This window comes from Streptomyces sp. NPDC059256, from assembly GCF_042753785.1.
Taxonomy (GTDB): Bacteria; Actinomycetota; Actinomycetes; order Streptomycetales; family Streptomycetaceae; genus Streptomyces.
Genome location: NZ_JBHYZO010000013.1, coordinates 1 through 56314, shown reverse-complemented (window position 1 = coordinate 56314; position 56314 = coordinate 1). Strand labels below are relative to the sequence as shown.

General features: G+C 67.7%; 54 protein-coding genes and 4 pseudogenes (1 of these 58 cut by a window edge). 38 read left to right on the top strand and 20 right to left on the bottom strand.

Features of this window, described 5'->3' with window-relative positions; all coding sequences use genetic code 11:
* Positions 1 to 428, bottom strand: the 5' portion of a protein-coding gene (locus ACFXJL_RS24700; RefSeq protein WP_384695710.1) for a hypothetical protein. Its footprint begins 235 nt before the window's first position; the window shows 428 of its 663 coding nt (coding positions 1-428); the start codon lies at positions 426 to 428; the stop codon falls past the left edge of the window.
* A gap of 466 nt (positions 429 to 894) precedes the next feature.
* On the opposite strand from ACFXJL_RS24700, the gene ACFXJL_RS24695 reads away from it, so the two are divergent.
* Complete coding sequence (locus ACFXJL_RS24695) at positions 895 to 2412, top strand: alpha/beta fold hydrolase (protein WP_384695708.1); 1518 nt, start codon at positions 895 to 897, stop codon at positions 2410 to 2412.
* 205 nt (positions 2413 to 2617) lie between these two features.
* Here ACFXJL_RS24695 and ACFXJL_RS24690 read toward each other — a convergent pair whose 3' ends face one another.
* Positions 2618 to 3931 carry an SGNH/GDSL hydrolase family protein gene (locus ACFXJL_RS24690; RefSeq protein WP_384695705.1) on the bottom strand — a complete coding sequence of 438 codons (1314 nt, stop codon included), beginning with the start codon at positions 3929 to 3931 and terminating at the stop codon, positions 2618 to 2620.
* 356 nt (positions 3932 to 4287) lie between these two features.
* Between ACFXJL_RS24690 and ACFXJL_RS24685 the strand changes: the two genes are divergently transcribed.
* Together ACFXJL_RS24685 and ACFXJL_RS24680 are read left to right on the top strand one after the other, a co-directional pair.
* Positions 4288 to 5586, top strand: a complete 1299-nt coding sequence (locus tag ACFXJL_RS24685) for an MFS transporter (protein WP_384695875.1) — start codon at positions 4288 to 4290, stop codon at positions 5584 to 5586.
* Between the two features lie 274 nt (positions 5587 to 5860).
* Positions 5861 to 7102 (top strand): Ig-like domain-containing protein, encoded by a 1242-nt coding sequence (locus ACFXJL_RS24680; RefSeq protein WP_384695702.1) that lies wholly within the window; start codon positions 5861 to 5863, stop codon positions 7100 to 7102.
* 69 nt (positions 7103 to 7171) lie between these two features.
* Here the strand turns inward: ACFXJL_RS24680 and ACFXJL_RS24675 are convergent, their stop codons facing one another.
* On the bottom strand, positions 7172 to 7378 hold the full coding sequence (locus ACFXJL_RS24675; protein WP_329026945.1) for a hypothetical protein: 207 nt from the start codon (positions 7376 to 7378) through the stop codon (positions 7172 to 7174).
* A 462-nt stretch (positions 7379 to 7840) separates the two neighbouring features.
* Between ACFXJL_RS24675 and ACFXJL_RS24670 the strand changes: the two genes are divergently transcribed.
* Both ACFXJL_RS24670 and ACFXJL_RS24665 read left to right on the top strand, forming a co-directional pair.
* The gene (locus ACFXJL_RS24670; protein ID WP_384695699.1) at positions 7841 to 8644 is read left to right on the top strand and encodes an aminotransferase class IV family protein; all 804 of its coding nucleotides are present in this window, start codon (positions 7841 to 7843) and stop codon (positions 8642 to 8644) included.
* 193 nt (positions 8645 to 8837) lie between these two features.
* A complete protein-coding gene (locus ACFXJL_RS24665) occupies positions 8838 to 9815 on the top strand; it encodes a hypothetical protein (protein WP_358882086.1) in 978 nt (325 codons plus the stop codon).
* Between the two features lie 159 nt (positions 9816 to 9974).
* Here ACFXJL_RS24665 and ACFXJL_RS24660 read toward each other — a convergent pair whose 3' ends face one another.
* The 3 genes from ACFXJL_RS24660 to ACFXJL_RS24650 form a co-directional block, all read right to left on the bottom strand.
* Positions 9975 to 11060 (bottom strand): Rieske 2Fe-2S domain-containing protein, encoded by a 1086-nt coding sequence (locus ACFXJL_RS24660; protein ID WP_384695695.1) that lies wholly within the window; start codon positions 11058 to 11060, stop codon positions 9975 to 9977.
* A gap of 213 nt (positions 11061 to 11273) precedes the next feature.
* Complete coding sequence (locus tag ACFXJL_RS24655; RefSeq protein ID WP_384695692.1) at positions 11274 to 11630, bottom strand: DUF6204 family protein; 357 nt, start codon at positions 11628 to 11630, stop codon at positions 11274 to 11276.
* Between the two features lie 159 nt (positions 11631 to 11789).
* Complete coding sequence (locus ACFXJL_RS24650; protein WP_329026950.1) at positions 11790 to 12239, bottom strand: Lrp/AsnC family transcriptional regulator; 450 nt, start codon at positions 12237 to 12239, stop codon at positions 11790 to 11792.
* Between the two features lie 93 nt (positions 12240 to 12332).
* Between ACFXJL_RS24650 and ACFXJL_RS24645 the strand changes: the two genes are divergently transcribed.
* Both ACFXJL_RS24645 and ACFXJL_RS24640 read left to right on the top strand, forming a co-directional pair.
* Entirely contained in the window at positions 12333 to 12806 is a 474-nt protein-coding gene (locus tag ACFXJL_RS24645) for a rhodanese-like domain-containing protein (protein WP_384695689.1), read from the top strand.
* 72 nt (positions 12807 to 12878) lie between these two features.
* Positions 12879 to 13436, top strand: a complete 558-nt coding sequence (locus ACFXJL_RS24640; RefSeq protein ID WP_384695686.1) for a GNAT family N-acetyltransferase — start codon at positions 12879 to 12881, stop codon at positions 13434 to 13436.
* Positions 13437 to 13466: 30 nt separating this feature from the next.
* Here the strand turns inward: ACFXJL_RS24640 and ACFXJL_RS24635 are convergent, their stop codons facing one another.
* Entirely contained in the window at positions 13467 to 13913 is a 447-nt protein-coding gene (locus tag ACFXJL_RS24635) for a hypothetical protein (protein ID WP_358882091.1), read from the bottom strand.
* 223 nt (positions 13914 to 14136) lie between these two features.
* Between ACFXJL_RS24635 and ACFXJL_RS24630 the strand changes: the two genes are divergently transcribed.
* Entirely contained in the window at positions 14137 to 14883 is a 747-nt protein-coding gene (locus tag ACFXJL_RS24630; protein WP_384643975.1) for a VOC family protein, read from the top strand.
* Positions 14884 to 15078: 195 nt separating this feature from the next.
* Positions 15079 to 15645 carry an EF-hand domain-containing protein gene (locus ACFXJL_RS24625; protein WP_358882093.1) on the top strand — a complete coding sequence of 189 codons (567 nt, stop codon included), beginning with the start codon at positions 15079 to 15081 and terminating at the stop codon, positions 15643 to 15645.
* Between the two features lie 281 nt (positions 15646 to 15926).
* On the opposite strand, the gene ACFXJL_RS24620 is transcribed toward ACFXJL_RS24625, so the two are convergent.
* The 5 genes from ACFXJL_RS24620 to ACFXJL_RS24600 form a co-directional block, all read right to left on the bottom strand.
* Positions 15927 to 17624, bottom strand: coding sequence for a hypothetical protein (locus ACFXJL_RS24620; protein WP_384695681.1), 1698 nt, complete (start codon positions 17622 to 17624; stop codon positions 15927 to 15929).
* A gap of 31 nt (positions 17625 to 17655) precedes the next feature.
* Positions 17656 to 18480, bottom strand: a complete 825-nt coding sequence (locus tag ACFXJL_RS24615; RefSeq protein WP_384695678.1) for a class I SAM-dependent methyltransferase — start codon at positions 18478 to 18480, stop codon at positions 17656 to 17658.
* A gap of 14 nt (positions 18481 to 18494) precedes the next feature.
* Positions 18495 to 20303, bottom strand: a complete 1809-nt coding sequence (locus ACFXJL_RS24610) for an NAD(P)/FAD-dependent oxidoreductase (protein WP_384695676.1) — start codon at positions 20301 to 20303, stop codon at positions 18495 to 18497.
* 783 nt (positions 20304 to 21086) lie between these two features.
* Positions 21087 to 21530 (bottom strand): alpha/beta hydrolase, encoded by a 444-nt coding sequence (locus ACFXJL_RS24605; protein WP_384695673.1) that lies wholly within the window; start codon positions 21528 to 21530, stop codon positions 21087 to 21089.
* Between the two features lie 49 nt (positions 21531 to 21579).
* Positions 21580 to 22194, bottom strand: coding sequence for a TetR/AcrR family transcriptional regulator (locus ACFXJL_RS24600; protein WP_384695670.1), 615 nt, complete (start codon positions 22192 to 22194; stop codon positions 21580 to 21582).
* 88 nt (positions 22195 to 22282) lie between these two features.
* On the opposite strand from ACFXJL_RS24600, the gene ACFXJL_RS24595 reads away from it, so the two are divergent.
* The 3 genes from ACFXJL_RS24595 to ACFXJL_RS24585 all read left to right on the top strand — a co-directional run bounded on the left by ACFXJL_RS24595 (position 22283) and on the right by ACFXJL_RS24585 (position 24586).
* Positions 22283 to 23281: an LLM class oxidoreductase gene (locus ACFXJL_RS24595; RefSeq protein WP_384695667.1), complete on the top strand. Its 999-nt coding sequence runs from the start codon at positions 22283 to 22285 to the stop codon at positions 23279 to 23281.
* Between the two features lie 59 nt (positions 23282 to 23340).
* Positions 23341 to 23856, top strand: a complete 516-nt coding sequence (locus ACFXJL_RS24590; RefSeq protein WP_384695664.1) for a flavin reductase family protein — start codon at positions 23341 to 23343, stop codon at positions 23854 to 23856.
* A 370-nt stretch (positions 23857 to 24226) separates the two neighbouring features.
* Entirely contained in the window at positions 24227 to 24586 is a 360-nt protein-coding gene (locus ACFXJL_RS24585; protein ID WP_358880672.1) for an SCO4225 family membrane protein, read from the top strand.
* Between the two features lie 107 nt (positions 24587 to 24693).
* Here the strand turns inward: ACFXJL_RS24585 and ACFXJL_RS24580 are convergent, their stop codons facing one another.
* Positions 24694 to 25044 carry a hypothetical protein gene (locus tag ACFXJL_RS24580; RefSeq protein WP_384695661.1) on the bottom strand — a complete coding sequence of 117 codons (351 nt, stop codon included), beginning with the start codon at positions 25042 to 25044 and terminating at the stop codon, positions 24694 to 24696.
* Positions 25045 to 25371: 327 nt separating this feature from the next.
* On the opposite strand from ACFXJL_RS24580, the gene ACFXJL_RS24575 reads away from it, so the two are divergent.
* Entirely contained in the window at positions 25372 to 25938 is a 567-nt protein-coding gene (locus tag ACFXJL_RS24575; protein WP_358880674.1) for a hypothetical protein, read from the top strand.
* Between the two features lie 243 nt (positions 25939 to 26181).
* Here the strand turns inward: ACFXJL_RS24575 and ACFXJL_RS24570 are convergent, their stop codons facing one another.
* The gene (locus tag ACFXJL_RS24570) at positions 26182 to 26421 is read right to left on the bottom strand and encodes a hypothetical protein (RefSeq protein ID WP_384695658.1); all 240 of its coding nucleotides are present in this window, start codon (positions 26419 to 26421) and stop codon (positions 26182 to 26184) included.
* Between the two features lie 201 nt (positions 26422 to 26622).
* On the opposite strand from ACFXJL_RS24570, the gene ACFXJL_RS24565 reads away from it, so the two are divergent.
* The 21 genes and pseudogenes from ACFXJL_RS24565 (at position 26623) to ACFXJL_RS24465 (ending at position 44750) form a co-directional block, all read left to right on the top strand.
* Positions 26623 to 27096: a carboxymuconolactone decarboxylase family protein gene (locus ACFXJL_RS24565; RefSeq protein WP_358880675.1), complete on the top strand. Its 474-nt coding sequence runs from the start codon at positions 26623 to 26625 to the stop codon at positions 27094 to 27096.
* Positions 27097 to 27308: 212 nt separating this feature from the next.
* Entirely contained in the window at positions 27309 to 27554 is a 246-nt protein-coding gene (locus ACFXJL_RS24560) for a methyltransferase domain-containing protein (protein WP_384695872.1), read from the top strand.
* On the top strand, positions 27551 to 27733 hold the full coding sequence (locus tag ACFXJL_RS24555) for a hypothetical protein (RefSeq protein WP_384695655.1): 183 nt from the start codon (positions 27551 to 27553) through the stop codon (positions 27731 to 27733). The genes ACFXJL_RS24560 and ACFXJL_RS24555 overlap by 4 nt, the downstream gene beginning before the upstream one ends.
* A gap of 665 nt (positions 27734 to 28398) precedes the next feature.
* On the top strand, positions 28399 to 28749 hold the full coding sequence (locus ACFXJL_RS24550; RefSeq protein ID WP_384644522.1) for an NADH-quinone oxidoreductase subunit A: 351 nt from the start codon (positions 28399 to 28401) through the stop codon (positions 28747 to 28749).
* Entirely contained in the window at positions 28740 to 30104 is a 1365-nt protein-coding gene (locus ACFXJL_RS24545) for a hypothetical protein (RefSeq protein WP_384695653.1), read from the top strand. The genes ACFXJL_RS24550 and ACFXJL_RS24545 overlap by 10 nt, the downstream gene beginning before the upstream one ends.
* Entirely contained in the window at positions 30097 to 31041 is a 945-nt protein-coding gene (locus ACFXJL_RS24540) for a complex I subunit 1 family protein (RefSeq protein ID WP_384695650.1), read from the top strand. Before ACFXJL_RS24545 ends, ACFXJL_RS24540 begins: the two co-directional genes overlap by 8 nt.
* 15 nt (positions 31042 to 31056) lie before the next feature.
* A complete protein-coding gene (locus ACFXJL_RS24535) occupies positions 31057 to 31620 on the top strand; it encodes an NADH-quinone oxidoreductase subunit J (RefSeq protein ID WP_384695647.1) in 564 nt (187 codons plus the stop codon).
* Complete coding sequence (gene nuoK / locus ACFXJL_RS24530) at positions 31617 to 31922, top strand: NADH-quinone oxidoreductase subunit NuoK (RefSeq protein WP_358880726.1); 306 nt, start codon at positions 31617 to 31619, stop codon at positions 31920 to 31922. The genes ACFXJL_RS24535 and nuoK overlap by 4 nt, the downstream gene beginning before the upstream one ends.
* On the top strand, positions 31919 to 33745 hold the full coding sequence (locus ACFXJL_RS24525; protein WP_384695644.1) for an NADH-quinone oxidoreductase subunit L: 1827 nt from the start codon (positions 31919 to 31921) through the stop codon (positions 33743 to 33745). Before nuoK ends, ACFXJL_RS24525 begins: the two co-directional genes overlap by 4 nt.
* Positions 33746 to 33750: 5 nt before the next feature.
* A complete protein-coding gene (locus ACFXJL_RS24520; RefSeq protein ID WP_384644492.1) occupies positions 33751 to 35256 on the top strand; it encodes a NuoM family protein in 1506 nt (501 codons plus the stop codon).
* Entirely contained in the window at positions 35253 to 36671 is a 1419-nt protein-coding gene (locus ACFXJL_RS24515) for an NADH-quinone oxidoreductase subunit N (RefSeq protein WP_384695641.1), read from the top strand. Before ACFXJL_RS24520 ends, ACFXJL_RS24515 begins: the two co-directional genes overlap by 4 nt.
* Positions 36672 to 36757: 86 nt before the next feature.
* Positions 36758 to 37150, top strand: a complete 393-nt coding sequence (locus ACFXJL_RS24510) for a hypothetical protein (RefSeq protein WP_358880722.1) — start codon at positions 36758 to 36760, stop codon at positions 37148 to 37150.
* 182 nt (positions 37151 to 37332) lie between these two features.
* Positions 37333 to 37857 carry a DUF6584 family protein gene (locus tag ACFXJL_RS24505; RefSeq protein ID WP_384695636.1) on the top strand — a complete coding sequence of 175 codons (525 nt, stop codon included), beginning with the start codon at positions 37333 to 37335 and terminating at the stop codon, positions 37855 to 37857.
* A 143-nt stretch (positions 37858 to 38000) separates the two neighbouring features.
* The gene (locus tag ACFXJL_RS24500) at positions 38001 to 38666 is read left to right on the top strand and encodes a helix-turn-helix domain-containing protein (protein ID WP_329027010.1); all 666 of its coding nucleotides are present in this window, start codon (positions 38001 to 38003) and stop codon (positions 38664 to 38666) included.
* 53 nt (positions 38667 to 38719) lie between these two features.
* Positions 38720 to 40606, top strand: coding sequence for a S9 family peptidase (locus ACFXJL_RS24495; protein WP_384695633.1), 1887 nt, complete (start codon positions 38720 to 38722; stop codon positions 40604 to 40606).
* A gap of 319 nt (positions 40607 to 40925) precedes the next feature.
* Positions 40926 to 41435: a SigE family RNA polymerase sigma factor gene (locus ACFXJL_RS24490; RefSeq protein ID WP_358880718.1), complete on the top strand. Its 510-nt coding sequence runs from the start codon at positions 40926 to 40928 to the stop codon at positions 41433 to 41435.
* Positions 41436 to 41634: 199 nt separating this feature from the next.
* On the top strand, positions 41635 to 42741 hold the full coding sequence (locus ACFXJL_RS24485) for a hypothetical protein (RefSeq protein ID WP_384695629.1): 1107 nt from the start codon (positions 41635 to 41637) through the stop codon (positions 42739 to 42741).
* Positions 42742 to 42886: 145 nt separating this feature from the next.
* A pseudogene (locus tag ACFXJL_RS24480) lies at positions 42887 to 43096 on the top strand (hypothetical protein); the annotation flags it as partial.
* Between the two features lie 44 nt (positions 43097 to 43140).
* Positions 43141 to 43440 carry a hypothetical protein gene (locus ACFXJL_RS24475; protein ID WP_384695888.1) on the top strand — a complete coding sequence of 100 codons (300 nt, stop codon included), beginning with the start codon at positions 43141 to 43143 and terminating at the stop codon, positions 43438 to 43440.
* A gap of 325 nt (positions 43441 to 43765) precedes the next feature.
* Positions 43766 to 43999: a hypothetical protein gene (locus ACFXJL_RS24470; protein WP_384695626.1), complete on the top strand. Its 234-nt coding sequence runs from the start codon at positions 43766 to 43768 to the stop codon at positions 43997 to 43999.
* Positions 44000 to 44129: 130 nt separating this feature from the next.
* Positions 44130 to 44750, top strand: a complete 621-nt coding sequence (locus tag ACFXJL_RS24465; RefSeq protein WP_384695623.1) for a hypothetical protein — start codon at positions 44130 to 44132, stop codon at positions 44748 to 44750.
* A 161-nt stretch (positions 44751 to 44911) separates the two neighbouring features.
* Here ACFXJL_RS24465 and ACFXJL_RS24460 read toward each other — a convergent pair whose 3' ends face one another.
* The 4 genes from ACFXJL_RS24460 to ACFXJL_RS24445 form a co-directional block, all read right to left on the bottom strand.
* A complete protein-coding gene (locus tag ACFXJL_RS24460; RefSeq protein ID WP_384695621.1) occupies positions 44912 to 45214 on the bottom strand; it encodes a hypothetical protein in 303 nt (100 codons plus the stop codon).
* Between the two features lie 1452 nt (positions 45215 to 46666).
* Positions 46667 to 47530 carry a hypothetical protein gene (locus tag ACFXJL_RS24455; RefSeq protein ID WP_384695618.1) on the bottom strand — a complete coding sequence of 288 codons (864 nt, stop codon included), beginning with the start codon at positions 47528 to 47530 and terminating at the stop codon, positions 46667 to 46669.
* 200 nt (positions 47531 to 47730) lie between these two features.
* Positions 47731 to 48372: a response regulator gene (locus ACFXJL_RS24450; RefSeq protein ID WP_384695869.1), complete on the bottom strand. Its 642-nt coding sequence runs from the start codon at positions 48370 to 48372 to the stop codon at positions 47731 to 47733.
* A gap of 53 nt (positions 48373 to 48425) precedes the next feature.
* A complete protein-coding gene (locus ACFXJL_RS24445; protein ID WP_384695616.1) occupies positions 48426 to 49766 on the bottom strand; it encodes a sensor domain-containing protein in 1341 nt (446 codons plus the stop codon).
* A gap of 146 nt (positions 49767 to 49912) precedes the next feature.
* Here ACFXJL_RS24445 and ACFXJL_RS24440 point away from each other — a divergent pair, with 146 nt between their 5' ends.
* Positions 49913 to 50164, top strand: a complete 252-nt coding sequence (locus ACFXJL_RS24440) for a hypothetical protein (RefSeq protein WP_384695613.1) — start codon at positions 49913 to 49915, stop codon at positions 50162 to 50164.
* Positions 50165 to 50854: 690 nt separating this feature from the next.
* On the opposite strand, the gene ACFXJL_RS24435 is transcribed toward ACFXJL_RS24440, so the two are convergent.
* On the bottom strand, positions 50855 to 51406 hold the full coding sequence (locus tag ACFXJL_RS24435) for a YciI family protein (RefSeq protein ID WP_384695609.1): 552 nt from the start codon (positions 51404 to 51406) through the stop codon (positions 50855 to 50857).
* Between the two features lie 305 nt (positions 51407 to 51711).
* Between ACFXJL_RS24435 and ACFXJL_RS24430 the strand changes: the two are divergent.
* Together ACFXJL_RS24430 and ACFXJL_RS24425 are read left to right on the top strand one after the other, a co-directional pair.
* Positions 51712 to 53161: pseudogene (locus ACFXJL_RS24430) on the top strand (NF041680 family putative transposase).
* 383 nt (positions 53162 to 53544) lie between these two features.
* Positions 53545 to 53880 carry a hypothetical protein gene (locus ACFXJL_RS24425; protein WP_384695606.1) on the top strand — a complete coding sequence of 112 codons (336 nt, stop codon included), beginning with the start codon at positions 53545 to 53547 and terminating at the stop codon, positions 53878 to 53880.
* A 20-nt stretch (positions 53881 to 53900) separates the two neighbouring features.
* Here the strand turns inward: ACFXJL_RS24425 and ACFXJL_RS24420 are convergent.
* Positions 53901 to 55090, bottom strand: a pseudogene (locus ACFXJL_RS24420) (IS110 family transposase).
* Positions 55091 to 56076: 986 nt separating this feature from the next.
* Between ACFXJL_RS24420 and ACFXJL_RS24415 the strand changes: the two are divergent.
* Positions 56077 to 56314: pseudogene (locus tag ACFXJL_RS24415) on the top strand (SMI1/KNR4 family protein); the annotation flags it as partial.

Here is a 56314-nt window from a genome sequence, read left to right as displayed (position 1 = left end):
GCCTTCTTTGGCGGAATGATCCAAGCCGTGGCGGCGTCCTTCCACAGGAAGGGGTAGGCGTTCCTCGCCGCCTCGGTGTCGCGATGGGCGAAGACGGTGAAACTGAAGTCACCTTCCCCCTCCTTCGTCAGGACGGTGGTTCCCACTCCCTTCGCCGCCACGCACTTCCCCAGCTGACCGCCCGCGCACGGGCGCTTGTCGGAGCCCGCGCTCAAGTCCAGGACCGTCGAACTGTTCCTCTTGGAACCGGGAAGGTCGGATGCCTGTGGCAGGACGGCCTTGATCTCGGCCTGAGTCAGTGTCTTCGCCCGGTCGTGCGTGCCCGAATCCGGCTGGCCGTCGTCCTTCCCGCTCCCACCACAGCCTGTCACCAGCAGCGCAGCCGCCAACGCGGCTCCCGCTGCGCCCCGTGCATCGAGCCTGACCATCATCCGCCCCCTGCGTCATGTTCGTTCGCACATACGGACGCCCCATCATCCTCGGCGGTTGCGCGGGGAGTGGCGAGGGGTTGGCGCGGAACCCGCCCGGATCTGTGGGTCGCGCACCAACCCGGCGCAGCGGGCGGGCGGCGGGCCGGCGTGGGCAGCGTCGTCCGAGGAGCGTTAACCATTACGGGAGGGAACCGATCGGTGTTCCGCGGTGACGGGTCCGCCGCTGCACGGCATCGGCTTCGGCATTGGCCGGGGCAGGTGTCCCGATCCGTCTCGGAACCATGGCATTCGGCATCTGTCCTGAATCCGTCCCGTTCGTCTTCAGGTCCTAACTACCTTTTATCGGACCGGAGTTCGAAAATTTCGTCCAAGGGTGAATGATGTGCCACAACGGCCCCGCCCCACCAGGGCCGACCTGTTTGACACGCCGAACGGAAGGATCGACGTCGTGCAGGTAAGACGCATGGCCCCCGCGCTTGCGGTGAGTTTGATGGCGACGCTGGCTCCAGCGCTCGCCACGGCCCCGGCTTCGGCCGCGCCCGCTCCCAGCGCGGTCCCCCCACCCGCCCACGCACCGCAGAAGCTCAGCTGGCAGGGATGCGGTCCCACCCTGCCGGCCTCGCTGGAGTGCGCCACGGTCAAGGTGCCGCTGGACTACCGGCGACCGACCGGCAAGAAGCTCGACATCGCGATATCCAGGATCGCCGCGACCAACCCGGCCAAGCGCCGTGGGGTGCTCCTCATCAACCCCGGCGGCCCCGGCACCTGGGGTCTGGACATGCCCGCCTACCTCCACGGGGCTTTCCCCGCCTCCGTGCAGGAGCGGTACGACCTCATTGGGTTCGACCCGCGTGGCGTCGGCAGCAGCAGCCCGCTCACCTGTGGGCTCAACCCCGCGGAGCTGGACGGGGAGCGCGCCTACACACCGCAGGCATTCGACCAGCACGTCGCTGTGACCCGCAGCATCGCCGACAAGTGCCGCAACAAGTACGGCGAGGAGTTCCTCCAGCAGTTCAACACCCGCAACACCGCCCGCGATCTGGATGTGATCCGGGGCGCGCTGGGAGAGCGCAAGATCAGCCTCCTGGGGTACTCCTACGGCACCTACCTCGGAGCCGTCTACGCCCAGATGTTCCCCCGTGGCGTCGACCGGTTCATCCTCGACAGTGCGGTCGACCCCGCCGATGTGTGGCGCGACAGCTTCCGGACCTGGGCACCCGCGGCCGAGCAGGCATTCAAGCGGTGGGCCTCGTGGACCGCCGCACGCTCAGCCACCTACGGGCTCGGCGACACCCCGGCAGAGGTCTCCCAGAGCTTCTGGCGCATCGTCGCCCAGGCCGACCGCGAACCCATCAGGGTCGGGAGCACCCTCCTCACGGGCACCCAGATCCGTGCCAACACGCGTACCGCCTTCTTCAAGGTGCGCGCCGGTGCCGAGGCCGTCGTGAACTTGAAGAAGGCCGCGGCCGGCGAACCTACTCCGGAGCTGCCGCCGCTGTGGGCATGGGACGACAACGGCACCGCCATGTTCTGGACCGTCGCCTGCGGTGACGTGGCATGGCAGAAGAACCCCGAGACCTATCGCAAGGACGCGGTCCGTGAGACGGTCCGCTACCCCCTCTACGGCGACTACAACTCCAACATCGCGCCGTGCGCGTTCTGGGGGAAGACGGCCGAGCCCACCACCGTCGTCGACAATGACGTACCGGCGCTGATCCTCCAGAACGAGTGGGACTCCCAGACTCCGCTGAGCAACGCGCACGGGTTGCGTCGAGCGCTGGACGGGGCCCGGATGGTCACCGTCGACGAGGGCGAGGGCCACGGCGTGTACGGAACGGGCGTCAGCACTTGCGCGGAGGACATCGCGAACACCTATCTGACGACGGGCAAACTGCCCGCGAAGGACGTCAGCTGCCAGGCGAACCCGGCACAACAGCTGCGCAAGGGCACGGCTGGGCCGAGGCCACTGCCGATCCGCTGACCTGCTTGGTCGCCCCCGGTTCTGCGGGCCCGGCCGGGACTTCGGTCCACCGGCCCGCCAGGCAGGGCGAGTGACGAAGGACCGGTCCCTGCCCTCTTCCCGAGGACAGGGACCGGGTCCGCCGCGGGTCGAGTTCCGCCCTGGACTCGCTCCCGCCGAGCCGGGCGAGGTAGTGGACCTCGCCCGGCCTGCGGGCCGGACGGCATCAGGACCGTCGAGCCCGCCCCTCGGGGACCTGGTCGCTGACGGCTTCGGCCATCGCGTCCATACCCGCGTCGTTGGGGTGCAGCCCGTCCCCGGAGTCGTACACCGGAGCCAGTTCATCACCGTGGCCGGGGCGGGGATCGGCCAGCACCCGGTCGAGGTCCACCACCTCGTCGTACGCCCCGCTGGTCCTGATCCACCGATTCACGGCGTCGCGGACCCCCTCCTTCTGCGGGGTGTAGTAGCCGGCGTACGTCTTGAAGGGCGTGAGAGTGGCGCCGATGACCGTGACCCCCCGCTGTCTGGCCGCCCGGATCAGCGCTCGATGACCCTCGATGACCTCGTCCGCAGTGACGACCGGGCGTACTCCACAACCCCAATCGGGGAGTCCACCGCCACCGATGTCATTGATGCCGATCAGGACCACCGCGGTACGGACCCCCGCTTGCCCCAGCACATCATGACGGAACCGAGTGATCCCCTTGTCGCCGTAGCAGAGCGAGTCGGTGAGGAGCATGTTCCCACTGATGCCGGCGTTGACGACACCGAGGCGCCGCCCGTCCGCCAGCAGTCGTTCGCCGAGCCGGTCGGGATAGCGGCGGTCGGTGTCGGGCGTGGAGCCCCAACCGTCCGTGATGGAATCCCCGAACGCGACGACACCTCCCTCGTTTCGCACTCCCCGCACATCGACCGAGGAGACGAGATAGCGCGACTGGCCCATGTCATCGGCGAACGTCGTGCCGGTCGTGTCGTGCGTGAGGTCGCCCGTTGCGCGATAGGACGTGGTGAGTCCGTCCTCGTGGAAGCTGACGGGCCCGGTGCCACCGGAGAAGTAGAGGGTGATGGTCAGGCTCTCTCCGGGCCGCACCGACAGTCGTACCGGGTCCGAGTACCGATCCGCCCCCACGGGCACGACGGTGTCGGTGTGATGCGCGAACCGCAGCGACCGAACGGTCCCCGGGACCACTGCCGCCCCTTCGGCGGTTCTCGCCACGGTCGCCCGGGTGAGGCGGAGCGCCTGCTGTCCGAACCGGTTGGACACCCGGACCCTGACCTCCGAGCCTGCGGTGCTCATCCGCACCACCTGGCGGACGCTCTGATCGGTGAAGCCGTCCCACGACCAGTTGGGCCACGACCAGGGCAGGGGCGCCGCCGGGCGGTAGAGGCTGGACCCCCAGGCTCCCGTCCAACTCTGCTTCCGCGCAGAGTGGTCCGATCCGGATGGGACCGAAGTGGCCGAGGCGGCGGGCGAAGCGACCGCTACGACGAGGGCGGCGGTGCCCAGGGCGGACAGACGGACGCGTCGATTCGACATGCGCAAGGGGACTCCTTCAGGGAATGGGTGCGGCGAACCTACCGGGCCCGTCTCCACGAGGGGAATGGCTCATGGAGACCTCGGACGCAAAGGAACAAACCCCTTATAGGGCAGGGCAGTTGGACCGACCGGAACATCCGGGATCCGACGCTTCGCGACGTCGAATCCTCCTGCCCGGATACGGTCGACCGGACCACCTCTCCCCGGAGGGAAGCCGGGCGTCGACCGTTCATGGCCGCTCTGCCGTAGCTCCACCACCGCACGAAACGTAACCGCGGGCGGCGAACCGACGTTGGCCCTGCATGCGTCCACGTCACACCCCGCTGCCCGTACCCGGTCAGCGGCGATCCCCCTCCATGCTGCGCCTCGCGTTCGCCTCGCTCGCCGGCACCGCCATCGAGTTCTACGACTTCTTCGCCTACGGCACCGCCGCCGCCCTCGTACTGGGGCCGTTGTTCTTTCCGTCCTTCTCGCCACTGGCCGGAACCCTTGCCGCCTTCGGAACCTTCGCCATCGGATTCATCGCACGCCCGGTCGGCTCCGTGGTCTTCGGCCACATCGGCGATCGATATGGACGTCGCCCGGTGCTGTTCGCCTCCCTGCTCACCACCGGATGCGCGACCGTGGCAGTGGGCTGCGTACCGTCGTACGCATCCATCGGCCTGGCCGCTCCGATCCTGCTGCTCGCACTCCGCTTCCTCCAGGGGCTTGGACTCGGAGGAGAGTGGGGCGGAGCGGTGCTCCTGGTCGCCGAACACGCACCCCCCGGGCGACGAGCGCTCTGGGGCAGCTTTCCGCAGATGGGCCCACCCCTGGGGTTCCTCCTGGCCAACGGCATGATGCTCACCCTGTCCGCCGTGCTAACCGACCGTCAGTTCCTCGACTGGGGTTGGCGGATTCCGTTCTGGGCCGCCGGGGTGCTGGCCGTCGGTGGTTTGCTGCTGCGGACCTCATTGACCGAGACACCCCAGTTCCACGAGTTGGCCCAAAGCGGCGGTCGGGCGAACGCACCCGTCGCGGAAGTCCTACGACACCACCGGCGACTCCTGCTGCTGACCGCGGGGGCGCTCTCGATCGGATACGCGGTCTTCTACGCGGTGAGTACCTGGGCCCTGTCCTACGGTACGGAACAACTGGGCGTCAGCCGTACCGTGATGCTGCTGCTCGTGATGGTCGCCGTTGCGGTGAAGGGAGCGCTGACGCCCGTCGTGGCACTCCTCGGCGACCGGTTCGGCCGTCGCCCGCTGTGCCTGGCGGGAAGCGCCGCCGCGGGCATGTGGATGTTCCCCTTCGTGGGATTGCTGAGCACCGGGCAGCCAGCCCTGATGTTCCTCGGTCTGATGGTGGCGCTGCTGGCCTTCGTCACCATGTTCGCGGTGGTCGCCGCGTATCTACCGGAGTTGTACGAGCCACGGGTGCGCTGCACGGGCGCCGCGGTCGGCTACAACCTGGCCGGAGTCCTCGGTGGCGCACTGACCCCCATCGTGGCGACCGCGCTGTCGGATGGATCGGGACCGCCCTGGGGCGTGGCGATCTGGTTGACCGGCGTCGCGGTGCTCAGTACGGCATGTTTCGCGGCGCTGCCGGAGACCAAACCGCGGCCCGTCGGCATGGGGGCACCGAAACCCATGGACGAAAAGTCCGTGCCGGCTTGAGCGGGTGACCAGGCCCGGTCTGGGCGGTGCAGAGCGGCCGGTTCGGCGTCGCGCCGGGACGGCGTGTCGCCCCTAGCACCAGGCCCGATCGCGCTCCCACCACGGGGGCTTCGCCGATTCCACTGGGCCGCACAGCCACGAAGAGGAGACCGGTCGCCATCACCCCGTGTTCCAGCTGTTTGTGACGAGAATGTAGCAAACCGGTGGTCGGGCAACCTTTTGGGCTCACACTCCCTCTCTCCGAGCGATTCCCCATCGCCTGGAGGCACGAACCATGGTCAGCAAGCAGCAGCGCTTCGCCCCGTCCCGCAGCACGTCGGAGCCGGGCCGCGCCCATACGGGCCGCGATCGCCGGTTGCCTGCCATCGCCTCTGCCGGACTCGCGGTACTGCTGGTCGGCGCCTGTTCGGGCAATGGGCCATCGGACGATTCCCGCGGCGGCAAGAGCGTGGGAGAGGCCCCCGCGCGGCCGGAGATCTCGGTCAACCTCCAGGGTCAGGGAGCTGCCCCGGGGAAGCCCGTCTCGGTCAAGCTGGCCAGCGGCGAACTGAAGGACGTGAAGGTCACCACGGGCAAGGGGGCCGTTCTGGACGGCGCGGTGTCGAACGACGGCCGCACCTGGACCTCCCGACGCGCCGCCGCACCCGGCACTGCGTACACGGTACGAGCCACCACCGCGGACGGCGGCTCGGCACAGGCGGCCTTCGCCACCGCCGCCGCCGAGAAGGTCAACAAGCTGGAGCTCAGCCCCGGCAAGGGAACCACGGTCGGCATAGCCCAGCCCGTCTCCATCGTCTTCGACAACCCGGTCAAGAACCGCGCCGCGGTGGAGCGTGCCCTGAAGGTGACCACCTCGAACAAGACCGTCGGTTCCTGGGGCTGGATGGAACACTACGACGGCAGGACCCGCATCGACTGGCGCCCCAAGGAGTACTGGCCGACGGGGACCAAGGTGCGGCTCCAAGCAGAGCTCAACGGCATCGACTCGGGCGCGGCGGGCGGTTGGTTCGTCCGGGACTACGACATGGCGTTCACCATCGGAACCTCCCAGGTGGTGAAGGTCGACCTCGGGGCGAAGAAGCTGACGCTGCAGCGCGATGGCAAGGTCGTCCGCTCGATCCCGGTGTCGGCGGGGACACCCGGAGGCAAGAAGCGCTCCTGGGGCGGCACGTCCGTACTGATGGCCAAGGAAGGCACCATCAACATGAACTCGGAGACCGTCGGCCTCGGGGACGCGTACAACAAGATGGTCGACTACTCGATGCGATTGACCTGGTCGGGGATGTACGCCCACGCGGCACCCTGGAACTCCGCCTACTTCGGCAATGCGAACCGCAGCTCCGGCTGCATAGGCATGAGCACCTCCAACGCCTCCTGGCTGTACTCGCAGGTCCGAGCCGGCGATCCCTTCGAGATATCGGGCCCCGGGCACAAGGGCGACCCCGCGCCGGGCAATGGCTTCGGCGAGTGGAACCTGTCCTGGCAGGAATGGCAGACGAAGAGTGCCCTGTCCTGACCGGCATCGACCGGCCGGCGTACTCACCTGTGACCGATCGGCGTACGGGAAGCCCGCCTGCGCGGGAGGTCAGGACCTGCTGTGGGTGTGCTCACGGCGGGCCTGCGCCCGCGCCTGGCGGTCGGCCGCGACCACTTTCAACCCCGCCTCGCGCAGACGCCCGTATCCGGCCGGTTCGACGACGTACCAACAACGGCCACACACATAGCCACCCTCCGGCCCGGCCAGGCCGGTGAGATGGCCGCAGGTGTCACATCGAACGCGTTGAGTGCTCATGCGCGACCACATCCACGATCAGCGCAGGACCGCCGGTCCTCAAGGCCCTGCACCACGGTGGTGCGGCGGCGTGCACAACTCATCAGCCGGATCTCCTGAACTGGCGTCGGTGCTCCCTCAGGGGGCGACCCTACAGCCGTACCCGGGCTCCTGACAGGAACTCCCGTCAGGAACGTCGACCGGAATGCGGAGGAATCGTCGCCGAGGCGCCCGCGGAGCCGGGGCAGCACTCCCAGGCGTGGCGCGCTCGCCAGACCGGCCAGTTCGCCCACCGCCGCGCAGACAGCAGCGGCCGTGGCTCATTCCCGGTTCGCATCCCATGACAAGCGAGGCAGACGGGTCGTACCGTGCCCGCCGACGATCCGACCGGCCCGGTGGCCACCACGAAGGACACCTCAACGGGTCCGCCCAGTGGATCGTCTGAGGGGGAATGAGCAGGGCCGACAGCCCGTTGGGCAACACATGACCTCATACGTTGCCCTGCACAACGGCCGCCCCGCGAGCGCCGAGGACCTGGTGCCGCTCGCCTTCGCTGGCTATGCCCACTTCACGGCCTTCCAGGTCCGAGGAGGCCAGGTCCGCGGCCTCGATCTCCATCTCGATCGACTGCGATCGGCATCGGTGGAACTGTTCGGCCGTGCCCTTCCCGACGACCGCGTACGAGCACACCTACGCACGGCGATCGAAACCGGTCCCGCAGACCTCTCGGTGGTCGCCACGGTGTACTCACCAGCGGGGGAGTTCACCGTGGCGGGGGACGACGTCGAGCCCGAGGTGTTGGTCCGAACCGCGCCACCGGCATCCGGGCCCGAGGGGCCGTTGGCATTGAGCACCGTCGCCCATGAGCGGGTCGTCCCCGCGGTGAAACACGTCGGCGAGTTGGCCAAGACCTACTACCTGAGGCAGGCCGTCGAACAGGGCTTCGACGACGTGGCCTTCACCGACCGCCGAGGACGGCTGAGCGAGGCGTCGATCTGGAATCTGGCCTTCTGGGACGGCTCGGCCGTGGTGTGGCCCGTGGCCGACATGCTCGGTGGCACGACGATGGGCATCGTGCGCAGGCAGTTGGAACACCTGGGCGTACCCCAACGCGACCAGGAGGTCACCGCCGAAGATCTGCCCTCCCTGGCCGGCGCCGTCGTGATGAACTCATGGACACCGGGTGTTGCGGTGCACCGGATAGGTGCCACCCCGTTGCCGGAGACGACACTCTTCAAGGAACTGCTGCACCGCGCCTACCGGGCGGAACCACTCGTATCCGTGTGAGACCGGGCGGTACTCCACCACCATCCAGGGGTAAACGGTGGAGTCGATCGCCGTGCCTCACCCCTGGATTCCGCACGGCCGGGCAACCGCACTGAGACCTGCGAGCGCTGAGCAACAGCCCCTGAACTGCGGGCTTGAGGCGATGGGGGGACTGGAGATCGAACGTGTTCGATCTTGCGCTAGCGTCCCCCGCATGATGAGTCGAACATGGGCCGCCGCGGCTGTCGCTCTGCTCAGCGTCGCAGGCGCAGCCCCCACTGCCGCTCACGCCTTAGCCCCCTCTGCCAACGACCACTGGCAGTCCGTTGGCACCGGGATGACCGGAGGCGTCAGTGGACTCGCAGTGATCGAGAACGGTACGAGCACCGAAGGGGCCCTCGACCTCGTGATGGTGCGGGACAACAAGAATCCCGGTGAGAATCGGATTGCCACCGTGCAGTACCGACCAGCCAGCCCTCCCGTGGTCAGGGAGCTTCCCTGGCGGGGAATGGACGAGCCGAGGGACCTCGAAGCAATCGACGCCGTGCCCGGACAGCCGGGCGACTTCGTGGCCCTCTCCAGCGACGGCACTGCCTACCACCTCACTCTCGACCCCCACGCGGCCATGGTGTGGGGTAGCTCGCCCGTTCCCGGCCGCGCACCGGGAGACAACTACGAGAGCTTTGCCCTGACACGCCAGCACGGCCGAACCGTCGCGGTGTGGTCGACCCGCGGTTCGAGTGACGCCCAACCCGCTCAGGTGCGCGCCGCGGTCTACGACCCCAACAGCGGAGTGTTCGGTGCGGCGTCCGGACCGGTCGCCTTCAGTGTGCCCGACCCCTTGCCGGTGGACGGGCAAGAGGTACGGCATGCCAGCGACATCAAGATCCACGACGATGGAACGGTGTTGCTGACTGCGGCCTCGGACCCGAACATCAACTCCGGACCGTTCGCCTCGGCTGTCTATCGCGCGGGCAGGGTGACGGTCGATTCCGCTGGCCGCATCGGCGTGAGTCTGAAGTCCAAAGGACAACTCGTGCCCCTCGCAACCTTCAACAAGGAAGTGGACAACCGCAAGATCGAAGCGGTGGCCTGTTCCAGCAACTCCAGCGTGGGCATCGTGGGCACGGACGACGAGGAGCAGGGCGGCTCGCTGCTGCCACTCGACATCTGTCCCCAGCCCAACGCCTGATCGAGCAGTCCTGGCTGCACATGGTCGTGTTGAACGTGCTTTCTGACGACCCCCGCGGTCTACGAAGCTGAGCCCCCGGGTGTTGTCCGTGCGTCCCCCGTCCCCCACGAAGGAGCGGGCGGGCAACACCGCGGGTCACTTCCACTGCCCAGGCAGCGGTCATGTAGCGCCGTTGCTGGAAGCGGAGTCATGGGAAGGGGCAGTCGGCCCCGTGGACGTTGTCGGGTAGAAGCGGCGGGCCCAGTGCCTGAAGGGACCGATCGGGCCGTCGCCGTGAGCGAGACGCGGCGGCTGCCGATACTCCTTGGTGTGCCAGATGGGGAAGTCTGCCGCAGTGAACTCGCAACTGGCGCGGAAGATGAGGCGGTTCAGCAACCGTGAGGCCGTCCGGCTCACCGTGCGCGCGAGCGGCCCAGGCAGTGCGGCCGGCTCGGCGAACGACAACCTGTTCAACTGCCGGAACTGCATGCGGCGCGGCCCGATCGCCGTCGGCATCACCATCGTGCACATGCGTAATCCGATCCGAGGCGTGTGCACGTCGGCATGGAGGCACCCCAAGCCGTAGCCGTCCACCTTCACGTCCACGGTGAAGTCCCCCAACAGGGGAGCCGACTCATGAGCCCGCAGGGACACGTGGAACGCAGCCTCGTCATAGACGACGTCCCCACCTACCTCGGCCTTCTTCCAGCCATGGAGCGTGGCGAAGTGCCCGACGTCCACCGAGTTCTCGATCACCTCCTGCACATGCCCGGCGAGTTCCCATGCGATGTGCCGGGCGGGTAGATGTCCGATGACATGCCACTCGGGGATGGACCAATCAGGAGCGCGTCCGTCGTGGTGACGCCAGACGAACACGGCGCCGTTGACCTCGCACACGGATAGTTGCTCCAGGCGCGAGCGCGGCGGCACAGTGCCGTACCCCGTCCGTACACAGGTTCCATCCGGGCCGAACGCGAAGAAGTGGAAGGGGCAGACCAGATCGTCCCCGTCGACCCTTGCCAGTCCCAGATGGGCACCGAGATGCGGACAGTAGGGGCGAACGGCCCGAACCGGCCCCCGGGGCAGTCGATAGAGGACCACGTCCTGCCCGGCTAGGGGTCTGGTGAGAACCACTCCCGGTCGCAGTTCACTGGAGAACGCCAGAGCGGACCACCCGCTCGGATACGGCAGCGTGGAGACGCCCGCCATATCGGCCGGAGTAGGCCCTTCCGTGATCTTCAGCCCGTATTCGCGTGAAAATCCCATCATCTCCCCCTAGCGGATTCGACTAGGAGAAGGCTGCCCACACAGATCGGACGGTGCCCTCACATACCGCACATCACCCGAACGAGTAGCCCGATGTGACGGATCACCTCGGTGGGTGTTCGGTCCGAAGGGTCCCGGGTTCGGCCGGGGAAGCGCGGTCGCAACACGGTGGAGGTCGCAAAAGGGGGCGAAAGAACGTGGGCCGTGATGGCCTCAGCCCCGTCGTGCGGCCTCACGCCGTTGCCGCTTGCCCAAGGGGGCCTGGGAGAGGTCCTCCCCCTGCGCTCTCAGATTCTTGTAGCCGTAGCCGCGCTCGTCCAGCCACGCCCAGGCAACGGTCTCCGCGCGTTCCACGGCCGCCACGATGTCCTCCTCACGCTCTCCCGTGTCCTGGAACCGGAAGGTGAAAGCGGTGCGGACAGCGATGTCGTAGCTGAGATGTCCTTCCGGGGTGAAGGCCGCACGCAAGACGCTGTGCTCGCTCGCTCGATCGAGGAGTGCGGTGCGCTGAGCTGCGTCGAGATCACAGAAGACGCCGCGCACGGTCACGCGGAACACACGAGTGGTCATTTCGGCACGCTACCGCGGAGGCGGAACGACGCTCCATCGAGTTTCCTGGGCCGCGCCAGCCAGACGCCCGGGAACGCCCTTCTCGATGGGGGGCGCCCTCACACTGGCCTCTGCTGAGGCACGGGCTGAAGCACACCCGGGGGATTTCGAAGACACGACCTACGACACGGCGATGGCGCGGCTGGGGAGAGGGCTGGAGTACACGACGCTGGTGGTCACGGACCCTAGACTCGCGATGCGCCCCGTGGTCGATTCCAGATGGCGCATGGAACGAGCGAGGACCTTGAGTACGAAGCAGTCCTCGCCGGTCACATGATGGGCTTCCAGGATCTCTGGGGTGGTCGCGAGCAGGTCATGGAACGGTTTGTAGTTGCCCGTCGGGTAGCGAAGGCGGACGAAGGCCAGGATGCCGAGTCCCAGTCGTTCCGGGTCCACCACGGCCGAGTAGCCGCTGATCACGCCGCTCTCCTCCAGTCGCCGTACCCGTTCGGTGACGGCACTCGCCGACATGGAGACCGACCGCGCCAGGTCCGCATAGCTGGCCCGCCCATCCTGTTGCAGGGCCTCCAGAATGCGCATATCGGTTTCATCAAGGGAATCATCGGCCATGGCCAACTTCTACCATGAATTTCCTGGCCCATTGATGGGAAGACCGATGATCATCGGTTCCGGTGCAGAAGACGGGCCCGTAGCGTCGTGCACATGACCGAAACCGCTCCAAGTCCAGTGCTCCGCACGCCTTTTGCGGCACCCTCCGAAGCCGCTGCCTACTTCGCCGCGCGCCTTGCGTTCCAGACGGACGTCGCCGATGTCCACGCCTCGATGCAATCGGCCGACGTCGGATTCGTGCTGGTCGACTCACGAGGGGCCGCCGGTTGGCAGCAGGGGCATGTTCCGGGCGCCGTCCACCTGCCCACCGCGGACATCCCCACCCGCGCCGCTGAAGTGCTGGACCCCGCGCTCCTCGTCGTCACCTACTGCTGGGGCCCTGGTTGCGACGGTGCCACTCGCTCAGCGCTCGCCCTTGCGCAACTCGGATATCGGGTCAAGGAGATGATCGGGGGCATTGAGTACTGGATCCGAGAGGGTTTCCCGGTCGCCGGCGCCACCGGTACCGAGCAGCGGGCGCCCGATCCCTTGACATCGCCGATCAACGCTGCATCCTGCTCGTGCTGAGGTACGGAGGTGGGTCCGGTCCCAGCCTGCGCGAGGGTGTGTACCCGTACGGTCAGGATGATCAAATAGGGGATGACCTCGTTCTGGACCAGTAATCGGATACGTCTACGGGGCATAGAGCCCGACGACTGGGCGGCGTTCATGCGTATCGCCGTGGACGAGGAGCGGTTGGGAGACCTGGTCCAACCACCTCGTCCCGCCGAGAGCTACCGTGTCTGGGCGCAGGAGCAGGCCGCTGCCGCCAACAAGGGAGACCGTTTCCAGCTGGCCGTCGAAGCCGTGGACACGGGCGAAGTGATCGGCGCCGTCGGCTCGCACCATGCCGACCCGCATGCGGGATGGTTCGAGTACGGCGTCTCGATCGGAGCCGGCCACCGCCGCAAGGGGTATGCCGCAGAAGCCGCGGTTCTGTTGATGCGATTCATGTTCGCCGAGCGGCGCTATCACAAGTGCCAAGCGAGGATCTTCGCAGACAACGAGGCGTCATTGGCGTTTCAGCGGCGGCTCGGCTTCGTCGAGGAGGGGCGACTTCGCGATCAGGTGTTCTTCGCGGGTCGGCACCACGATCTCGTCATGATGGGACTGCTCGTCGACGAGTTCGACCGGATGCACTCACTGCGGAACCCATGACCTCGACACCCCGTCGCTCGCCCTGACACCTCACAGGGCCCACCAGCAGTACAGACGATGACCGGTCGATCGGGCGCGACCGGCCAGAGCCGACAACAGAACCAGTGCCTCGACTGCGCTTTCGGCATCGGCTCCGGATGCTTGAAGCTCGTCGGTCTCGGACCAAGGCCCTGCGGCCTCGACAAGAGCGTCGGGGGTCGCGGATGCCAGCGCCTCCTGCACGGTGTCGGACACGCTCATGATGAATGCGCTCTCCGAATCCGGGGACGACAGCAGTTGTCCCACGCGTGGACGTTGGCTTGCTTCGTCGTAGGTGCAGTTGGTCAAGATTGCTTCGAGTTGGGCCATCACGACGACCGGATCGAGGCCCTTCAAGGCCACCACATCGAAATGTGAGGTGCTCGGTCCGCCGAATTGGTCGAGAACACCGATGGCCGCGTCATCGTCGGACGCCGAAAAGTACTCACACATCACCATGCCGAGATCCTCTCACCGAGGGCTGACAACGCGCCGTTGGGGAAGTCGCAGCCAGTAACCAGTAACCAGCGCACCCAGTCGTTCCCTGGCCAGGCAGGCAGGCAGCCCTCCCACCCTTCGCTCCCATCGTCTGGGAGACCGTCGATCGCGGCCAGCGTCCGCGCGAGGGATTAGGTCGCGTTCCGGCAGCGGTCGCTCCGCACCGGCGCATAGGATCGCCGGTATGGCACTGCGACCCGTCCAGGTGAACATCAAAGCTCTTGATCACTCGGCAGTCGGTCGGTTCTGGGCGGAGGCGCTCGGCTGGAGCGTCTACAGCGGGGGATCCGGAGAGACGACCTATGTCGGACCCGCCGGCGGCCTCGTCTGGCCGGACCCGGTCGCCGTCGGCGTCGACGTCGTCGCGGTCTCCGACCCCAAGACACCGACCAAGAACCGTGTGCACATCGATCTCGCCACCACCTCCGCGGCCCATCAGACGGAGTTGGTCGCGCATCTCCGAGCTCTCGGTGCCACGCCCGCTCATGTGGGCCAGGGCGATGTGCCGTGGACGGTCCTCGCCGACCCGGAGGGCAACGAGTTCTGCGTGCTGGAGCCTCGGGAGGTCTACCGGGACACCGGGCCGATCGCCGCGGTGGTGGTGGACTGTGCGGATCCGCGGGCCATGGCCCACTTCTGGGGCGAGGCCATGGACTGGTCCCTGCACGAGGCGTCCGACGACCATGCGGTGTTTCGCTCCCCCGAGGATGTCGGGCCCTATCTTGAGTTCCTCCGCACACCCGACGTGAAGACCGTGCCGGACCGCGTCCATCTCGATCTGCTGCCGCACCCCGGTGGTGACACCGCGGCGGAGGTGCATCGGTTGAGGGCCCTCGGCGCCATCGATCTCGACCTCGGCCAGGGGGACGTTCCATGGACGTGCCTGACCGACCCGGAGGGCCATGAGTTCTGTGTCCTCGCCGCGTCCTGACCCGCGACCTGTGTGACGGCTCGCCACGGACGGGACCGACCGTACGCAACTTCGGGTGGAACCGAACCCGACCAGGGCAGCCGCCCGGCCGTCTCGTAGAGCCCGTGTTGATGACCTTTGCCCGAGAGCCGGACGGTCGCCGTGCCCACCTGCTAGGAAGAGAAGGTCTGGTGCACACCGATCGAGAGGCCCGCCATGTCGGACGAGTTACTCCTCCAGAAGATCAGCCACGGCTTCGACCATCTCGACCGTGACGGTGACGACCGGCTCACGGAGCACGACCACATCCTGATGGGGAAGTCCGTCGCGGCTTCCCTCGGGCACGCCGAGGGTTCTCAGGCCGAGGAGCGCGTGGTCGCCGCGTACTTGGCGATCTGGCACAACTTGCATCTACCGCATCTGCCGCCTGGAGCGGATGCACTGAGCCGTGCGGAGTTCATCGCGTCCACTCGGACGTTGGCCGACGACCCGGCCGCTGCGACGGCGACCCTCGGTGCTCTGGCGGAGGCGTTCTTGGCGGTGGCCGACACGGATGGTGACGAGACGGTCGACGAGGAGGAGTTCTTCGCCTTCCAGCACGGACACTTCCCCAACCTGACCCGGCAGGCGGCGGCCGTGGCATTCCGATACCTCGACCGCGACGGGGACGGCAGGCTGTCCCGGGATGAGTTCGTCTCTGGAGTCATCGAATTCTGGACGAGCCGTGATCCGCAGGCGCCCGGCACTTGGTGGACCGGGACGATCGACTTCGCCCCGATCTGATCCCACCGGAATCGGACGGTACGGAGAGCGGCCCCCGCGTGCGTCGTTCGGCTCCGCCAGGCACGGTGCTCCGCCGGACATGCTGCTCCGACCGTGCTTCTGCTCGGACCGTGCTTCTGCTCGGACCGTGCTTCTGCTCGGACCGTGCTTCTGCTCGGACCGTACTCCTGCTTGGGCCGATCCAGTTCATGAACGATGTCTGCTGGGGGACCCCGGCCTACCAACGGAGCCGCCCGCGACGACGGCCTCCCACCGTTCCCAGTGGGAGGCCGTCGTCGTCTTCACTCCTGGGGCTGAAGGAGCTCCGTCGTGCTCTGTTGTGTCACGGCTGCGAGGAGCCGGTCGATGCGCAGGGCCGCGGTGGTGGGGTCGGTGCCGGTCACCGCGATCATGCCCCAGCGCTCCGGTACACAGGCGACCGCCCTGGCCAGACATCCTGGCGATGCCATCGCGGCGACGTCCGCCTCCAGTTGTGTGAGCGTTTGATCGGCCGATGGTCTGAACACTCGCGTCGCCGCATACCGTTCGTCGGTGCCGTGGCGGCGTGCGGTGTCCTGAAACGCTCGGAGGTACTCGGCTCCGTGTGAGGAGAGGTTGAAGTCGATCGCACCCACCAGCAGTTGGTCACCGAACCGGCCGCCCAATCGGCCGACGGCGAAGTCGATACCACCCGTGGCCAGTCCTTCATGGCTGCCGTCCAGCACGCTCTGCGGCCCGAGGAAGGCCGCCCTGATCGCTTCCAACGCCGCGCGGATGGTCCGGTACGCCCCTTCGGGCAGACCGAGGGACTTCCAGGCCCCTTCATCGACGTAGCTGTTGCCCATCCACGAGTACCCGTCCAGGACCTGGAGGGTGACGCCGTCGGCGACGCGGCCGTAGCGGAAGTGGCCCGAAGGGATGACCGGCAGTGCCGTGTCGCCCAATCGGACGGAGAGGAAGTCGACCCATGCCTCCAACAGATAGTCATCGCCGAGCGGATGGGCGGCCCGTGCCTCCGCCTCCAGTCGTTCGACATCGGTGAGGTCCAGATTGCCGATGATCCGGGCTCCGTCCCCCGCCTCGCTCGGTTTGAGTGCTGCCCTGCGCAGTTCGTAGCGGGTACGAAGGAGCTCAGCGGCCTCCAGGACACCGGCGACGAACCCCTCCTCGTCGACGCCGGTGCGCGGCACCGTGTACCCGGGGAGTACGGGTAGTTCGAGACCGAGCCGTACATGGGCCTCGCTCAGATGTTGTTCGGCTTCGAGGAGGGCGCCGGCAGGCAGTCCGTCCGCGTCGAGGGTCCGAGCGGCTTCGACGGTGGGATGGAGGTGGCGCTTGCGGTTCCACCGGGTGGCGACGGCCGGGCTGTTCGCGTCGGTGAGCAAGTGGGGGAGCCCGGTCCTGCGGCGCAGCCACAACAGGAAGATCTGCATCTCCACATCGAGTGCGTACAACCGGATCAGGGCGTCGGGGCGTGCGCTCAGCCAGCTGATGAGCTGGCCGAGCGGGGTGTCGTCGCCCCTCTCGTGGGCGTCGGCCAAGAGCAGGAGTGCGTGGGAGAGGTAGTAGTGGTCCCGATCGCCCACGTCCACGGCGGGAACCCCCAGGCGGCCGACGGCCTCCGCCCATGGCGCGGTCCTGCCGACGGAGAGGTCCGCCGCTGCTCCGAGGAAGACCGATCGGGCCTCCACATAGGTCGCCACATCGTGTGGGACGCGGTTCGTCCGGAGCGCTGCCAGATCGCCGGCCAGCGCCCGTAGCGTGGGGGTCGCGGAGTGCAGGAGCAGCGCGGGACGGTCCCCGGTGGAGTCGGCGTAGTACGGGGACAACTCGTTCCGCGCCAACTCCGCGACGGCCGTGTGTTCCACGCCCAGGAGCCTTTGGGCCAGTTCGGCGATCTGTGCCTCGTCGAGGACGCGATGGCCGGTGAAGAAGCCCTCCCAACGAACGTCGCTGCCGTCCCGTGATCTGTGTGTGGATGGTGGGACGGGAGTAAGCACGGGGGGCTCCTTCGCTGGCGGGTTGATACCGCTAGGACGTGAGACCGGCCTTGAAGACGACCGTCACATACGGTAGGTCAAACTCCTGTTGCCCGGCGAGGTCCGGGTGCGTGGCGGCGAGTTGCCTGATCTGTTGCGTCAGCTCCTCCTGACGCTCGGCCGAGGCGTTCAGATAGTAGGAACGCGAGGTGATGAGCCCGATGAGGGTGTCCACTGTCTGGGGCGAGGCGTGCTCGAAGTACCCGCGCTCGATGGGGCTGAACTCGGGGCCGAAGCTCGGATCCATCAGCCAGCCGGACAGCCGGGCCGGGTCGTTTGCCCGCAGTGCGGCGAGAGTGCCGTGCAGCAGGATCGCCGCGGAGGTCTCCGGGTCCGTTCCGGTGTCCTCGTCGGCGAGGATCCGCGAGAGCTCCGCCGACCAGGGGACCTCTTCGTCGCGGAGGTTCCACAACGCTGCGAGGGTTCCTCCCGGGCGGAGCACCCGGGCCATCTCGGCATGCGCCGAATCGGGGTCGAACCAGTGGTACGCATGGCTGACCAGGACCGCATCGACGCTGTCGTCCGCCAGGGGGATGGCTTCGGCGCTGCCACCCAGCACCGTCGCCGACGGCGCGGAGTCGCTGATCACCTTGCGCATCTCGTCGTCCGGTTCGACGGCGGTCACCTGGTGGCCGTCTGCGAGCAGGGCCCGGGTGAGGATGCCCGTCCCGGCGCCGAGGTCGAGCACCGTCTGTGGTTTCTCGCCCAGGACCCACCGGAAGCTCGATACCGGGTAGTGGGGGCGCGTCCTGTCGTACTGCTCGGCGCCCCGGCCGAAGGAGGAGCCGCGCTTGTGCCAGTTGTCCGTATCGGTCATGGGATGCCTCTTCCTCATCGCTGGCGATAGAACATGCGGAGCCGATCGGGGTGGTAGCGGATGTGGGTGGGGTGGGGCTCACCGCGCAGGGCGGCAGCGACGGCGTCGGCGGCCACGGGGGCTTGGGCGAACCCTCCGGTGTTGTGACCGCCGGTCACCACCACCAGACCACCGTGAGCATTCGGTGCGATCTCCAGGACCGGCAGGCTGGACGCGGTCCAGGGGCGTACGCAGTGCCTTCTGCTCTGCTTCAGCAGCCCGGTCCTGCGCGCCTCCTCGTACGCCTCGGGAAAGAACAACGCAGCTGTGTCCTCGACCGCCAGGTGAAGGGCTTCGAGTTGGATGGGGTCGATGTGCGCGGGATCCGCTCCCGTCCATCCGTAGCCCGAACCCACCACGAGCAGCGGTTCGCCGTCGGGTCCGGTGGTGACGGTCACATTGGAGTCCTCCGCGAGGTGGCCGGATCTGCTGATCTTCACCGAGTTGATCAGTTGCGGCGCCAGGTTCGGCAGCGTGAGCCAGACGCCGATCACTCCGTGGATGAGTCCATGGGTGGCGGTGCCGCGGAGGAGTTCGCCGCCGTGAGCTCCGGGCGAGAGCACGTAGTGGTCACGGCGCACGACCTCCCCTTGACAACGCAGACCGTCCGGGAGGCCGTTCGCATGGGTCCGCAGACCCTCGACGGGCGTCTCCCAATGGAACACGGCGCCCGCCTCCTCCAACAGGTCGGTCAGCCGTGTGAGGAAGTCATGGATCTGGACGGTGAAGCCGACCACTTCCATGCCGCCGGCCAGGGCGCCCGCGGTGTGGGCGCCGGTCAGCGCCGGATGCCGCTTGGCCACCTCTGCCGGGGAGAGCACCGTACGGACGGCTCCGAGCGCCCATTGCCGCGCGGTCTGGGCGGACAGCCGGACGGGGTCGCTGTAGAGCCGCAGGATGCCGTCGCGCAGGCCGACGTCCCGGGAGAGCGTCGGCTCCGCGGTGAACAGCTCCTCCCAGGACCTCCGGGCGAACTGGTTGAAGAGAAGTACGTCGTCGGTGTAAGCGTGGGCGAGCCAGGGAGGAATGCCCGTACTGTCGTGCACCCAGTCCAACTCCTCCGGCCGCAGCGCGGACGGTTCCGCCAGGCACCAGCCGTTGTCCACCAGCGGTCTGAGGTAGGGGACCGGCCCGGTCCGAGGATTCCCGTGGTACCCGTCGGTCTCGGTGAGGGTGAACATACGACCGTCCCCGCCACCACGGCTGGTTCCGTAGACCGTCCAGTGGGCGTCCGCCCTGGGGTCCGGTGCACGGTCGTACACGGTGACCTCGTGCCCGGCTCGTACCAGCCGCAGGGCAGTGATCAGGTTCACCACTCCCGCACCCACCAGGGCTACCGAGCCACGGAGGGGGCGAACCGCCGAGAGCCGGGCGGCGAGGGCGGGTGCCGTGACGGCGGTGAGCCAGAGGCGTTCCGCGAGTGCCAGGGCCCGGGCGTACACGGCGCGTTCCGTGCCGTGCGGGTCCTTGAGCCGGTGAACCGTCAGCCGTGGACATCCCGTGTCGTGCGTGGCCTGCTCGCTCTGCTCCCGTGCGTGCTCGTCATCGGCGTCGATGAGTACGACCAGGAGCGGCGCATCGGCGTCGGTCGCTTCGTACCAGGCCGCCGCTTCGGACGGATCGAGCATGGTGCGCGTCAGGAGCACGTCCGGGCGATGGCTGGCGAGCACAGCGGCTCGTGCACCGTGCCGCCCGGCTGCCAGTTCGGGGTGGTGGAGCAGTCCCGGTCCGTGGAGGAAGGGCAGGACGTCGGCGGGCGGCGAGTGGTCCAGAAGTGTCAACAACAGCCGCTCCCGATGGTGTGGGGGCGAAACGGGGGCGTCCTGGCGGCCCCTGTCCCGTAGCGCCGTGCGCGTGCGGGCTGGCATGCCGGAGGAGCTCGGCATCTTGGTCTGCTGTCGGTGTCTGTCCGGACCCGGGTGCGAGGAAACGGCGACATTCGGCCCAACGACTGACGGGTTCGGGTCATGGACCGATCAGGATGCATGGATCGATCGGGATGAACGCTGTCGCCACAGGTGTGTCGCGTGCTGCGTCCGACCCCAAGGAATGTCCCCGTAGTCCCGCCGGCGGGCGTTCGACGACAGCTACGGCACGTCACTACCAGAGGACGTCATGCGGATGGTGTAGGTGGGTGCACGAGCGACGACGCCCTGCCCGGGGTTCTCCGCTGGATGCGTTGTCGGCTGCGCGGATTCCTCATGGTGATCCTTCCCGTTCCGCTGGGACGATTGCACCTCCGGGCAACCATGCAAGACCAACCGGGATGAGGAAAGGGAGCGTTCCGGCCGTACCCACAGTGGCCGGATCGAGTGCCCGTGGACGACTCGCCATCAGGAGCGCGGCCGAAATCCCCCGACGACGTACCGGCATATGCCTGATGTCCATGGCGCCGGTGCTCCACCGATCACGAGTGCCCTTTGCTGCAGACTGACCGGAAAGTGAGGGCGCGCCGATGCGGTGCGCCCCCTTGTCCGACCACCCTTCTGGAGCCCGCGGCATGGCGATGGAGCACGGACACCGCATCCGAGGGGTACCGAAGTGTGTTCCGGGGGTACCGAGTTGTGTTACTGCTCTGCGGTCGGCTCCGATCCGGTCGCGGCACAACGGCTGCCGTGCGGGGGGACCTTGAGCTCCAGGAGGTCGTCGTCCACGGACCTGCGCGTGCAGGTGTTGCGGTTGTAGACGCTGTGGCCCGATCCCTCATAGGTGAGCAGGGCGGTTGTCCGGCGGTTCCGCCGGTGGGCATCGGCGGCCCATGCGTGGTTGTTCGCCGGGTCGTGCAGTGCATGGGACATCAGGATGGTGGGCGCGTCGGTGATGCGCAGTCGGTGCTGTGGGTTGTTCACCTCGCCCGGCCAGCCGATGCAGCCCGCTACCGCGGTGTGCACACGAGGAGAGCCGCGCATGTGCGGAGCCGCCCGAAGTTCGGCGTCGGTCAGTTCGGCGTCGGTCAGTTTGGCGTACTCGCGGTAGCCGTTCGCCCGGATGTGAAAGTCCTGGCAGAACACGGCGTGGAACGGTGTGGGGTCCGTCGGCTCCGTCGCCCTTCCTCGCGCGTCAGGAACGGGGGGACGCCCGGACGAGCTGGGCGAGATGCACGGCGGCGTCCTGGAGGGGGGTGTCGTCGGCGGTCACACGGCTCAGCAGTTCGGCGCCCTCCAATGTACTGATGACCGTTCCGGCGAGAGAGCGGGCCGCGGACGGGGCGATGCCACTGCTCTCCAGCTTGGCGGTCACGAGGCCCTGCCAGTGGGTGAGCGCCTGGATGGCTGCTTCCTGAAGGCCGGGGACGCGGCCGACGGTCTCCAGGGCGGTGACGGCCACGGGGCAGCCGTCCGCCCACTCGGACTGCTTGAGGCTGTCGGCGATGATCAGGGCACACGCTGCCGTGGCCTCGGCGGGGTCAGCAGACGAAGAGAGCCCTTCCGTGAGCAGTTCGGCGAACTCCTGCGCGCCATGGCGCATCGCCTCGATCGCCAGCTGTTGCTTGCCGCCGGGGAAGAAGTGGTAGACGGAGCTCGGTGAGGCCGCTGCGGCGGCGGCGATGCTCTTGACCGAGGTGCTCTCGTATCCCTGCTGCTGGAGCAGCCCCGCGGTGGCGAGGATGATCCTGCGGCGGGTGTCCGCCTCGGAGCGTTCGGCAGGTCGTGGTCTCGATTCCCTGGCGTTCATATCGCTCACCCTACCTGGTTGGAACGTTCGATCCAATGTGCTTATAGTCTGGACTGAACGTTCCAACCAGAAGGATGGATAGAGACCGATGACCACCACCACACCGGCACACTCATGGGCGGATCACCCCGGATACGGGCGCATGTTCGCCCCTGGAGAGCTGACCCTGGGCCTGTTCCTGCCCGTTCGTCCGTACGCGGGGGACATGACGGCAATGCGTGGTCACACCGCAGTCGTGCAACAGGCCGACCGCGCGGGTTTTGCGGCTGCCTGGGTGCGTGACGTACCCCTGGCCGATCCCGCCTTCGGCGACGTCGGGCAGGTGTACGACCCATGGACGGCCCTGACCTGGCTTGCGGCGCACACCTCCCGGATCGCCCTCGCGACCGGCAGCGTCATCTTCCCCCTTCGCCATCCGATCGATCTGGCCAAGCAGGCGGCATCGCTCGATCACCTCAGCGGTGGGCGACTCGTGCTCGGTGTGGCCTCCGGGGACCGCCCGACCGAGTTCCCGGCGTACGGCATCGATCACGGCACGCGCGGGGCGCGGTACCGGGAGACGGTCGATGCCTTCCGCGATCTGCTCGGCTCCGACGGGCCCAAGAAGCGAGCCCATGGAGCGGACCTACTGCCGAAGCCCGTGCACGGACGAATCCCCCTGTTGGTCACCGGCTCCTCCCAGCAGTCCCCCGACTGGATAGCGAAGAACGCGGACGGTTGGCTCGTCTACCCGATGGCGACCGCCACCGAGGAGGGCCCCCGCGCACTGGGACACAAGATCGCCACCTGGCGGAACCTGCTGCCCGAAGGTGAGTTCCGCCCCGTCGCCACCAATGAGTGGATCGATCTCGTGGAGGACCCCGGTCACCCCCCGACTCCGCTGCGCGGCGGCTTCGTCCTGCGCACGGGTACAGAAGGACTCCTCGAACTCCTCGGCCGCTGGAAGGAGGCCGGGGTCAACCACGGTGCCCTCGGCGTCCAGCACGGCAGACGGCCGGCCGCCGAGGTGGTGGCACAGCTAGGCGAAGAGGTCGTACCGCACTTTCCCGCGCTCGCCGGGCCCGCACCGCTGGCGCCCTCATGGTGACCCCGTCGCCGCCGCGGAGCCAGCCATCCGGAACTCCCGCTGAGCACTTCCAGAACGCCATGCGCCTCTGGGCGACCGGAGTCGCCGTCGTCACCACCGACGGCCCCGACGGGCCACATGGAATCACCGTGAACTCCCTGCTCTCCGTATCGCTCGCTCCGCCCACCCTGCTGATCTCCCTGAAGCGGGGCAGCCGCACCCAACGGATCCTCGTCGAGCACACCGACGGCTTCACGGTGAACGTCCTCGCCGGTGAACAGCGCTCCCTGGCGGATCGTTTCACCAGATGCCGCGCCATGGGGGAGTCCCAGTTCGCCGGCCTCGAACACCGCATGTCCGCCCATGGTGGGGGACCGGAGTTGGAGGACAGCCTCGCCGCGCTGACGTGCCGTACGACCGAACGCATCGACGTCGCCGACCACACACTGATCATCGCCTCGGTCACCGATGTCCGGCTGCCTGCCGAAACCCGTACGCACAGCCCGCTGATCTACACGGGCCGCCGCTACCACACCCTCCCTGCCTCCCGGAGCCAGCCCAATGATGGAAGGGCACCCGCACCTGCCCGGCCCTAAGGCGAGCCCCTCCGCGCTGACGATCACAGCCACGGCGCGATCGCCGACCGGCGATCGCGCCGAGCAGCCGTGGCGCCCGATGTACTCGTTGTCCAGGAAGGTGGTGTGCCGGAGGGTGGTGTGTCACCGTCGACGCATTTCGAGTACGACTGGCTGCCCGTCGTCCGTGATGAACCTTGGCCTGCGCCCCGCCGAGACCGGTTCGGTCGGTCATGGGCGAGCGTCAAATCCCTGGTCACCCGAGCGCACGGTAGCGACATGGCCTAAAACCACCTACTTCGAGATGAGCGTCCGTACTCATGTCCGAGCGCCCCAGGGGGTCCACGGTGGGGGGAGAGACCACCCACACACCAACCCGAAGGGCCCCGCGATGCCGAACGACTCCCGTCCGCGACGCCTCCCGCGTCTGCGGACACTCCTTGTGCTCGCTACGGACAACTGGCCCGCACGCGGATACCTTGCGCTGGTCGCGGCAGCCCTGGGATTCTTCCTGTATGCCGCGTACATCGCGCAGGATGCGGGCTTCGCCGGTATCTGGCCGCTCATGGCGACGATGCCGCTCGGGCTCCTCGTGTTCCTGGTTCCGTCACCCGAGTGGGACTCCCCGCTCGCCTGGCTGACCCCGTTGATCTTCTCCGCCGGTTTCGCTCTGTCCGGGCTCGTCAACGCCGCCATGATCGGTCTTCTCGCACGGCTGGTGCGGGTGGGGCAGCCGCGCCCGGTCGACTGAGGTGTACGCGGATCGACCTGACCGGTTCGGGGCAGGCTGACTCATCACCCGTGCCGTCCTCGCGGGTGAAAGCATTCGTCGCTGATCCCACGGGCGTCGATCCGGGCCTAGCCCTTCTCCGCGGCAGGGCGGGTGGCGTTCTGTTTGAGCACCATCCGGGCACTGACCAACTCGGGTCCGCGCAGTGTCTGCCAGTAGGGGTGCGTCGATACGGCGGCAGACAGCTCAAGGAGCAGACCGCGCAGCCGCTTCTCCTCCTCCTTCTGTTGCTCGGTGTAGCCGGGGCTGTCCGGTAGGCCGGGCCTTCGGTCGCTGTGGAGCTGCTTGTCGCCTTCCCAGCCCGGTGCGGGCTCGACCGACCACGGCAGTTCGCGGCACAGGGCCGCATAGGCGGCCCGGGTCCGGTGGAGCCGCAGCTGCGCATCACGAAGATCGTGGGGGAAGTCGTATTCGGCCATGGCTGAAATGATACGCCTGTTCGAATATCGAGGGCGGTCTGACCTCCCGCTGCCGTCCCGTTCCACGCTCGTCGCCAGCCGGTGATCGCCTGGCAGCCAGTCCCCGCCGCCGCCACCCGCCCCCGCCGAGCGCCGAGCGGGAACGGGCCGTACGGCGTATGGCCTCGCCCAGCGGCAAGCGAAAACCGCCCTCAGGGCGCGCAGGGCGACGATCGTGTGGTGGGGGCGACCGAACTCGCGAGAGGCGGCGGTTACAGGTTTCCCCGACGCCCCGTGCAGTCGGTGAACCGGGACATCAGTGTCGTTGCCCTCAGCTAGCCTCACCGCATGCCTCTCACTGTTGATCAATTGACCGGATACGTGGACCGAGATCTGAACGGCGACCTCGCGCGCTGGTTTCCCACCGCGCCGCGGGTCGACATCCCTGTGTCGACCCGCCCGGTCGAACCATTCCTCGGCAAGCTCCCTCCCGACGCCGCAACTGCGTTGGCCGGCTTCGACCGCAGGGTCCGCTCGGGGTCCTTGCCGCAGTGCCTCGACATATACGACTGGTCCTACGCCTTCGACTTCGAAGCCAACGGCTGCCAGATCCTCGACTCCGACTATGAGACGGAGCTGTCCGACGACGATGTGTGGTCCATCGGCGCCGACGGAGGAGGCAACTACTACGTCGTGCTCGCCAACGGCCGGGTCGCGGTGTGGTTCCACGAAGAGGAGGTCATCGAGGCCAACACGCAGTTCGACAACCTCGACGTCTTCCTGTGGTCGATCGTCCGGTACCACGCCGTACGTGCCGGCGTCCTCGACCTGGCAGCGGTCGAGGCGGACTTCCGTGCCCTCGGCCAGCCCGGAGTCCTGGCACCGGAGATCGGGCTTCTCGCTCTCATGTCCTGATATCCGGGGCCCCGGATATCAGGACATGAGGTGTGGCCGGCGTCCGGTGACCCGGCCGCGAGCCCACCATGTGTCGGCCCGCACCAGAGAAATGAGCGGGCCCGAGGTACGAGAGTTTCAGGATGCAGGGGGTGCGCGTGTCGGGGACGGGATCACCGGCCCCGATCTCGCGTTTCAGCGCTGGGTGGCAAGGCCCGAGCGGTCAGTCACCCGTTGAACTGCTCTGTGATGCAGGCTGACGGGTTAGCCGTCCTCGCTGGGGTTCCTGTTCAGGCCGCGACTCCGGTTCTTCCCAGAACCGCGCACCAATTCGCCTGCGGTGAGTGTCACGCTCGCCACGACACGGACCCAGCGGGGCCCGCCCCGCTCCGCCCACACCACACAGACGCACCCGGCGACGACGAGCGCCAAGATGCCCAGCAGAGCCAGAACGATCATGTTCTCCCACTTCCCCGCGTCCATCCATTCGGTCCTGTTGATCATCTCAGACCCGCAGTTCCCTCAACAGGACCATCGGTGCGGGGAGAAGGCCCTACGCGATGGTCCGTCCCGCCTCGGGTCGGAACTACCTGGATCGCTCTGTCAACGCCGGGGGGAGACGCACGTCACATTCGCCGCTGTCACATCCTGCCGAGCTGTTCCGTCAGAGAGGTGTAACCACCCACAACGGCATAGGAGTGCACCATGGAAGCCCGCTTGAACCTCCTCGGCAACCCGGTCGCAGCCAAGGCCCTCAGGCACGTCATCTCTGCGGGAAAGGTGGTGTCGGACTCGACACTGCCCGCCGCCACGCAGGAGTTGGTGAAGATCCGCGCCAGCCAGATCAACGGCTGTGGCTTCTGCACAGACATGCACACCAAGGAGGCCGTGCACGCCGGCGAGACCTCGACCCGCCTCCATCTGATCGCGGCCTGGCGGGAGGCTACGGTCTTCACCGATGCCGAACGTGCTGCACTGGAGTTGACGGAGCAGGGCACGCGCATTGCCGACGCAGCCGGAGGCGTCACGGATGAGGCATGGGAGAACGCAGCCAAGCACTACGACGAGGACCAACTCTCGGCCCTCGTGTCCCTCATCGCCCTGATCAATGCTTTCAACCGGGTGAACGTCATCATTCAACAGCCGGCAGGCGACTACCAGGTCGGCCAGTTCGGATAGCGAGAAGCGGGGCCCGCACCGAAGGTTCCTTCTGCCACTAGCACCCGGGCGCCCCTCAGAGGGGCGCCCGGGTGTGTGGTCCTTGAGCCACTCGGCCGGCTCGCTGATCCACGCCGGTCCTCCAAGAGCAACGGCCGGACGCTCGCTGCTCTGCGGAGACCGCCGTCGGGGAACTCCACTATGGAGACGGCCGCGTCGTTGGTACGTGGACCATTTCGGCGATCCTCTCGTGCGCCAACGCCACCGCAGCGGCGACCGAGACCGGCTTGACCGACCAGGTGTGTTTCCGGGGCGCCGATGTGGTCAGTCTTCCTTACCCGGACGCCAGTTTCGATGTGGTGCTGCTGATGGAGTCCGCGTGCCGAATGCCGGATCGATGTGCAGGAGCTGGTGTGGACGAGTTGGTGTCGGCCGGTGCCGAACGGGGCAGGGCTGAGGAGGACACCGGTGGGGGATGATGAGACTCGGGTCGGGTGCGCTGTTCGTCTTCTGCTTTCTTGATGTCTTCGTCGTGCTCTCGATGCTGGATGTCGTCAACGACGCCTGGCCGGCCGCCTTCGTCGGCAGCCTCATCGCCTTTGCGGTGGGACTGTGCGCGCCTACGGTCCATTCGTTCGTCATGCGCAGGACCCAGTAGTCAGGTCCTTCCCATGACGGTTCCGTCCAGCGATGAGTGATGCCCACGGGGAACGCTCGGCCTCGCTCATCGAGGGCGGTATGAAGTGACCCGGCAGGGGCGGGTTGCCTCCTCGTGGGCAGGGTCATGCTCACCGCGATGGCGAGGCCCGTCGTTTGCAGTACGTTCCGCGATCCCCCGACCCGGCCAGTCGGCCGGTCAGCGGAGCGCTGGCAGGCTGCCGCACCCGGGGCCTTCCACCAGTGGGGAGGCGAAGACCGCGCCGACGAGTGCGACGATCGGGGCGCGACTGGGCGACGGGGCGCCCTGCACGTCTGGTCTCCGGTATGCGGGAGCTGTTGGATCCGACCGGAACTGAGAGATGGCGGAGCTATGGGGACCGCCTGCCGGGGCGAGCGGATGGGGATCCACGGGTTCACGCGATGCGTCCCCCCGCCAGGAGGCTGTGACGACTCGGTCCCAACAGTCAGTTCATCTGCCTGGCGCAACCCGCCTGGCGGGACGAGCGGGTGGTTCACCACGACTTGGGCGCACAGTCGGCCGCGCCTCCCCGCTCCTGCGTTCCGGGTGAGCCAACATGAGCCCCCGATGCTCTCGTCGGCCCCTTCCTGCCGATATGCCGGAGCGCGACGGAGACGGTCGAAGAGAGCGGAGGCGTCGATGTGTTGAATGCATGGCCGCCGATTCTGTTGCTCCTCGGGGTGGCCCTGGCGGGGCTGGTGGCGGTCTACGCACTGTCGATGTGGCTCGCACCCACCCGCTCCACCCTGGACGCACACCCGTTCAGCGGAGGCTTCCCACCGGAACAGCACGCCGTCTCACGGTTCCATGTGCGCTGGTACCCCATCACCATGATCTTCCTCGCCTTCGACATGGAGATGCTCTTCATGTACCCGTGGGTGAAGGTCGTGTCGGAAGTCGGTGTCGCCGCGGTCATCGAGATGTTCCTGTTCCTCGCGATCCTGTTCGCCGGTGTCCTGTACGCGGGGCGCGAGGGGGCGTTCCGGTGGACCTGAGAAGCCGACTGCGGCGCACGGCGGTGAAGCGCCCTGCGGTTCTGCTGGCGGTACTGCCCGGAGCGACGGAACTGCGCCTCGAAGTCGAGTCGGAGCTGCGTCGACGGGGTTGGGACATCGCGGACGCTCCGGCGACCGCGAACGTGTTGCTCGTCTGCGGCAGCCCCTTCGCGGATGCGGACCGGCAACTGGACGCCGTGCAAAGGACCATGCCGCACTCCGCGGTTCGCGTCGTCGTATCGCGCCCGGGGCACGCGGCACAGGCACTGGACGCGGGTCTCGCCCGGCTCCAAACGGGCGTAGCTGCCCAGTTTGACGCCACGTCCGGGCACGGAGACGCAGGCGATGTAGCGGACCAGTCGCCTCCCGGCGGTGGATCCGCGCCCGCTGGTCACGAGCACGAGCACGAGCACGAGCACGAGCACAAGGACAAGGACAAGGACAAACACGAACACGGACACAAACATGCAGGGCACCATCCGCCGGGGCAGCCCGACATCGAGGAAGAAGGCCACACCGAACACAACGCGCACGGTGGCCATGATCACGCGCACATGATGTCAATGGTGGCCGGCCTACCGATGGCCGATCGGGCGGACGACCGGGACGGGCTCCGACTGGACCAACTGCGCCTGCCCATTGGGCCCTTGCTGACCGACTGGCCCACCGGCCTGATCCTGCACTGCGCACTGCAGGGCGACATCGTGCAGGAGGTCCGCGTGGATCGCCTCCCTTCACCACCGGACAGCACGTCCTTCTGGAACGAACCGTGGCTGCGGGCTTCTCGTGGTGAGCCGGTCACCCTCGGCACCGGGGCGCGCCGGAGTTGTGCGGCACATTTGGACAGCCTCGGCCGGTTGCTCGCACTCGCAGGCTGGGCAGATCCGGCAGCGCGGCTGAGGCGACTACGGGACGAGGTCCTGGCTGGTGCGCCCGCCGCGCACTGCAGAGAGCGGCTACAAGCCCTGGTGGGCCGGATCCAACGCTCGCGCACCCTGCGTTGGAGCCTCGCCGGTCTGGGGCGACTGCCTGCCGAGCGGGCACGGCAATGGGGGGTGACCGGTCCCGCGCTGGTGGCCGACGGCGATGTCCACGACCGGCTTCTGGTGTGGTTGGGGGAGGCCGACCGGGCGGCCCGGGACTTCGACGACGTACGACTGATGCAGGCCGGACAGTTGATGGGCCCTCGGGGCACGGTCGGGGGGACCGGGCATCCTTCGCAGGCCCTTCTCGACGTCCTTCCCGAGTTGTTGACCGGTGTCGAGTTCACCTGTGCACGACTCGTCGTGTCGAGTTTGGACCCTGATCTGGACGAGCCCGTCGCCGTACCGGTCATGGGCGGTGCGCATGTTTGATGCCGCACCCCTGTGGGCGACGGTGATCCTGCCGGTGGCCCTGGTGCTCGCCGCGGCCGTCACGGCCGGATTCGACGCCGTGCTGTCCGCATCAGCCGCGCGGGGCCGCTCGGGGTCGATGCGCGAGATGGGCAGACGAGCGGCGGCACCACTGCGCGAGGTGTTGCGGCTGCTCGTGCAACAACCGCGAAGGACCGTAGCGGCCGACACCGCGCTGGGCCGGACCGGAGTGCTACTGGTGCCCGTGGCAGCCGTACTGGCGGGGGCCGTACTGCCGCTGGGATTCCGTTCGGTCAGCGATCCCGCCGTCGGCATCGTGTGGTTCAACGCCATGGAGGCATTGGCCTGGGCCGCGGTGTGGTTGACCGGTTGGGGCCCCAACTCGGCCCTGTCGCTCATCGGCGGCTACCGGTTCCTGGCACAGGGCCTGGCGTACGAACTACCCCATATGTTTGCCATCACCACCGCGGCCCTGGGCGCCGAATCACTTCGGGTCGGGGACGTGGTGGCGGCTCAGGACGGGCTGTGGTTCGCGGTGTGGATGCCGGTCGCGTTCATCGTCTATCTGCTCAGCGCGATGGCCATGTCCTTCTGGGGGCCGTTCGACCATCCCCTGGGCCGCGATGCCGCCGGCGGGGCTGCTGCGGAGCTCTCGGGTGTCGACCGACTGGTCTTCCTGGGCGGCCGATGGCTGCTCATGGTGGTGACCGCGGGTGTCAGCGTGCCGCTGTTCCTCGGCGGTGGTCACGGTCCCCTCCTGCCCGCCTGGGCGTGGACGCTGCTCAAGACCGCACTGGTCCTGGCGGCCCTGGTGGCCGGTCGCAGGCTCCTGCCCACCCTACGGATGGAGCGCTACACGGAGTTCGCCTGGCTGGTCCTGGTACCGGCGACGCTGTTGCAGGCACTCGTCGTCGCCGTCGTCGTACTGAATCGCTGAGAGGAAGTGTCACCGGTGTCGGAGGACATCGTCTTCTGGGTCCTCGCGGTCATCGCCGTCGCCGCCGGGGTCATGGTGTTCCGGTTCGACTCGATGGCCCGTGCCACCTACGCATTGCTGTTGTCGCTGCTCTGCGTCGGTGGCGAGGTCCTCCTGCTGGGGCTCGACTACCTCGGTGTCGTCATCGTGCTGATGATGACCATCGAGATGGCCATCATGGCCGTGTTCATGGTGATGTACATGATGAATCCGGCCGGTTTGATGCCGATGTCGATGCTGCACAACACGAAGGGCGCGACCGTCCTCTGCACCCTGGTGTTCGCCGCACTCGCCACCGGGATCCTCCTGGTCCGATGGCCCGCTCGGAGGGGAAGACCACCCACCGACCCCACGATGGCGCTCGGCATGTCCCTCATGGGACCGCAGATGCTCACCATGGTCACCCTGGGCATGGCCCTCTTCGCCACCATCGTTTCGACCGTCGTCCTGGCCACCCGCCGCGGCCGTTACGACCGGTTCGGCGACGATCTGCGCAGTCGCCCCGCCAACGATCCGGTCCAGGGAGGGGGCGGCCGGTGAACCTCGACCTGCTGCTCCTGCTCGCCGCGGCCCTGTTCAGCATCGGATTGTTCGGGGCCCTGACCCAACAGTCCATCGTGATGCTGATGATGGGGCTGGAGTTGATGTTGGGCGGGATCATCGTCGCCGCCGCGGCGATCTGGCACTACATCACCCCCGACACGGCCGAAGGGCAGGTCCTGGTCGTTCTGGCGGTGACGGTGATGGCGGTGGAAATGGCCGTCGGCTTCGCAGTGGTCACCGCACTGTTCCGTGCACGCGAGGTCGATGTGACCGACCTGGCCACGGAGCTCAGGAGGTGAGCGCTCTGCTGTGGGGCCTGATCGCCCTGCCCCTGGCGGTCGGTGCGCTGCTGACCGCTGCTGGACGGTACGCCGATCGCGCTGCCCCGGTGGTGGCCGTTGCCTGCGCCACCGCGACCCTGGGACTCGCCATCGCAGCCGCCTTCCGACACCCGACGGCCGAGGCTCCCCTGCTGGAGAACCTGCCCGTACGCCTGGCGGTGGACGGTCTGTCCGGCTTGATGGTGGTGACCGTCGCTGCTGTCACCACCGTCGTCCTGATCTTCAGCGTCGGCGATATCGGCCATGGAGAGTCCCGTGCGCGATTCTTCGGTCTGATGCTCCTGTTCAGCGGCTCGATGCTCACCACCGTCACGGCCGCCACCCTGCCCGTCCTCATGATGGCCTGGGAGGTGATGGGAGCGACCTCCTGGGCCCTCATCGGCTACTGGTGGCGGGACCCGGCGCGCGGACGCGCGGCCAACACCGCCTTCCTCACCACACGCGCCACCGATCTCGGCCTCTACCTGGCCGCCGGCGCCGCCCTCGCGAGCGGACAGGCGAACACCCTTGCCCTCAGCGAGCTCCCTGACACTGCCGACCCCTGGCTCTCGGCCATCACCGCCGGAGTGATCGTTGCGGCCCTGGGTAAGTCTGCTCAGCTCCCCTTCAGCTTCTGGCTCTCGCGCGCCATGCAGGGTCCAAGCCCGGTCTCGGCACTGTTGCACTCCGCGACCATGGTGGTCGCCGGTGCATATCTCCTCCTACGTCTGGAGCCGTTGCTCACCGCCTCGGGCTGGGGCGGCCCTGTCGTCGCGTGGATCGGCGCCGCCACCGCGGTACTGCTCGGTCTGGTCGCGGTGGCCCAGAACGACCTCAAACAACTCCTCGCAGCCTCCAGTTGTGCCCAGATCGGCTTCATGGTGCTGGCAGCCGGGGCGGGTGCCGTGACCGGCGGGACCGCGCAACTCATGGCCCACGCCGCCGCCAAGAGCCTGGCCTTCCTGGTGGCCGGTGTCTGGCTCAGCACCCTCGACGCCAAGACCCTGCCCGCGCTCCGCGGCGCGGCCCGCCGACACCGTACGGCCGGTCTCGCCTTCACCGTATCCGCGCTGACCCTCGCCGGGGTTCCACCGCTCTCCCTATGGGCCGCCAAAGACCTGCTCCTGGCCGGGGCACTGGCGCAGAGCAGTTGGTTGTACGCGGTGGGACTGGCGGCGGGGGTGATCTCCGCGGCGTACGCGGTGAAGGCGCTCCGGTTCGTATGGAGTCCGGCACCCGTCGTCGATGACCGCCGCCCAACGGGCTCCGAGACACTGCCGCTGGTCCTGCTCGCCCTGGCATGCGTCGGCCTCGCGGTCCTGGCCGTGCCTCCGGTACGGGAAGCGGTCGCACGGGTCCTCGGGGCCACCACGGAACCGGTGCCGGTCGCCTGGGAGTTCATCCTCTCCGGTGTCCTCGCACTCATCGCGTCGGCGGTGGTGTGGATCCGTGGCACTCCCACCATGGGAGCGCCGTGGAAGGACTGGCTTCGCCTGGAACCGGCGGTGCGGCGCTTCCTCGTACGCCCGACGGACCGGGTCGCCCGGGCGCTGGCCGCCTTTGACGACCGGGTGGTGGACCGGACCGTCGACGGCGCAGCACACGGTGCCCTCGCTCTCGCGCGCTGGACCGACCGTCGGGTCGAAAAGGACGTCGACGGGGTAGTCGAGGGCGTCGCGTCAGCCATCCGCACGCTGGGCCGATGGGCCCGCAGACCGCAGGGCGGACAACTTCACCAGTACCTCGCCCAGGCCGTCGCCGCGTTCACCGCCCTCGCCATCGCACTCGTCTTCGTGAGGTAACCGCATTGCTCACGGCTCTGATCCTGCTGCCCACCGCCGTCGCCACGCTGTTGCTGTGCCTACCGCGCACCACTCCGCGCCGTCTCATCCTCGCCCTGTGGACAGCGGCGACGGCCGTCGAACTCGCCCTCACGATGACCGTGTGGGCCGGCTACCGGCCCAACGGCGCGATGCAGTACGAAACACACGTCGAATGGATCCCCAGCGCTGGGGTCAGCTACCACATCGGCATCGACGGGCTCTCCCTCCCGCTGATGGCCATGACCTGCGTGCTGTTCCTCGCATGCGCCGTCTACGCACTGCGGGAGACCCGGCGGGTACGGGAGTTCGCCGCGCTCTTCCTCTTCCTCCAGACGACCTGCCTCGGGCTGTTCGCCGCCCTCGACCTGATCCTCTTCTTCCTCTTCTTCGACCTCTCCATCGTGGCGATGTACTTCATCATCGCCGGCTGGGGGCACGCCGCGGCGCACAGGGCCGCCCTGAAGTTCTTCCTCTACACCTTCCTCGGCTCCCTCGCCCTGCTGCTCGGCTTCATCGGCCTCTACCTCGCCGCGGATCCGCACACCTTCGACATCGTCGAGCTCACCGAGAAGAACCCCCTCCGCGGACGCTCGTTGTACGGCGCCTTGGTGCTGCTCGCCATCGGTGTGGGCCTGGCGGTGAAGACCCCCACCATCCCCTTCCACACCTGGCTGCCCCCCGCTCACACCGAGGCCCCCACCATCGGATCGGTCGTCCTCGCCGGCGTACTGCTGAAGATGGGCACCTACGGGTTCCTTCGTATCGCGATGCCCGTACTTCCCGGTGCCTGGCGGGAGTACGCCCTGGTCTTCGTCGTCGTCGGAGTGGTCTCCGTGCTGTACGGGGCACTGGTCGCCATGGCCCAGACCGACTTCAAACGGATGATCGCCTACACCTCGGTCAACCACATGGGCTACATCCTGCTGGCCATCGGTGCGGCAGCGGCCGTGGACGCCACTGCGCAGTCCCGCCAACTCGCCGTTTCCGGCGCAGTGTTCCAGATGGTCAGCCACGGGCTGCTCACGGGAGCGCTCTTCCTGCTCTCGGGAGTCCTGTACGAACGCGGGCGCACCTACGAGATGACCCGGTACTCAGGCGTCGCCGATCGCGCCCCCGCCTTCGCGGCACTGACCGGGGTGGCCGCCTTCGCCTCCCTGGGACTACCCGGCTTCTCGGGCTTCATCGCCGAGTTCCAGATCCTCGCCGGGAGCCTCGGCCCCCAGCCCGTGGCGACCGGACTGGCGCTGCTGGGCATCCTGATCACTGCCGCACTCCTGCTGCGCGCGATGCAACAGGTCTTCCTCGGTCCGACGCGACTTCCCGCCCTGGCCCCCGGCGCGGCCAAGGCATTTCCCGACCTCCGTCCGCACGAGAGCGCCGCCATCGTCCCCCTCCTCGCCCTGGGCACCGTCCTGGGTCTGATGCCCCGTTTCGTCCTCGACGTGGTCGAACCCACCTCCCGCACCCTGCTGGAGCTGCTCGCGCGATGAACGAAATGAACGAGAACCCCCTCGACATCCTTCCCGAGGTGATGCTCGCCGCGTCCGCCGTCATCGGCCTGCTCCTCGGAGCCTGGCTGCCCCGACACCGACAGCGGATGGTCGGAGCCCTCGCCCTCGCCGCCTGCGCGGCGGGCATCGCGGCAGCCGCGGTGGCCGTGGCCGGTCCGGTCACCACCGCGTTCGGCGAGTCCTTCACCGTCGACCCCGTCACCGGAGCGAGCAGGATCATCATCCTCGCCGGGACCCTCCTCGTCCTCGCCCTGGCCGTCGGACCGCTCAAGGCGAACCCCCGCGAAGGCGAGTTCTACGTCCTGATCCAACTCGCCGCACTCGGCACCCTGCTGCTCGCCGGAGCCCAGGACCTGCTGCTGCTCGCCGCCGCCTATCTACTGGCCAGTGTTCCCGCCTACACGCTCGCCGGATTCCGCAAGGACTCCGCGGGGACCGAAGCGGCGCTCAAGTACTACGTCATGGGCGCACTGCTCGGCGTGGTGATGCTCGGGGGCGTCGCCGTGCTGCTCGCCGCCGGACGGGCGACCATGTATCCGATGCTGCGGACCGAACTCCCGGCGGCATCCACCGGACTGGTGATGGCCGGGACGGTCGCGCTGGTGGCCGGCGTCCTCTTCAAGATCGGGGGAGTACCGGCACACTTCTGGGTTCCGGATGCGGTGCAGGGCAGCAGCGCCCCCGTGGCGGCCTTTCTGACGACCGTGCCGAAGATCGGCGCGCTTGCCGCTCTCTACCGACTGGTCGCGGTGCCCCTCGCCGACACCTCGATCCCTTGGCCGGGCCTCGTGGCGGTGATCGCAGCCGCCTCGATGACCCTGGGAAACCTGGCGGCCTTCTTCCAACAAGACGTCTTGCGTCTGCTCGCGTACTCGACCATCAGCCAGGTCGGCTATCTCTTGATGCCCATTGCGGTCGTCGGTTCCACGGACCTCGACCAGCGGGCGTTGCTCTTCTACCTGGCCGGGTACACCATCACCAACATCGGAGCTTTCGCCGTTGTCTGTGCCGTCCCCCACGCAAGGACCATCGAGGACTACCGAGGTCTGGCCCGAGAACGGCCGGTCCTCACCGCGTCCCTCGTCGTCTGCCTGCTCGGCCTGGTCGGTACGCCACCCACCGCCGTGTTTCTCGGCAAGGTCCAGGTGTTCAGCGCCGCGTTCGACGGCGGGTACGCCTGGCTGACGGTCCTCGCCGCCGTCAACACGGTCGCTTCGCTCTTCTACTATCTGCGCTGGATCGCCCCGACGGTCTCGCGACGATCCCACCGATCCGCTTTCACCGGCCCCAGGCCGGCTACCGGCGTCGCGTGCGGGGCGGCTGCCGCCTCCATCGCCCTCGGTGTCCTGGCCAACCCCGTCCTGGAACTGCTCGCAACCCCCTTGGCGCCCTAACAGCCGGGGCGGGAGGCGAAGGCGGGCCGTGGGCTCCGCTCTCCGCCAGTGGCCGCGTTGTCACACCCCCGTCCTACGCTTCCGTCATGAGCGTCTCTCTCTACTACAGCGCGCACCGCGCGACACCGCTGACAGAAACCGAGTCGGCCTCCGTCACACGCGTCGTTGCGGCGCACAGGGCGTCCTTTCCCTACGAGGACGAGGAAAGCCTGTACGTGTACGACCAGGATGCGGACGAGCCCAAGAACATCATCAACGGGTCCACCAAGATGCCGTTCAATCCGGGGCGTCTGATGCCGGTGATCGCCCATGTGCTCGATGCCGTGACGGAGTTGCGCAGGGCCATATCGGGTGCCGAGTGGCGCGTACACATGGATGACCTCGACGTCCCGTGGGACGAGGTGGAGGGATACTCCCTGCCGGGGATGCGCGACGCGGATCTGATTGCGGAGCTTGAGGCTGCCCATGAGGGGAACTGAGCAGCGTTTCGGGCCCGAGGGAAGACTGCGGGCAGGCTTGCCACGCGCCTAGGAACAGCGGCGCCTCGTCGGCTCCGGCGAGGCGTTCTGGGTAACTCCGTTGCCATCTCCGCTACTTCTTGCGGCTGTCGGCCCAGGCGCCCGGCTCCTGACACACCTGAGTGTGGAGGATCATGCATGCCATGGCACTCATGGACACACTCGCTCGTGTGGAAGCGGACCTTGCCGCCGGCCGGGTCCCGATGGCGAGGCAGCGTTTGCGCGGACTGGTGGGCTCACTCCCGGAGGACTTGACACTTCGGCGGCGATTGGGCGAGGTGTACCGCCTGTACGACGAAGTGGCGGAGGCGGGGCGCTGGTCGTATCTCGAAGAGGATCGGGACCCGCTGGAGACCGCAGCATTTGAGAAGAGGTACTCCACTCCGCTGGCGCGGATGCGGGCCTTGTCCTGGCGCGCGCCCGAGTCCCTTGCGAGCAGCGCATTCGCAGCCCGACAGTTGGCGGCTCTACGGGAGGCCGGCTCGACCCAGGTCGGACGAACGGTCGAGTGGACCGCGATCCCCCTGGACCGCGAAGACATACCAGAGGCCACCGAGAGCTCGGCCGCCGCTTGGCTGGTCGGCTCCGGAATGGTCCTGATGGTCGTGGGGTTCTTCGCCATCTGGGTGATCGGCTTTATCGCGTTCGTTCGCTGGGTCTGGGCGTAGCGGACGAGGGGGCGGCCCACGCTCCAGCCGGTGTCGCCAGGTCGACGCCCTCAGCGACTGCGGAGAGCCTCCATTGCACGATGATGTCACTTAGTGACACAATGTCTCTTGGTGACGTTCGCTGTAACCGTATGAGAGGTGCGATGACGGCCGAAGGAAGCAAGGGCGGAGGCATGAGCGAGCAGCGGCGTGCCCGGTTGCGGCTTGAGATCTCCCGGGAAGCGGCTCGCCTGTTCTGGGAACAGGGCGTGGCCGGGACGAGCGGTGATCAGATCGCAGAGGCCGTGGGACTGTCCACGCGCACCATCTGGCGGCACTTTCGCAGCAAGGAGAGCTGCGCCGAGCCGATCGTCATGCAGGGCGTCGTCACCTTGCTGGGAGTGCTGCGCGACTGGCCGCAGGAGAGCTCACTCGAAGAACACCTGACCGAGGAGCTGACGAAACTCAGGCTCGGCCACAAAGTGCCCCCCGTCGATCCGGCCGACGAGATGCTCGCCATGAAGATGATCCGGCTGGCCGACACCGAGCCGGCGATCCGCACGGCGTGGTTGATGGCCTGCGACCACACGGAACACGAGCTGGGCATGATCATTGCTGCCCGGCTCAGACGGCCGGCCACGGACCTGGACGTGCGATTGCATGCCGCAACGGCGGCGTCCGTGCTGCGGGTGCTCGACGAGCACTTGGGTGCGGCCATTCTCGCCGGCGATGATCTTGGGGAATTCATGGATGTCCCCGCCGCCGCTCGGCGCTACGCCCATGCGATCCGCGCCGCCACCGGCGGAGCCGTCGGCGACCCCACCGACTGAGGGCGGCATTGCCCCCGTCGGCCGGTCGGCGATCACTGCAGAAGGAGAACCCCATGCCCGCCCGCTCCCATCACATCCCACAGCTCGATGTCGAGGAACTGTTCAGCTCGCCCGCCCGCATCGGCGCCTCGATCTCGCCGGACGGTACCCGGATCGCCTACCTCGCACCGTGGCGTGACCGGCTCAACGTCTGGGTGCAGAGCCTCGATTCCGATGCACAAGCGCGGTGCGTGACCGCGGACGGCAACCGCAGTGTGCTCACCTACCACTGGACTGCGAATCCACGCTGGCTTCTGTACGAGCAGGACGGCGACGGCAACGAGCAGTGGCACATCTACCGGGTCGACCTGGACGCCCCGGACGCGGACGCAGTCGATCTCACGCCCTTCCCCGGTGCCACGGCCGTCGGTTTCGAAACGATGGTCACCCGGCCGGGCAAGGCATTCCTCCACCTGAACCACCGCAACCCCGTCGAGTTCGACCTCTACGAACTCGACGTCGGCACCGGTGAGCTGACGATGCTCGCGCAGAACCCCGGCCATGTCGCCGGTTGGCTGTACACGCCTGATGGCACCCTGTATGCCCTGACCACGACAGAAGACGACGACATCGAATTGGCGCAGTGGGACCCCGAGGTAGGGAAGCTGCGTACAGTCACCACATTCGACGGCGCCGACTACCCACTGTTCGTTCATCCGTTCGTGCTCACCCCGGACGGCACCGGCGTCTGGCTTGGCTCCAACCGCAACAGCGACCGGACCCGACTGGTCCGGCTCGATCTTGCCACCGGTGAGGAGACCGGCGTCGACAGCCACCCGGTCTTCGACCTCGACACACGGTGCGCCGTCTTCCCCACGCTGCCGTCGCCACTCATCCGCAACGAGCACACCGGAGCGCTACTCGGGGCGCGCTACCTCGGCGAGCGCCAGGTGATCCACCCTCTGGACCCGCACTTCGCCGCGGTCCTGAAGAATCTGGAGAAACTGTCCGACGGCGATCTGGCTGCCGTCTCCTGTGACGCGCGGGGGCAACACTGGGTCGCCGCGTTCAACCACGACCGTGACCCTCATGCGACCTACCACTACGACCACACCACCGGCCAGAGCCGGCTGCTCCACCGGCCCTATCCGCATCTGGCCCCCGATGTCCTGGCCCCGATGAGCCCGGTCACCATCCCGGCGCGCGACGGGCTGCGCCTGCCCGCCTACCTGACCCTGCCGGTCGGGGTCGAACCCAGCGGGCTGCCGACCGTCCTGCTGGTCCACGGCGGCCCGTGGATGCGTGACAGTTGGGGTTTCCACCCCGCCGTGCAACTGCTCGCCAACCGCGGTTACGCGGTGCTCCAGGTCAACTTCCGCGGCTCGATGGGCTACGGCAAGGCGTTCCTCAAGGCGGGCATCGGGGAACTCGCCGGCAAGATGCACGACGACCTCATTGACGCCGTCGACTGGGCCGTCGGCGAAGGCTATGCGGACCGAGACCGAGTAGCCGTGTTCGGCGCGTCCTACGGCGGCTACGCCGCACTGGTCGGCGTGACCTTCACCCCTGACGTCTTCGCCGCCGCGATCGATGTCTGCGGCCCATCGAACCTGGTGACCTATCTGGGCTCCTTGCCCGATTTCGTCAAGCCACAACTGGCCAACAACTGGACTCTCTACGCCGGAGACCCGGGCGACCCGGAACAGGCGGCGGACCTGCTGGCGCGCTCACCCATCAGCAGGGTGGATCAGATCCGCACCCCGCTGATGGTGGCCCAGGGCGCCAATGACATCCGCGTCGTGAAGGCCGAGTCCGACCGAATCGTCGACGCCCTGCGCGCACGAGGCGTCGACGTCGAATACATGGTGAAGGACGACGAAGGCCACGGCTTCCTCAACCCGGACAACAACATCGACCTGTTCCGCGCGGCTGACCGCTTCCTCGCTCGACATCTGGCCTGAGCCGTCCCGAGCGCGATCACCCGCACCAGCCGCAGCGCTGCCACTGACGGCCAAGTGCCGATCCAAGACGGTCATGCGCGAAGGGTCTTCGTCCAAAGAGTCTCCATTCCGGGCATCACGGCCCGCTTCGCTCCCATGGCGGCCACCACAGCCTCTGGTCACGACGGTTGAGTACGGCATCCGTCGCCTGCCCACACCGCGACCGTCGCATCGGTGAAAGATCCTTCGGGCGGGCTGAAACATTCCTCTTCGGTCACCGCGTCAATGAAGAGAACAGGGACGAGGGCCCTGGTCGACTACGGCGAATGAACGGGGAAGGATGAGACAGTGCCGGGCGGACGAGTTTTTGGCATTCACAGAGGGTCGGGTCGGCCACATGTTTCGCTCCGCGTGCCTGCTCACGGGTGGCGATACGCATCTCGCAGAAGATCTCGTACAGGAAACGCTGGGCAGGATGTACGCGAAGTGGGCGCGGGTCTCGGCGGCTGACAATCCGGCTGCCTATGCGCAGACGATGCTGGTGCGCACGTACCTCACCTACAGACGACGTCGGTCCGCCGGTGAGTGCCCGGTTGACGAAGTCCCCGACAACGCCCTGACCCCGCGTGAGGATCTCACACTGCGTGTCACCCTGCTGGCCGCGCTCAGGCAGCTCGCACCGAAGGACAGGGCCGTGCTCGTGCTGCGGTACTGGGATGACCGCAGCGTCGAGGAGACCGCTCACGCCATGAACGTCAGCTCCGCGGCCGTACGCACCAGATCGACGCGGGCACTCGCAAGGCTGCGTGACCAACTCGGCGGCACCATCGTCGACTTCACCTCCGTGTGAACTCCCCTCGCAGCCGTTCCTTGACCCAGAAGTGGTGGTTTTCCCCATGTCTTTCGAAGACGAGATGAGTGATGCGTTCCGACGCGCAGGCGAGGAGTTCCGCCTGAGAGACGCGGGAACCCTGGTGGAGGGGGGGTTGACCCGCGGACACCGGCGGGTCGCTCGCCGGCGGGTCGCTGTGACCGCCGGCGTGCTTGCTGTGGCTCTGACGACCGGTGGGGGGCTGTACGTCGGCTCGAAGGAACGGACGGACACGGCGGCGAGGCCCTTTGAGGTCAGTGCTCCACAGATCGAGAACATCCTCGACAACGCCATCCACCAGACGGGGATTGCGGTCGACGACCGGAGGTTCTCCAGCCGTGGCAGCTCCACCGCGCTCACCCCCGCCAGGGCTTCCGTCAACTACAACGACGGCTGGGGCCGTGCGTCCACCGTGCTCACGGTGCGCCGTGTCGATGTCACGGACCCGAGTCTCACCGATCTGATCACCTGCCCACCGGAGGGTTCCTCACCCTATGAGGAGTGCACGACCAGGCCCGGTGACCGGGTTGTGAAGGGGTATACAGATGCCGGCAGGGCCGGCGGTGTCAAGAAGTGGGTGGTCACCATGGTCTCGACGAAGGGCTATCTGATCGAGATCGCCACCAGCAATGTGAAGGCGTCGCCGGGCGATCGGAGGGGCGAGGCACCCCAGGGCCGCAATCCACGGCTCGGTACCCCGAAGCTGAGACTCATGGCCGCGTTCGTGGAGTCGTCGTTCACCCGTGAGGGCGCGCCCAACAAATTCGGAACCACGTTGTACGGCTCCGAGAGCGACTCCGGAGATTTCGTCGCCATCATTAAATACCTGCTCCCCAAGCGCTTCCAGGTGGTCTCCCAGGGCGAGGTGGGCGCCTCAGGTCATGTCGTGGTGAAGGAGGGGAGCAGCCCCGAGCGCACCTACATCGAGGTGACCCGTACCGCAAGCGAACCGGAGGGGCAGGTGAGGAATCTGCCGCACGGGATCAAGGTGGGCACACAGGAACTGCCCGGCAGGGAGCCTGGCGTGGTCCAGTTCAAGGCGCACGCCCAGTGGCCCAACTACATGTCGATCTCGGTCTCCGCCTACAACGCCACTTCGCCCAAGTCCGGCAAGGCGGCTCCCAAACCGATGATCACCATGGACGAGTTGACGAACATTGCCGCGGACGGCGTCTGGCACGTGGCCCGGTCCGTGATGACCCCCGCGACAAAAACAGATCCGGGTGCCGCACCGAAGACGCGTGGTCGGTTCGGCCTGTTTCACTCCTGGGCGCCGACCCCATAGCGGTTGCCACGACACCCATGTGTTCATGCCAGGAGACCCGCCGTCCCACCACCACACCGGCCCGGTCACAGCAGACTCTCGAATCCTGACACGCCGTATCGGATGCCCCTACTATGTGGCGGTCCGATCACCATGACGTCTCGGTATGTCGGGAGAGCAAATGAAGCCTGCCTCGGTCGAGATCGCCTTATACGCGGATGGCATGTGCGAGGACGGGTTCGGCGGGTGGGCGGCGGTCCTGGTCCACAACTCCCACCAGCGCACGATCGCCGGCATGGCTACAGGTGTGACGCCCGGTCAGATGGCGTTGACGGCGGTCGTCGAAGGGCTTGAGGCCCTGACCCGACCCTGTCGGGTGCGGATCTGCGTGGAGGACGAGACCTGCGTGAGCACCGCGCCATGCGCACACTTCCCGATGAGCCCGATCTACGGCGCCGACTGCGTCCGCTGCTCGCCCGCCACCATGTCATATGGGACGAAGGGGACGACGAGTCCGAACAGTGGGACGAGGCGGTGTGCGAGCTGACCGCCGAGCCCGAGGAGGGCGAGAGTGGCGAGGGCGAGGCCGCCCCCGACGACGCGAACGGGTGGGAGGCATGGGTTCACTCTCCAAGGAGAGGAAGGGGTTCACGGCAGTCCGTCCGGCCGGGAGCGGGAAGTTCTGTCCGCCGCCGCGCTGGTACGAAGTGTGAGGAATGAAGGTCCTGTGGGATCCAGGTGAGGATCCTCTCCTTCGGGTGAACCCGAGGACATGTGACCGACCGGGCCACACCTGCCAGCACCGGCGCCGAACGTTCCGCCACCGTCACCCCCAGGCCCCGCCTGCGGAAGGCTGCACCGCCCGGACGCCGGCCCGAACAGCCGTGACTATCTCTCCCGACCCGGCTCTGTCACCTGCGGAACGGCCGGGGCAGTGGGGGTTCCGTGTTTCCGATGGGTGGGCGGGGGATAACTCCCCTGGTTCTGAGGGAGGTTGCTGTGCGGGGGCTGTCCCGCTCGGCCGGTGCACTCATAGAGTGATGCCGTGCTGGATGTTCTGGTGGTGCTGCTCCTGTTCGCCCTGCTGATCATGGCGCTCCTGGGCATCAGGCTGCTGCGGGGCCCCGACCGGGTGGCCCGGCCGTGGCGGGTCCTCTACCTGTTCCTGCTCGCCGGCCTGCTGGTCGCGATCGTCACCTCTGCCCGAGCGAGCTTCGCGGAGTGCGACACCAGACCGGAGAGGTGCGAGGGGACGCCACCCGGGGAACGGGGTTTCTGAGCGGCGTCTGATAATGCGGGGAGCCGGGCCATGAGCCGGAAGTACTCCTCCCGCTCACGGACCAGGGTTCTGCGGGCCGGACCCCGGACACAGAGCACCACCGGTGCTCTCGGCTCTGCAAGGTGATGACGTGGCATCTCCCGTACCCGGTTCGGCGAACGCGCCGGATCCCCGCCCGTTTGACGCGGCTCCTGCGGATTCACCGCCGGATCAGATCACGATCAACGGTGAGCCCGCCGATGTGATCGGAAAGGGCGGCGGCAGCGTCACGATCGCCTCCGACGCAGGCCAGATCGAGATCCGGGTCGAGACCCACTGGTGGAGTTTCGAGATCCACCTCAACCAGCCCGCCGTCAACGTGTTCACCGAACTGGTTCGCGCGGTGACCCATGTGGTCTGCGAGATCCTGCCCAGGGAGGTTGCCTGGTCGATCGAGGTGACCACCAAGCTACGCACCGCGTGGATCAAGCGGGTGGCTGCCGATGAGGCTGCAAGGTCGTCTCCCCCTGGGTCAGTGTGTTCCCTACTGGTGGCCAAGTCCGAGACAGCCAGGAGCCGGGTCGGGGCCGTGGTTGGTTCAGCCGACGGCCCTGACAACGACCTCCGCACGCGGGGCGACCCCCGCCCCGGGTGCGGAGGCCCGCACTCGCGGCAGGCTTACGCGGGCGCCGGTTCCGGGCGCAGCGAAGCTAGCGCAGAGCGCCGACCTTTCTCCACCGCGCGCAGCTGCTCCCAGCCGACCTCGGGGTAGACGGGGACGACCGGAGACAGGCCCGTGGCCGTCCCTTCAATGTGCGGCGAGAGCTCGGTGTACTGCAGCCATCTCGTGCAGCCGACCCTTGGTTGCGAAGGATCCCGGGCCGGGCTGCGAACGGCCATCGTTCGCAGCCCGGACACGTTGGGGTGTGTGGGTCAGACGGTGGTGGCGATCCAGCCGATCGTCTCCTCGGCGTGTGTGCCGTCCGAGGTGACTTTGCCGGCGGCGTGGAGCTCGTTGAGGCGGATCTTGAAGCCGCTGGTGGTGACGTTCGCGATCCTCAGGCCGGGTGTCTCGGGGCCGTTGAACGTCTGGACGAAGGGGGTCACGATCACCGTGGACCCGGCGGGGAAAGGGGTGGGGAAGGTGACCTGGGTGAAGGTCGACGTGTCGCCGCCCGTGACGGCGACGGGGTGCGTGGAGTTCAACTGCAGCTTGCCCGTCTGAATCAGACTCATGGTCATCCACCTCTCAAAGACCGGCCACCGCGTCCGGGCCTGAACCCACCCGCGGTGCCGGACAACTGACGCCTCTCCTGAGACGCCGCGAGGAGACTGCCCGACCACCCATCGGATTAGTGACAATGTCACTACATGTAGTGATCATTTCTTGGGGACTTGCGCCGCGCACCCGGATCTGCTCCGGCACCGACCCGCCGCGGACGGGCGTGGCCCGGACGTCGACCGGCTGGCGAGGGGCCGTTGGATATGTCCGGTCTCCCCTCGCCCGAAGTGGTCGAAGCCGCACCCCGGCGGCGGCTGGAAGCGTGACCAGCTGACCGGCTAGCGACCTGGGATGGCCCGCTTTCCCTCATCGCCTTTCAGGCACAGGCGAGGATGTCGTGGCCGCCGATGCGGCGCCAGATGGTGTGGGGTGCGCTGGGCTGTACCCGGGTGCCGCAATGCCATGTGGCACGTCCGCCGTCAGACCAGGTGAGTTCATAGACGCCGGACGGTGCGCACTGCACCCGTTTCACCCATGCCCTTTGGCGGAAGCCGTGCCCAGCACGGAGGTCGTGGACGAAGGCGGTGCGCACGACTCAGACGCCGGTCAAGGCGTGGCTTCGCACGGTGGCCCCGGCCCGTACGGCTTTGTGTGCGGGTCGGACGTGTCGCCGATCCGGCCGCTCTGCGGCCGGGGAATCCCGAGGATCCGACGACCACCGCCCCTACCTCGCCCATTTCGCCGGCCCCGGTGGAGACCGCCGCGACGGCGAGCCTTGCTCCAAGTCCTTTGGCGGGCCCCGCGCCCAGCCCCGCAGCCTCCGGCCGCCGTCTGACGGTTGTGGCTGATCAGACCCCCGATTCGCCCACCCCAGCCCGCTGCAACTCCTCTTCTCCTAGTACTGATGTGCCGGGAGAAACGTCCTGTGCACGGAAGAAGGCCGGAGCGGACCTGCGTCGCGAAGCTCTGCTCACCCTCGCACTCCTGTGCCTGGTGACACTCCGTCAACTCAAGGCGCGGCTGCTGCCGCATCAGCAGGGCACCGACCATGTCCGCCGCGCGCTGCGGAACCTCTGCGCCGAGTCCCCGGCGCTGGTCGGGCCCACCGCGCGCAGCAGAGTTATTGGTACTGCACCCCGGCGGGCCTGGCCGAAGCCGCCGTCTCCGGCGAGCGCGCACCATTTGCGGGCCGGACAACCAGTGCGGGCCGTGCGTGGAGAGGGATTACGCCCGGTCGAAACCGAACGCGTCGTACGCCGCCAGGGAGAGGAGACCGCCGCGCGGGAAGCCGCAGAGTCGGATGCTGGGAAGAACCGCGGCTGGTTCGGGCGACGCCGGTAGGGCCAGTGTCCCCGGGCCCGGCCACCCGGCCGGGCTCGTCGCGTTGTCGGACTCGGCTGTGGAGAGTGGACCCGCAGTCGGCGGGGCCGGCGGGTGCGCGGAACCGGGGCGCGCGAGGCGGCCTGTCACCACCCGCCCTGGAAGAAGGCCAGGAGTGCCGGTGCCGGGTCCGCCGCGGTGCTGATGTTCGCTGTGGCGATCACGAGCACGAACATCGACAACACCGCGGACAGAGTTGCGAACGAAGCCCACACGCGCCTTGTTCGTCTGTCGGACGGCTCTGTTCCTGCGAACTTCTTCCACAGCAGCACGCTGACTGCGATGAGGATGACCGTGACGGTCGAGGCGAGCACGGCCATGGCAAGGTGATAGCGGTCGAAGTCGTTGATCATGACCTCGATGGCGGGCGGCGTTCGGTCACCTATTGCGCGCTGGCTGGCCAGGCGCTCTCTGATCTCGTCGAGTGTCGCGCCGAGTTCCCCATCGGCCGAGGTGACTCCCAGCATCGGCAACAGCGAGGCGAACGGCGCCACCGCGCCCTGGACATTGACCACCACCACCGCCAATGAGAACAGGGCGAGCACCGTGACAAGAACACTGCTCGACGTCAGGGCTGCGTTCCTGCTCGCCCCAACACCACCGGTCCTCAAGAACGCCTTCCACAGGAGAACGCCGAGCGCGATGAGCACGATCGTCAAGAGTGCGGCGATCACGGCCTTTGCCACGTGGTAGCGGAACCAGTAGTCGACCACCGTCTCCAGTTCCGGCGAGAACTCCCGGTCACCGGAGGCCCAGTACGCGACGAACGCCTTGCGGACGGCTTGGACGAGGTCGTCCCTATCGGAGAGAGCATTGCCCACGCCGCTCGCCGCCAGCATGCGCGGGGCGAGGACGAAGGCGGTCACGAGGGCCGTGGCAAGGGCTGTGAGCAGGGTGGTGGCGCGACCGGGGACATGCGCGGATCGCGACGGGGCTAGGGAACTGGACAAGGCGTTCCTTCGGCTCGATCGGCTGCGGGGACGGCAGCGTCGTGCTGTCGTCATGCCGACAACGGTTGCGCACCGACGTCCCACGATCACCGGAGCAGGCCGGACAATCGAGGTGTGGCAGGCCCCCACCCCGCCCCTGGGGCAAGCCCCCGCCGGGGGCGGGAGCCCTGACGCCCACACCGACCGAACCCGGGTTGCCGTCAGCCCCGGAGATACGTCAAGACGGCCAATACCCGACGGTGTCGGGCGTCGTCGGGTGGCAGCCCGAGCTTGGTGAAGATGGTGCCGATGTGTTTCTCCACGGTGCTGACGGAGACCACGAGCCGCTCGGTGATGGCCGTATTGGAGTGACCTTCGGCCATCAGCGCCAGGATCTGCCGCTCCCGCGCGGTCAGCGCCGCGAGGGCACTTTCTCGCCGCCCGGTGAGCAACTGGGCGATCACCTGGGGATCGAGAACCGTCCCGCCGTGAGCGACCCGGTGCAGTGTGTCCAGGAACTCCTCGACCCGGGCGACCCGGTCCTTGAGGAGATAGCCGATCGCGCCGCAGCCGTCCGCGAGTAGATCGCCCGCGTAGGCGGGCTCCACGTACTGGCTGAGCATCAGCACCGGCGTGCCGAGCAGGCGCAGGCGAACGGCGATGGCCGCGCGCAGGCCCTCGTCCGTGTGCGTCGGAGGCATGCGAATGTCGACGATCGACACATCCGGACGGTGGTCCGACACCGCCCGAACCAGGGCGGGACCGTCGCCGACTGCGGCCACCACCTGGTGGCCGTCCTCGACGAGTAGACGTACCAATCCCTCGCGCAGCAGAACCGAGTCATCGGCCACGACGATCCGCAGCGCACCCCGGGCAGGTGGGTCCGGTGACGGTTCGGGCGCTGCCTCGTACGGGGTCAGCAGCACGGCAGCTCCCCGGTGATCGTCGTCGGGCCACCGTGCGGGCTGCTGATCCGCAACCGGCCGCCGAGCGCGAGTAGTCGGTCCTCCAGTCCCCGGAGGCCGTGCCCCTTGGCCAATGCCGCGCCGCCCACTCCGTCGTCCATCACCCATACCCTCAGGATCCCTTCGCTGTGGCGTAGCCCGATCACACACCGCTGTGCGCGGCTGTGCTTGGCCACATTGGTCAGGGCTTCCGCGACCACGAAGTACGCGGCCGTCTCGACGGTGTCCTGCGGACGGCGGTCCAGGGGATTGGAGTCAAGTTCCGCGAAGGTGGTGGAACGCACGGCGAGGGCGACGAGTGCCTCGTGCAGACCGCGGTCGACGAGAATCGGCGGGGCGATGCCGCGGGAGAGTGCCCGTAGCTCGTCCAGCGCCTCCTGGGTCTGGAGTATCGCGTCGGTGAGGGCTTCGCGGGCCGTCTCCGGCCGTCTGTCGAAGTGGTGCCGGACGCGGCCGAGTTCCACTGCCAGACGGACCAGCCGTTGCTGGGGTCCGTCGTGGATGTCGCGTTCGAGTCGGCGCAGCGCGGTGGCCTCGGCCGCGACCGCGGCGACCGTTTGCGCGCGAGCGGTGTCCCGCTCCTGCTCCAGTCCGCGGATCCTGCGGTGCAGGGCGGACGCGTCACCGAGCAGTGCCTTTCCGAGCCCGGTCTGGGCAGCGGCGCACGCCCGGGTCACCAGCGGCAGGGTGAACAGCGTCAGTAGACCGAGTACGGTTCCGAAGACGACACGCTCGATCGGTGAGGACAGCCCGAGGCTCACCGTGATGTGTGACTGGGCGTCGCCCAGATTCAGGGAAAGCGGTCGCAGCGGCTCGGCCGGTGTGTACTGGTAGCGCAAGGAGCATGTGGCGCTGCCGATGCCGACGAACCACCACAGCGCTGTTACCGCCGACGTGACCAGAGCGAAGGGCACCATCAGAACCGCGTGCGCCGCCTCCAGCCACGGCCCGGGGCCGGACGCGTCTGGCCTCTCCTTCGGCCCTGGCCGCAGGTCAACGCGCCCGGTTGCGTCGATCGCGGCGTACAACCGGGCGATGCGCCACCGCTCCATGTCGGCGAACCACCGTGCCGGCGTCAGGGCCCTGGCCACGACCGGCGAACTGCCAGGCAGCAGCCGACCGACCGTCGCGAGCAACACGCCGCCGAGTACGGGCAACAGCCCGACCGTAGCGATCACCGGCGCGGTGAGCAGATAGAGCGACCACATCAACGTGTCACGCCCCGTACGGGAAAGCCATCTCGGGCCCCGATGCCACCAGTCCGGTGCCGAAAGGGAGAACGCATTGGTCATGACCCCACGCTACTGTCCTGCACCGGAGACCCGTCGGCGGAGCGGAGACCACAGAACACAGACCCGGACGAGAAGCCGGCTTGGTCTCGGGTGCGCTCGGGAGAGCGAGAAGTCGGTTGGACCAAGCCTTGTCGCGCGGTCGCTCGTTGGATGGGTATCACCACCTACGACACGGCTCCGCGGCCCCAGCTCCGAAGGCCGAGGGCGCGGTCCCGTTCACCGTCCGCTTCGACCCAAGCGAGTCTCTGGAGATCGACCAGTGGATCCTGAAGCTCAGGACCCAGATCGGCATCCGCTGCGACAAGCCCGAAGCGGTGCGGGAACTGCTGTGCATGGCGCGCACGCCCAACAGCATCCTGCATGACCTGCTGACCGCCCGCGCCGGATCCGGCCCCTGATAAGTCCTGCGGTCATCCTCTCTGGCCCCCGCTTGGTGCACCTCCGCGAACACTTCCAATGTCTTGAGCGCTGATCCCGGCGTCCGTAACGTCGGACGACACCGACGCACCAATCAACGGAGGCGGCGCCCATGAGCGCACCGCCGCGCCCCCACTGGCAGGAGACCTACGCCGGACCGCTGCTGGAGTGGCCCTTCCCCATGTTGCTGTTCGTTTTTGCCCCCGCGCCGAATCGCGCGGCCCCGGAAACACGGGAGGCCGCCTACCATGACCGCGCCCGTCATGTCGGGGGAGTGGGCTACCGGACCATAGTGGCGACTACCACCCTGCCCCTGTTGACGAAGGACGGGACGGATAAGGCCGTGTGGCGGATCGTCGGTAACGGCCGCCGCGAGGAACGCCACACGCTGACCGCCCTGCCGAAGGCACGGGGAGCGGTGAGGATGAGTAGCTCCTACGGGGCTCGGTGTACGGCCAAGACCTGGGTGTTCCCAACCTTTGTCCGCCGGTGCACTAACGGAAGACTGAGGCCACCTTCGGGCTCTCGGCTTGTTCTTTTGATAGCGGCCAGTTGGTTCTCCCCGCCCGTGGCCACTTCAGCTCCCGGTTGTGGCCACTTCAATTCCCCGTTGGCGGCCACTTCCTCTACAGAGCGTGATGCGCCCGCGATGGCACCGGTGGGCGCCTCGTTCATGACGGCCGCCCGCCGGACTCCCAGTTGTGCACCTCGATGTCGGCGTACCGGTCGTGTGTGAGGATGGCGCGTGCGGTGGCCGGGTCCGGGGCCCGGAGCAACGCCGCCGTGCCCAGCCAGAGAGTCCCGTCGTCGGACAGCAGCGGTCCGTAGGCAATCAGCTCCTTCGGCTCGGGCGGCAGCGCGAGGTCTGCGGCCTCTCCTGTGCCGAGGCCGAGCACCAGGTATCGGTTGCCTCCGGTCCGGCCGCCGGGGAAGTCCCACATGGTGCGCCCCAGGGCGTTGTGCCACCGTCGCACGAGTACGTCCCGGTAGGCGCCGGCCTGGTAGTTCGGCTCGTCGAAGGCGAACGCGCGGGCGGCAGCGGGATCGGGCAGGTCGAGGATGTGCACGCTGCCGGTGAGGGTCTCGCCGTCGTCAGCGAAGGTCGGCCCTCGGGCGATCATCTGCTTCGCGAATCCGTCCATGTAGGACAAGTGCGCATCGTTCAGTTCGTAGCGCAGCGACAGTGAGCCAGTGCGGTCGCGGTGGTAGCAGAGGAACTCCATGGCCGCAGTGTTCCCTTGAACAGGCGCCGATGGCGAGGGGGTTTCACTGCGATGACCGCACGGCGGACTCGCGCGAGTCGTCGAAGACCGCCCAGGGTTGCGACTACTGAGCGTGGCAATCCAGTGGGGAATCACGCTGGCCGTACGCGGGGATTTTCCACTGGCCGCCGGCATTCTTTCGGGCCTGAGGTCGGATTGAGCCTCGAACTGATCAGCTCACCTGGGTGTTCGCCGGACGTGGGGGCGGCCTTCGTCTGATCATGTGCTCCGACCAAGGTGCACCGATCAAGACGAAGGCCGTGAAGGTGAGTCTGCTGTCTGATACCGGTTCCGGGGAAGATGTTCGCGAAGGCGTCACGCTTCCGGGACGACCTGTTCGACTGCCTGACCGCGCGGGGACGAGCTGTTCGAGCTCACCGACGCGTTGCTGTGTGTGGACGGCACGGTGAGGACGCCGGTGGACCTGACGCTGGTGGCCGAGCACCGGCGCGGGCACGGCGCCCTCTACGACGCGCCGAACAACGGGACCGTCGACGTGCTCCGCCTGCGGCAGGTCCTGGCCGGCCTGCCCATGCCCCGGGCCGCCGACGGGCGCCTGGTCCTCGCGGTAGACGTCAGCCACTGGCTCCGCCCTGACGCCCCGACCAGCCCGGAGCATCTGTTCTGCCATGTCTACGGCCGGAGCGGACGGTCCTCGGATCAGCTCATACCTGGCTGGCCCTGCTCCTTCGTCGCCGCCCTCGAATCGGGCCGGACGTCCTGGTGCCAGCTTCCGGACGCCGTCCGGCTCGGGCCGGCCGACGACGTCACCGAGGTCACCGCCGCCCAAGTCCGCCGGGCCGTCGTCGATCTGATCGAGACGGGCCGCTGGCACAGGGGCGACCGGAACATTCTCATCGTGTTCGACGCGGGATACGACGCACCGCGCATGGCTCACCTCCTGCACGGTCCGCCGGTCGAGGTCCTCGGTCGCATGCGCGCGGACCGGGTCATGCGCCGCCCGGCGCCCTCCCGCGAGGAGTTCTACCGGGCCCACTCCCGCGCCGGTCACCCGCCCAAGCACGGCAAGGAGTTCCACTTCACCAAACCCGGGACCTGGGGCGAACCCGACGCGGCGACCGTGCAGGTCACCGACCGGTACGGCACCGCCCAGGCATCTGCCTGGGACCGCATCCACCCGAGGCTGACCACGCGCTCCGCCTGGATCGACCACACCGGCCCTCTGCCGGTCATCGAGGGCACCCTTATCCGCCTCCAGGTCGACCGCCTGCCCGGCGGCGGAGACCCGCTCCCGGTCTGGCTGTGGTCATTCGCCACCAGCCTGACCGGCGAGGACGTCGATGTCCGATGGCAAGCGTTCCTGCGAAGGTTCGACCTGGAGCACACCTTCCGGCTGATGAAACAGACCCTGGGGTGGACCCGGTCGAAGCTTCGCACCCCCGAGGCCGGCGACCGCTGGACGTGGATCGTGATCGCCGCTCACACCCAGCTCCGCCTCCTCCGCCCAGCCGCCGCCGACCTCCGCCGTCCCTGGGAGCCCGCCGAACCCGGCCGGCTCACCCCGGCCCGCGTCCGCCGGGGGTTCAGGAACCTCCGCCCGAACCTCGCCTGTCCCGCCCGTGCGCCGAAACCCTCACGACCGGACCCGGACGACCACCCGGCTCGAAGAACAGACAGCCCGCCACCCGCTACGACGTGGGCAAAACAGCGAAACGACCAGAGAGCATCACCGAACGAAACCGACTTGGACCATAAAAGACAAGCTCAGCCAGTGAACTTCTGGCGCCGCCGCGACTTCTGAGTGCCCTGAAACGCAGGAAGGCCCGTACCCCCTGAAGGGAACACGGGCCTTCCTGGACAGCTCAGACGGGACGGCGCAGCGGCCGGGCCTCTGGTTCCAGCAGTCCCGGAGGGTGGGGTGGGTGAGGTGCCAGGTGACAGGGTCCCGGCATTGGGGGAAGCCGTAGGTGCATTCCGGGCCGTAGGGGAGCGGCTCTGTGTCGTCTCGGGTGGTGGTGACGACGACGCGCTCTTCGTTGTGAGCGCCCTGGTAGGTGCCGACCCAGTCGTCGTGCCCACCGCAAGGGAGGTCGGTTCATCGCGTTGCCTCCTGCCACTGGTTGATGAGCGTGAGGGCGGTGATCACAGTGTCGACGAGGGTGCTGACAGACGACGACGAGGATCAGCACACTGAGCACATGCGATATGAAACGAGAGCCGAGAGAGCCAGGCTCAAGGGCGTGAAGGCCCTCATATCGCTGGCCATCCTCGTCGCCTCACCAGCGTTGCTGGTAGCCGGAGCGCCGATCCGCCGCCGTTACCTCCGCTATATCTACCGTGATGAAGCCCCGCAGATCCTCGACAAGCCGCGCGGCCAGGTCAGCGCCCACTACTTCGTGGTCGCTCACCCTCTTCTCGAGTGGCTCTGCTGGCCCACAGAGGCATTCGCCCGCCTCATCGAACGCCGAGGTTAAACGACTTCCCAATGACGATGTCAAGTGGCAGCTGTGACGGTTGGTAGGACTCCGTAGCACGCTCCGTCGCGGATCATGGCCCACAAGACGTTGGCTCGTCGACGGGCCAGAGCGAGCAGGGCCTGCTTGTGTCCCTTGCCCTCGTTCCGTTTGCGCCCGTAGTAGGCCTGGAAGGCGGTGCAGGTTCTCAGGCTGGCCATCACGGAGAGGTAGAAGGCCCGGAGCAGGCCGCGGTGGTAGCGGTGTGGGCGGCGCGTGTTGCCACTGACGCGGCCGGAGTCCCGTGGCACTGGTGAGAGGCCGGCGAAGGACGCCAGGCGGTCGGCGGTGCCGAAGGCGTCCAGGTCTCCGCCGGTGGCAGCGATGAACTCGGCACCGAGGAGGTTTCCCATGCCGGGCAGGCTGCGGATCACCGTAGCGTGTCGATGTTCGTTGAACCGGGCATCGATGAGCGCTTCGAGTTCGGCGATCTCGACGTCGAGGGCCTGCACGCCCTTGGCGATGCGGGCAACCATGGCCGTCGCAGGGGTCTCTCCTGGCAGGGCGGTGTGCTGGGACCTGGCCGCGGCGACAGCTGCTGCGGCGAGCGCGGGGGCGTTCTTCACTTTGCGGTTCTTCAGCCAGGTTCCGATTCGTGTGCTTCCGCTGCGGCGGATCGCGGCCGGCGTCTGGTACTCGGTCAGCAGCATGACCGGACCTTTCTTGCTCAGGTTCAGTGACCTCTCCAACGCCGGTAAGAATTGCAGTAGTTGAGCGCGCGGCCTGTTGGTCTGACGTGTCCGGTCGTTGACCAAGTCGAGGCGGTGGGCGGTCAGGATGCGCAGGTCGACGGCTATCTCGTCGCCGGGCCGCAGGTGACCAAGGTCTTGGCGCATGCGCGCCTGGTCGGCGATGACGAACGCGTCCTTCTCGTCCGTCTTGCCCTGGCCACGGTAGGCAGCCGACGCTTGGTGCACGGCCACGCCGGTGATGTAGACCATCGGCTGCTCGTGGCTGAGCAGGAGGCCGTTGAGCAGGGCCGCGCCGCCGTGATTGATGTCCACCGCCCACGTGCGTCCTCAGAGATCGCGAGTACGTCCGCGATGAGTTCCAGCAGGACCGGCTCGTCATTCAAGACTCGGCGTGAGAGAAGACGTTCGCCTCGCTCGTCGACCACCACGCAGTGGTGGTGTTCCTTGCCGATGCCCACTCCGGCCCAGATCTGGGGCACGGTCACCTCCGCCAGCTCGTCGTCACATATCGATCCCGCAGACGACCTCGCCGACGTTGTCCTACTCGGCGATCGAGTCGCGTATCCCAATTAGCGGTCGAGTCGTCGCGGGGTTCCGGGCGGCCAAGTTCTTTGAGCCATCCAACGGCGACAAGCTCACAGCCATACCCGGAACCCTGGGTCCGCTGATCATACGAAGGACCAGATCAGACCCACGCTTGGAAGGTAGGACCAAACGCTACCGGCCCACCGACAGCGTGCTCACCTTCCTGAGAACCTGTAGTTGTCACCAGCCGCAGCCCCTGCGAGACAGCCACCCACCAGCGCTGACCAGCCCGACCCGCCATAACCGCCTGTTGGTAAGGACGGCTGTTGATGAGGGGTGAATAGCCCTCGGAGCGTCGTAGCGGGTGCTGTCCGCGTACTCGGCGAAGCACTCAGCCGGGTACACCTGAACGTGCTCGGCCCAGTGGAGTCGGTTGGGACGCGTGTCGCGTCGGCAGGTCCCGTAGGGTGGCCCGATGTTCGATCGGTTGGAGATCAGAGTCCTGCCGCCAGGGCCCCGGTTCGCTGCTCAGCTGCGGTTCTGGGTCAACGGCGAGGACGTGGTCGCAGGCGCAGTCGGAGAAGGGGGCCGCGGGCCGTTCGCAGCTGATGCGCTACCCTCCGGCCGCCCCAGTCCCCTGCAGGCGACCAGCGAAGCGCGGCGCGTGGAGCTGGGGGAGCCCGAGTGCACTGGCGGGTGCTGCGGATTCCTGTCCGTGGTCGTGCAGCGGTTCGGGGACATTGTGCAGTGGTCGGACTGGCAGGTCCCTTACGCCCCGGCAGCCCGACCGCCCGAGTTTCACTTTGACGAGGGCCAGTACGACACCGAACTAGCTCGTGCTGAGGCAGACCGGCGGTGGCAGGTCCGCACGTAACCCAGCACGGTGGTAGACGCGCTTGAGTACATTCGCGTGCACGCCGACAGGTGCGACAAACCGTTCGTGTCCGAGGAGCTCGCGCGTTGGTACAGGGGTCGCCTGGTGGGCGGTCCGTTCAGGCCGTTCGACCCAGGTGAGTGCGCCGCGCTGGAACGTGAGCTCGGGCTGCCCCTGCCATCCGCGTCCCGCTCGTTTCTGGAATCCGCCGGCGGGGAGAGGCTGGACTACTCGGTCCGCCTCCCGGCCTGTGAACCGGAACCGGTCCAGGGCTTCAACGAGCTCTACCAGTTGGGCCGTGACG

Coding starts and splice junctions, on each gene's coding strand:
- ACFXJL_RS24665 (WP_358882086.1), top strand. CDS start 8,838: ATGATGAGTCGAACATGGGCCGCCGCGGCTGTCGCTCTGCTCAGCGTC.
- ACFXJL_RS24565 (WP_358880675.1), top strand. CDS start 26,623: ATGGAAGCCCGCTTGAACCTCCTCGGCAACCCGGTCGCAGCCAAGGCC.
- ACFXJL_RS24625 (WP_358882093.1), top strand. CDS start 15,079: ATGTCGGACGAGTTACTCCTCCAGAAGATCAGCCACGGCTTCGACCAT.
- ACFXJL_RS24695 (WP_384695708.1), top strand. CDS start 895: ATGGCCCCCGCGCTTGCGGTGAGTTTGATGGCGACGCTGGCTCCAGCG.
- ACFXJL_RS24445 (WP_384695616.1), bottom strand. CDS start 49,766: ATGACCAATGCGTTCTCCCTTTCGGCACCGGACTGGTGGCATCGGGGC.
- ACFXJL_RS24540 (WP_384695650.1), top strand. CDS start 30,097: ATGTTTGATGCCGCACCCCTGTGGGCGACGGTGATCCTGCCGGTGGCC.
- ACFXJL_RS24515 (WP_384695641.1), top strand. CDS start 35,253: ATGAACGAAATGAACGAGAACCCCCTCGACATCCTTCCCGAGGTGATG.
- ACFXJL_RS24615 (WP_384695678.1), bottom strand. CDS start 18,480: ATGACCGATACGGACAACTGGCACAAGCGCGGCTCCTCCTTCGGCCGG.
- ACFXJL_RS24670 (WP_384695699.1), top strand. CDS start 7,841: ATGACCTCATACGTTGCCCTGCACAACGGCCGCCCCGCGAGCGCCGAG.
- ACFXJL_RS24650 (WP_329026950.1), bottom strand. CDS start 12,239: ATGGCCGATGATTCCCTTGATGAAACCGATATGCGCATTCTGGAGGCC.
- ACFXJL_RS24685 (WP_384695875.1), top strand. CDS start 4,288: ATGCTGCGCCTCGCGTTCGCCTCGCTCGCCGGCACCGCCATCGAGTTC.
- ACFXJL_RS24585 (WP_358880672.1), top strand. CDS start 24,227: ATGCCGAACGACTCCCGTCCGCGACGCCTCCCGCGTCTGCGGACACTC.
- ACFXJL_RS24655 (WP_384695692.1), bottom strand. CDS start 11,630: ATGACCACTCGTGTGTTCCGCGTGACCGTGCGCGGCGTCTTCTGTGAT.
- ACFXJL_RS24660 (WP_384695695.1), bottom strand. CDS start 11,060: ATGGGATTTTCACGCGAATACGGGCTGAAGATCACGGAAGGGCCTACT.
- ACFXJL_RS24680 (WP_384695702.1), top strand. CDS start 5,861: ATGGTCAGCAAGCAGCAGCGCTTCGCCCCGTCCCGCAGCACGTCGGAG.
- ACFXJL_RS24500 (WP_329027010.1), top strand. CDS start 38,001: ATGACGGCCGAAGGAAGCAAGGGCGGAGGCATGAGCGAGCAGCGGCGT.
- ACFXJL_RS24555 (WP_384695655.1), top strand. CDS start 27,551: ATGATGAGACTCGGGTCGGGTGCGCTGTTCGTCTTCTGCTTTCTTGAT.
- ACFXJL_RS24635 (WP_358882091.1), bottom strand. CDS start 13,913: ATGGTGATGTGTGAGTACTTTTCGGCGTCCGACGATGACGCGGCCATC.
- ACFXJL_RS24460 (WP_384695621.1), bottom strand. CDS start 45,214: ATGAGTCTGATTCAGACGGGCAAGCTGCAGTTGAACTCCACGCACCCC.
- ACFXJL_RS24675 (WP_329026945.1), bottom strand. CDS start 7,378: ATGAGCACTCAACGCGTTCGATGTGACACCTGCGGCCATCTCACCGGC.
- ACFXJL_RS24640 (WP_384695686.1), top strand. CDS start 12,879: ATGACCTCGTTCTGGACCAGTAATCGGATACGTCTACGGGGCATAGAG.
- ACFXJL_RS24590 (WP_384695664.1), top strand. CDS start 23,341: ATGCGCCTCTGGGCGACCGGAGTCGCCGTCGTCACCACCGACGGCCCC.
- ACFXJL_RS24490 (WP_358880718.1), top strand. CDS start 40,926: ATGAGACAGTGCCGGGCGGACGAGTTTTTGGCATTCACAGAGGGTCGG.
- ACFXJL_RS24510 (WP_358880722.1), top strand. CDS start 36,758: ATGAGCGTCTCTCTCTACTACAGCGCGCACCGCGCGACACCGCTGACA.
- ACFXJL_RS24690 (WP_384695705.1), bottom strand. CDS start 3,931: ATGTCGAATCGACGCGTCCGTCTGTCCGCCCTGGGCACCGCCGCCCTC.
- ACFXJL_RS24505 (WP_384695636.1), top strand. CDS start 37,333: ATGGCACTCATGGACACACTCGCTCGTGTGGAAGCGGACCTTGCCGCC.
- ACFXJL_RS24475 (WP_384695888.1), top strand. CDS start 43,141: ATGCGCACACTTCCCGATGAGCCCGATCTACGGCGCCGACTGCGTCCG.
- ACFXJL_RS24575 (WP_358880674.1), top strand. CDS start 25,372: ATGCCTCTCACTGTTGATCAATTGACCGGATACGTGGACCGAGATCTG.
- ACFXJL_RS24600 (WP_384695670.1), bottom strand. CDS start 22,194: ATGAACGCCAGGGAATCGAGACCACGACCTGCCGAACGCTCCGAGGCG.
- ACFXJL_RS24630 (WP_384643975.1), top strand. CDS start 14,137: ATGGCACTGCGACCCGTCCAGGTGAACATCAAAGCTCTTGATCACTCG.
- ACFXJL_RS24595 (WP_384695667.1), top strand. CDS start 22,283: ATGACCACCACCACACCGGCACACTCATGGGCGGATCACCCCGGATAC.
- ACFXJL_RS24495 (WP_384695633.1), top strand. CDS start 38,720: ATGCCCGCCCGCTCCCATCACATCCCACAGCTCGATGTCGAGGAACTG.
- ACFXJL_RS24645 (WP_384695689.1), top strand. CDS start 12,333: ATGACCGAAACCGCTCCAAGTCCAGTGCTCCGCACGCCTTTTGCGGCA.
- ACFXJL_RS24580 (WP_384695661.1), bottom strand. CDS start 25,044: ATGGCCGAATACGACTTCCCCCACGATCTTCGTGATGCGCAGCTGCGG.
- ACFXJL_RS24570 (WP_384695658.1), bottom strand. CDS start 26,421: ATGATCAACAGGACCGAATGGATGGACGCGGGGAAGTGGGAGAACATG.
- ACFXJL_RS24435 (WP_384695609.1), bottom strand. CDS start 51,406: ATGGAGTTCCTCTGCTACCACCGCGACCGCACTGGCTCACTGTCGCTG.